47 protein-coding genes, 1 tRNA gene and 2 pseudogenes (1 of these 50 running past the window's edge) are annotated in these 50,656 nt (G+C 39.8%); 34 read left to right on the top strand and 16 right to left on the bottom strand.

Annotated elements, in window-relative coordinates:
* Nucleotides 1-329 (top strand): annotated as a pseudogene (locus G6W42_RS05540) (Cj0814 family flagellar-dependent secreted protein); the annotation flags it as partial.
* Here G6W42_RS05540 and recO read toward each other — a convergent pair.
* The 7 genes from recO to bamA all read right to left on the bottom strand — a co-directional run bounded on the left by recO (nucleotide 326) and on the right by bamA (nucleotide 7,006).
* Entirely contained in the window at nucleotides 326-940 is a 615-nt protein-coding gene (gene recO, locus G6W42_RS05535) for a recombination protein RecO (protein ID WP_194173252.1), read from the bottom strand. The pseudogene G6W42_RS05540 and the gene recO overlap by 4 nt on opposite strands.
* Complete coding sequence (locus tag G6W42_RS05530; RefSeq protein WP_194173251.1) at nucleotides 941-1,864, bottom strand: tRNA dihydrouridine synthase; 924 nt, start codon at nucleotides 1,862-1,864, stop codon at nucleotides 941-943. It abuts the gene before it with no gap.
* Nucleotides 1,861-2,859, bottom strand: coding sequence for a uroporphyrinogen III synthase HEM4 (locus tag G6W42_RS05525; RefSeq protein ID WP_107791471.1), 999 nt, complete (start codon nucleotides 2,857-2,859; stop codon nucleotides 1,861-1,863). Before G6W42_RS05525 ends, G6W42_RS05530 begins: the two co-directional genes overlap by 4 nt.
* Nucleotides 2,860-2,868: 9 nt before the next feature.
* Nucleotides 2,869-3,225, bottom strand: coding sequence for an RNA polymerase-binding protein DksA (gene dksA, locus G6W42_RS05520; RefSeq protein ID WP_194173250.1), 357 nt, complete (start codon nucleotides 3,223-3,225; stop codon nucleotides 2,869-2,871).
* 11 nt (nucleotides 3,226-3,236) lie between these two features.
* Nucleotides 3,237-3,692, bottom strand: coding sequence for a 23S rRNA (pseudouridine(1915)-N(3))-methyltransferase RlmH (locus G6W42_RS05515; protein WP_103616105.1), 456 nt, complete (start codon nucleotides 3,690-3,692; stop codon nucleotides 3,237-3,239).
* Nucleotides 3,693-3,694: 2 nt separating this feature from the next.
* Entirely contained in the window at nucleotides 3,695-4,612 is a 918-nt protein-coding gene (gene accD, locus G6W42_RS05510) for an acetyl-CoA carboxylase, carboxyltransferase subunit beta (RefSeq protein WP_194173249.1), read from the bottom strand.
* 129 nt (nucleotides 4,613-4,741) lie between these two features.
* Nucleotides 4,742-7,006, bottom strand: coding sequence for an outer membrane protein assembly factor BamA (gene bamA / locus G6W42_RS05505; protein ID WP_194173248.1), 2,265 nt, complete (start codon nucleotides 7,004-7,006; stop codon nucleotides 4,742-4,744).
* A gap of 89 nt (nucleotides 7,007-7,095) precedes the next feature.
* Here bamA and G6W42_RS05500 point away from each other — a divergent pair, with 89 nt between their 5' ends.
* The 10 genes from G6W42_RS05500 to ribD all read left to right on the top strand — a co-directional run bounded on the left by G6W42_RS05500 (nucleotide 7,096) and on the right by ribD (nucleotide 18,084).
* Entirely contained in the window at nucleotides 7,096-7,926 is an 831-nt protein-coding gene (locus G6W42_RS05500) for a prephenate dehydrogenase (protein WP_194173247.1), read from the top strand.
* A gap of 62 nt (nucleotides 7,927-7,988) precedes the next feature.
* The gene (locus G6W42_RS05495) at nucleotides 7,989-9,359 is read left to right on the top strand and encodes a M23 family metallopeptidase (protein ID WP_194173246.1); all 1,371 of its coding nucleotides are present in this window, start codon (nucleotides 7,989-7,991) and stop codon (nucleotides 9,357-9,359) included.
* 59 nt (nucleotides 9,360-9,418) lie between these two features.
* Nucleotides 9,419-10,303, top strand: a complete 885-nt coding sequence (gene lpxC, locus G6W42_RS05490; protein ID WP_004317248.1) for a UDP-3-O-acyl-N-acetylglucosamine deacetylase — start codon at nucleotides 9,419-9,421, stop codon at nucleotides 10,301-10,303.
* An 80-nt stretch (nucleotides 10,304-10,383) separates the two neighbouring features.
* Nucleotides 10,384-10,746, top strand: a complete 363-nt coding sequence (locus G6W42_RS05485) for a glycoprotease (protein ID WP_194173255.1) — start codon at nucleotides 10,384-10,386, stop codon at nucleotides 10,744-10,746.
* Nucleotides 10,747-10,754: 8 nt separating this feature from the next.
* A complete protein-coding gene (thrB, locus tag G6W42_RS05480; protein ID WP_194173245.1) occupies nucleotides 10,755-11,639 on the top strand; it encodes a homoserine kinase in 885 nt (294 codons plus the stop codon).
* 262 nt (nucleotides 11,640-11,901) lie between these two features.
* Nucleotides 11,902-14,547 carry a translation initiation factor IF-2 gene (infB, locus tag G6W42_RS05475; RefSeq protein WP_194173244.1) on the top strand — a complete coding sequence of 882 codons (2,646 nt, stop codon included), beginning with the start codon at nucleotides 11,902-11,904 and terminating at the stop codon, nucleotides 14,545-14,547.
* Nucleotides 14,544-14,909, top strand: a complete 366-nt coding sequence (rbfA, locus tag G6W42_RS05470; RefSeq protein WP_004317240.1) for a 30S ribosome-binding factor RbfA — start codon at nucleotides 14,544-14,546, stop codon at nucleotides 14,907-14,909. The genes infB and rbfA overlap by 4 nt, the downstream gene beginning before the upstream one ends.
* On the top strand, nucleotides 14,902-15,318 hold the full coding sequence (rimP, locus tag G6W42_RS05465; RefSeq protein ID WP_194173243.1) for a ribosome maturation factor RimP: 417 nt from the start codon (nucleotides 14,902-14,904) through the stop codon (nucleotides 15,316-15,318). The genes rbfA and rimP overlap by 8 nt, the downstream gene beginning before the upstream one ends.
* A gap of 1 nt (nucleotide 15,319) precedes the next feature.
* Entirely contained in the window at nucleotides 15,320-16,969 is a 1,650-nt protein-coding gene (locus tag G6W42_RS05460; RefSeq protein WP_103598953.1) for a formate--tetrahydrofolate ligase, read from the top strand.
* 53 nt (nucleotides 16,970-17,022) lie between these two features.
* The gene (ribD, locus tag G6W42_RS05455) at nucleotides 17,023-18,084 is read left to right on the top strand and encodes a bifunctional diaminohydroxyphosphoribosylaminopyrimidine deaminase/5-amino-6-(5-phosphoribosylamino)uracil reductase RibD (RefSeq protein ID WP_194173242.1); all 1,062 of its coding nucleotides are present in this window, start codon (nucleotides 17,023-17,025) and stop codon (nucleotides 18,082-18,084) included.
* Here ribD and G6W42_RS05450 read toward each other — a convergent pair.
* From G6W42_RS05450 to G6W42_RS05440, 3 genes are all read right to left on the bottom strand, one after another.
* The gene (locus G6W42_RS05450; protein ID WP_194173241.1) at nucleotides 18,081-18,944 is read right to left on the bottom strand and encodes a VIT1/CCC1 transporter family protein; all 864 of its coding nucleotides are present in this window, start codon (nucleotides 18,942-18,944) and stop codon (nucleotides 18,081-18,083) included. The two genes, ribD and G6W42_RS05450, sit on opposite strands and share 4 nt — an antisense overlap.
* Nucleotides 18,945-19,005: 61 nt before the next feature.
* Nucleotides 19,006-19,090, bottom strand: a tRNA-Leu gene (locus tag G6W42_RS05445).
* A gap of 46 nt (nucleotides 19,091-19,136) precedes the next feature.
* Entirely contained in the window at nucleotides 19,137-19,439 is a 303-nt protein-coding gene (locus tag G6W42_RS05440; RefSeq protein ID WP_004317263.1) for a F0F1 ATP synthase subunit C, read from the bottom strand.
* Nucleotides 19,440-19,644: 205 nt separating this feature from the next.
* Here G6W42_RS05440 and G6W42_RS05435 point away from each other — a divergent pair, with 205 nt between their 5' ends.
* The 7 genes from G6W42_RS05435 (at nucleotide 19,645) to pckA (ending at nucleotide 29,168) form a co-directional block, all read left to right on the top strand.
* Nucleotides 19,645-20,988 (top strand): sodium-dependent transporter, encoded by a 1,344-nt coding sequence (locus G6W42_RS05435; protein WP_107916456.1) that lies wholly within the window; start codon nucleotides 19,645-19,647, stop codon nucleotides 20,986-20,988.
* A complete protein-coding gene (locus G6W42_RS05430) occupies nucleotides 20,988-22,319 on the top strand; it encodes a sodium-dependent transporter (protein ID WP_107916457.1) in 1,332 nt (443 codons plus the stop codon). The genes G6W42_RS05435 and G6W42_RS05430 overlap by 1 nt, the downstream gene beginning before the upstream one ends.
* 1 nt (nucleotide 22,320) lies before the next feature.
* Nucleotides 22,321-23,673: a sodium-dependent transporter gene (locus G6W42_RS05425; RefSeq protein ID WP_107916458.1), complete on the top strand. Its 1,353-nt coding sequence runs from the start codon at nucleotides 22,321-22,323 to the stop codon at nucleotides 23,671-23,673.
* The gene (locus G6W42_RS05420) at nucleotides 23,666-24,187 is read left to right on the top strand and encodes a TRAP transporter small permease subunit (protein ID WP_194173240.1); all 522 of its coding nucleotides are present in this window, start codon (nucleotides 23,666-23,668) and stop codon (nucleotides 24,185-24,187) included. Before G6W42_RS05425 ends, G6W42_RS05420 begins: the two co-directional genes overlap by 8 nt.
* Nucleotides 24,175-25,563: a TRAP transporter large permease gene (locus G6W42_RS05415; protein WP_194173239.1), complete on the top strand. Its 1,389-nt coding sequence runs from the start codon at nucleotides 24,175-24,177 to the stop codon at nucleotides 25,561-25,563. Before G6W42_RS05420 ends, G6W42_RS05415 begins: the two co-directional genes overlap by 13 nt.
* Before the next feature lie 122 nt (nucleotides 25,564-25,685).
* Nucleotides 25,686-27,488: a biotin/lipoyl-containing protein gene (locus G6W42_RS05410; RefSeq protein ID WP_194173238.1), complete on the top strand. Its 1,803-nt coding sequence runs from the start codon at nucleotides 25,686-25,688 to the stop codon at nucleotides 27,486-27,488.
* 105 nt (nucleotides 27,489-27,593) lie between these two features.
* The gene (gene pckA / locus G6W42_RS05405; protein WP_194173254.1) at nucleotides 27,594-29,168 is read left to right on the top strand and encodes a phosphoenolpyruvate carboxykinase (ATP); all 1,575 of its coding nucleotides are present in this window, start codon (nucleotides 27,594-27,596) and stop codon (nucleotides 29,166-29,168) included.
* Nucleotides 29,169-29,532: 364 nt separating this feature from the next.
* Here the strand turns inward: pckA and G6W42_RS05400 are convergent, their stop codons facing one another.
* The 4 genes from G6W42_RS05400 to G6W42_RS05385 all read right to left on the bottom strand — a co-directional run bounded on the left by G6W42_RS05400 (nucleotide 29,533) and on the right by G6W42_RS05385 (nucleotide 32,971).
* Nucleotides 29,533-30,225 (bottom strand): aspartate/glutamate racemase family protein, encoded by a 693-nt coding sequence (locus tag G6W42_RS05400; RefSeq protein ID WP_021089668.1) that lies wholly within the window; start codon nucleotides 30,223-30,225, stop codon nucleotides 29,533-29,535.
* Between the two features lie 165 nt (nucleotides 30,226-30,390).
* A complete protein-coding gene (locus G6W42_RS05395; protein ID WP_194173237.1) occupies nucleotides 30,391-31,746 on the bottom strand; it encodes a cation:dicarboxylate symporter family transporter in 1,356 nt (451 codons plus the stop codon).
* A gap of 11 nt (nucleotides 31,747-31,757) precedes the next feature.
* Nucleotides 31,758-32,252: a peptidylprolyl isomerase gene (locus tag G6W42_RS05390; protein WP_194173236.1), complete on the bottom strand. Its 495-nt coding sequence runs from the start codon at nucleotides 32,250-32,252 to the stop codon at nucleotides 31,758-31,760.
* Nucleotides 32,253-32,263: 11 nt separating this feature from the next.
* Nucleotides 32,264-32,971, bottom strand: a complete 708-nt coding sequence (locus G6W42_RS05385) for a YebC/PmpR family DNA-binding transcriptional regulator (RefSeq protein ID WP_021093135.1) — start codon at nucleotides 32,969-32,971, stop codon at nucleotides 32,264-32,266.
* A gap of 150 nt (nucleotides 32,972-33,121) precedes the next feature.
* Here G6W42_RS05385 and G6W42_RS05380 point away from each other — a divergent pair, with 150 nt between their 5' ends.
* The 4 genes from G6W42_RS05380 to G6W42_RS05365 are packed head-to-tail and all read left to right on the top strand — an operon-like array spanning nucleotide 33,122 to nucleotide 36,597.
* Nucleotides 33,122-33,676, top strand: a complete 555-nt coding sequence (locus G6W42_RS05380; protein ID WP_194173235.1) for a GNAT family N-acetyltransferase — start codon at nucleotides 33,122-33,124, stop codon at nucleotides 33,674-33,676.
* Nucleotides 33,673-33,876, top strand: coding sequence for a heavy-metal-associated domain-containing protein (locus tag G6W42_RS05375; protein ID WP_194173234.1), 204 nt, complete (start codon nucleotides 33,673-33,675; stop codon nucleotides 33,874-33,876). The genes G6W42_RS05380 and G6W42_RS05375 overlap by 4 nt, the downstream gene beginning before the upstream one ends.
* Nucleotide 33,877: 1 nt before the next feature.
* The gene (locus G6W42_RS05370; protein ID WP_194173233.1) at nucleotides 33,878-36,055 is read left to right on the top strand and encodes a heavy metal translocating P-type ATPase; all 2,178 of its coding nucleotides are present in this window, start codon (nucleotides 33,878-33,880) and stop codon (nucleotides 36,053-36,055) included.
* A gap of 2 nt (nucleotides 36,056-36,057) precedes the next feature.
* A complete protein-coding gene (locus tag G6W42_RS05365; RefSeq protein WP_194173232.1) occupies nucleotides 36,058-36,597 on the top strand; it encodes a hypothetical protein in 540 nt (179 codons plus the stop codon).
* Between the two features lie 2 nt (nucleotides 36,598-36,599).
* On the opposite strand, the gene G6W42_RS05360 is transcribed toward G6W42_RS05365, so the two are convergent.
* Nucleotides 36,600-36,989, bottom strand: a complete 390-nt coding sequence (locus G6W42_RS05360; protein ID WP_194173231.1) for a hypothetical protein — start codon at nucleotides 36,987-36,989, stop codon at nucleotides 36,600-36,602.
* 268 nt (nucleotides 36,990-37,257) lie between these two features.
* Here G6W42_RS05360 and argH point away from each other — a divergent pair, with 268 nt between their 5' ends.
* The 3 genes and pseudogenes from argH (at nucleotide 37,258) to G6W42_RS10810 (ending at nucleotide 39,787) form a co-directional block, all read left to right on the top strand.
* Nucleotides 37,258-38,658, top strand: a complete 1,401-nt coding sequence (argH, locus tag G6W42_RS05355; RefSeq protein WP_194173230.1) for an argininosuccinate lyase — start codon at nucleotides 37,258-37,260, stop codon at nucleotides 38,656-38,658.
* A 457-nt stretch (nucleotides 38,659-39,115) separates the two neighbouring features.
* Nucleotides 39,116-39,421 (top strand): annotated as a pseudogene (locus G6W42_RS10815) (methyl-accepting chemotaxis protein); the annotation flags it as partial.
* Between the two features lie 57 nt (nucleotides 39,422-39,478).
* Nucleotides 39,479-39,787: a CZB domain-containing protein gene (locus G6W42_RS10810; protein ID WP_430640605.1), complete on the top strand. Its 309-nt coding sequence runs from the start codon at nucleotides 39,479-39,481 to the stop codon at nucleotides 39,785-39,787.
* Between the two features lie 80 nt (nucleotides 39,788-39,867).
* Here the strand turns inward: G6W42_RS10810 and G6W42_RS05345 are convergent, their stop codons facing one another.
* On the bottom strand, nucleotides 39,868-40,221 hold the full coding sequence (locus G6W42_RS05345; protein ID WP_194173228.1) for a histidine triad nucleotide-binding protein: 354 nt from the start codon (nucleotides 40,219-40,221) through the stop codon (nucleotides 39,868-39,870).
* A gap of 118 nt (nucleotides 40,222-40,339) precedes the next feature.
* Between G6W42_RS05345 and pheS the strand changes: the two genes are divergently transcribed.
* The 9 genes from pheS to G6W42_RS05300 form a co-directional block, all read left to right on the top strand.
* Entirely contained in the window at nucleotides 40,340-41,335 is a 996-nt protein-coding gene (pheS, locus tag G6W42_RS05340; protein WP_194173227.1) for a phenylalanine--tRNA ligase subunit alpha, read from the top strand.
* Complete coding sequence (gene pheT / locus G6W42_RS05335) at nucleotides 41,332-43,668, top strand: phenylalanine--tRNA ligase subunit beta (protein WP_194173226.1); 2,337 nt, start codon at nucleotides 41,332-41,334, stop codon at nucleotides 43,666-43,668. Before pheS ends, pheT begins: the two co-directional genes overlap by 4 nt.
* Entirely contained in the window at nucleotides 43,665-44,951 is a 1,287-nt protein-coding gene (aroA, locus tag G6W42_RS05330) for a 3-phosphoshikimate 1-carboxyvinyltransferase (protein ID WP_194173225.1), read from the top strand. The genes pheT and aroA overlap by 4 nt, the downstream gene beginning before the upstream one ends.
* Nucleotides 44,932-45,756, top strand: coding sequence for a 4-hydroxy-3-methylbut-2-enyl diphosphate reductase (locus G6W42_RS05325; protein ID WP_194173224.1), 825 nt, complete (start codon nucleotides 44,932-44,934; stop codon nucleotides 45,754-45,756). Before aroA ends, G6W42_RS05325 begins: the two co-directional genes overlap by 20 nt.
* Nucleotides 45,757-45,836: 80 nt before the next feature.
* Nucleotides 45,837-47,513: a 30S ribosomal protein S1 gene (locus G6W42_RS05320; RefSeq protein WP_194173223.1), complete on the top strand. Its 1,677-nt coding sequence runs from the start codon at nucleotides 45,837-45,839 to the stop codon at nucleotides 47,511-47,513.
* Between the two features lie 5 nt (nucleotides 47,514-47,518).
* Nucleotides 47,519-48,001, top strand: a complete 483-nt coding sequence (locus G6W42_RS05315; RefSeq protein ID WP_194173222.1) for a hypothetical protein — start codon at nucleotides 47,519-47,521, stop codon at nucleotides 47,999-48,001.
* Nucleotides 47,995-49,575 (top strand): phosphoglycerate dehydrogenase, encoded by a 1,581-nt coding sequence (serA, locus tag G6W42_RS05310; RefSeq protein ID WP_346010465.1) that lies wholly within the window; start codon nucleotides 47,995-47,997, stop codon nucleotides 49,573-49,575. Before G6W42_RS05315 ends, serA begins: the two co-directional genes overlap by 7 nt.
* Before the next feature lie 21 nt (nucleotides 49,576-49,596).
* The gene (efp, locus tag G6W42_RS05305) at nucleotides 49,597-50,163 is read left to right on the top strand and encodes an elongation factor P (protein ID WP_103630151.1); all 567 of its coding nucleotides are present in this window, start codon (nucleotides 49,597-49,599) and stop codon (nucleotides 50,161-50,163) included.
* A 24-nt stretch (nucleotides 50,164-50,187) separates the two neighbouring features.
* On the top strand, nucleotides 50,188-50,656 hold the 5' portion of the coding sequence (locus G6W42_RS05300) for a DUF4304 domain-containing protein (RefSeq protein WP_242042699.1). 23 nt of this gene lie beyond the right edge of the window; the window shows 469 of its 492 coding nt (coding positions 1-469); the start codon lies at nucleotides 50,188-50,190; its stop codon lies off the right edge, out of view.

Below are 50,656 nucleotides of genomic sequence, written 5' to 3'. Positions count from 1 at the left end.
GCTATACAAAGGAGCAAATCTTTGTAGCATTTTTAAAAAACGAGCAAGGTCTTGTGCTACAAGGTGGCACAACAAGGATAACTGACGAGGCTCTTAGTGTGTATAAAAGTTCATTAATACTTACAAAACAAGATAGAAGTGAGATAGGCATACCAAAGGCTTATTATGATGAGATACTATCTGGTAAGAAAGATCTAAAAGATATACTAGCTAGGATTTTAAAGCTTAGAAATTTAGAGCTTAAAAAGGATCACTCGCTTGAGGGACTAGCAAGTAAAATAATGAACGTTTTAAAAGAATTTGATGAGAGGACGAAGGTAAAAGCCTAAAGTCCGTCAAGTAAAATTTTATAAAGGCGGTTTATCTCATCGTCGTTTAGCTCGATCGTGCTTTTTGTATCAAACAAATTTTTGATCTTGCTAGCGTCAAATTCGCTCCTATCAAGGCAGTGCTTGTGAGATGGCAAAAAGCCACGAGTTAAGCAAAGCTCGCTCTTGATCTCCTCGTCGCAGATAAAGCACTCAAGCTCGCTGTGAAGCCTGCCTTCATACTCTAAAATTTTGACGTAGCTTTCGATGATAAGGCGCTTTGGATTTTGCAGCTGCATCTGTTTGGCGCAGCGATCAAGCTCGTTAAAATAAATTTTATCGAGCTGCTCGACCTCTTTTAGATGATCATAAAGTAGGCGCATAAACTGCTGCCAAATGATGAGTTTGTCGCGCTCTAGTAGCCATTTAAAGCCAAGGTGAAGTATGCTTCTAAGCTTTGGTAGAAATTTCGCCTCTTGCTCTAGCTCAAAGTCGATCTTGTAGCCAGTCATAATGTTTGAGTGCCGTGCGCCAAAAAATCTATATGACTTTACGAGCAAATTTGGCGTTAGCACAAAGACTAAAAGGTCCTCGTCTCTGACCTTTTGCACGCGCAGGATGTAGCCTTGCATCTAGGCAAAAAACTCCCTTATGCGCTCTCTCATCACGCGGGCATCTTTGATGAAATTTATATCGTTTCTAAAGGTTGTTGCGCCGTCGATACCCTTGCTGTATTGGTGCAGATGCTTTCTAAATATGCAAAGTCCGTGCTCGCCGTAGTGCTCGATCATAGCGTCGAAGTGAGCTAAGATGATCTCTTGTTTTAGTGCCTTATCCACGCTACTTTTGGTCTTTATCTCGTGAAATATCCAAGGGTTGCCGATGCTTGCTCTGCCGATCATTAGGGCGTCGCACTTTGTGAGATTTAAAATTTCATCTGCATTTTGCGCGTTTATATCGCCATTTGCAACGACTGGGATTTTCACACTTGCCTTTACTCTAGCGATCGCTTCGTAATCAACCTTTGCGCTGTATCCGCCAGCTCTGGTGCGACCATGCACTGCGATGTAGTCTGCGCCAGCTTCTTCGCAGGCCTTTGCGATTTTCTCTTCATTTTTGTCGTTAAAACCAAGTCTAAATTTAACGCTTAGGCTCTCTTTGTTTGAGACGCTTTTTATGGCTGAGACTATGCTTTGAAGTTTGTCTAGATCGTTTAGTAAAGCCGATCCTGCACCTTGTCTAACGACCTTTGGCACAGGGCAGCCGCAGTTTAGATCTAGTCCGTAAATCCCATCAAATTTATTGATGATCTGCACGGCTTTTTTTATATTTTCTATATCGCTACCAGCTATTTGGACGACGTAGGGCTCTTCGTTTGGGGATTTTTTAAGCATTTCAAGGGTTTTGTCACTGCTCTCATAGACCAAGGCATTTGCGCTGATCATCTCGCTAACAGTGACGTCGCAGCCAAATTTCTTGACGACGCTTCGTAACGGCAGGTCAGAAAAGCCAGCAAGTGGCGCTAAGAAAAGTGGCTTTTTACTAAAGTCTATCATTTAAAAAATAGCGAGCTAGGCACCATTTTGCCGTTATCTCGCAAAAATAGTAAAACCTTTATCTCTTTAAACTCATCTGGGTCACTGCCCTCGATGGCTTCTCTTACTTTATCAAGCATCTGAAGCTCAAATAGCGCATATACGTAGGCTTCATCAGCGTCAGCGTGGATGCTCTTTAGCTTCTCAAATATGCCGATAAACGCATCTGGTTTTAGCTTATTTTTAAGCATTATGGCAGCCTTGTCGTATTGTGCTTTTGTCACTTTTGCATTGTTTAAAAGGTCAAAAATTTCATCGCTACTTAGATCGATCTCGTCATTTACAAAACGTGTGATAATGGTCATTATATCTTCGCTTGCTAGCTCTGGATCGATTTTTTTAATCTCACTAAATGAAGCTGTTTTTATGAGCTTGTCAAAGGCTGCTTTTTTAAGGCTCTCGTTTTGCTCTTGATTTTTAAGCACATCAAGATAGTAAGTAGGCAGCTGCTCGATCTTGTTTAGCTCATTTAGGATGTTTAGCTTACTATCTTTTGCTAGTCTAAATTTCTTTAGATCGACGATCTCTTTGTTTTTTATGCTTTTTATGGTTTGCAAGATGTTGTTTATCTCGCCGTCATCAACGCCAACATCTTTAAGCTCGCCAACTGGTGAGATAGAGCGAGTGAGCTGTGAGGCGATCTTATAAGTGTCAGTTTTAAAGTCTTTGTTGCTCTCAAAGCCAAGAAGCGTCTCTTTTGCAAGGTCTTTGTAGAGCTGGCTATCTTTTTTGATCCATTTTTTATATCTATAAAAGGCGTATCCGTGATATGCGATGTGAAGTAGGGCAAGGAGCGCCAAAAGGGCCACTGGAAGTGCTACCCAGACAGCTACTGGCAAGGTTATGGCTTGACCTAAGAGCTCAAAGGTGAAGTCTGAACTATTAAGAGAATAGGTAAGTCCTGCAACAACTGCTGTGTAGATTATGCAGTAGACGAGAAATTTTCTGGTTTTCATATTTTCTCCTTAGTTTTTTGCTGTTTTTTCTATTATCTCACGACAAGCTATGCAGTATTTTGCATGCGGTTTTACTTTTAGGCGAGGTATGCTGATGTCCTCCTCGCACATATCGCAAATTCCATAGGTTTTGTTTGCGATCTTTTCAAGCGCCTCGTTGATCTCGTGAAGCTCGGCTCTTTGCTGGGTTGATATAGACTGCTCTATAAGTTGGTCGGTATTTACTGAAGCGATGTCAAATTCATCGCTTACGCCACTATCTCTTAGGCCGCTTACTTCAACTGATGAGTCATAAATATTTTTTTTGATTTGTAACTTTCTATCTTCAAGTAGTTTTTTGAAAAAATTTAGCTCGTTTTGAGTCATTTTATATTCCTTTATTTGTGATATGGGTGGTTTGCATTGATACAAAGCCCTCTAAAAATTTGCTCAAAAAGTACGAGCTTGGCGACTTTGTGCGCCATAGTCATCTTGCTTAAGCTTACGACTTTTTGTGCCTTGTTTTTTAAATTTTGGCTAAGCCCATAAGCTCCACCTATGAAAAAATTGATCTGTGAATTTGAGTTTAAAATTTGAGCAAATTCTTGGCTGTCAAGCTGTGAGCCATTTTCATCAAGCATCACACAAAAGCCTTTTAAATTTGGCTCGTAAATTTCATCATAAGCTCTTAGCGCATCGCTTCTGCTACTGCTTTGAGCCTTTGCTATCTTTTCATTAAATATTATTTTGTCGTTTATCTTGGCAAATTTTGCACTCATTTTTATATATTCTTGTATCTCGTTTTCGAAGTTGTCACGCGATGATTTTTGAATGCTAAAAACCGAAATTTCCAAACTCACCCTTTGGTTTTTAGCTTTAGCTCAAAACTAGTTTTGTCTACGGCAGCCACTTCGTTTTGAGAGATCATAGCTTTGTTATTTGTAAGAAATTTAACCATATCGCTTATATATTTTTTGTGCTCGCTTCTTGGCACGATATCATCTATAAGACCATGCTCAAGCAAAAATTCAGCCTTTTGAAAGCCCTCTGGAAGATCAGCGCCTATGGTTTGTTTGATGACCCTTTGTCCTGCAAAGCCTATTAGCGCGCCAGGTTCAGCGATGATGAGATCTCCAAGCCATGCAAATGATGCACTAACGCCACCCATTGTAGGATCTGTAAGGATAGAAATGTATGGGAGCCTTGCTTCATCAAGAAGTTTTAGGGCTGCTGAAGTCTTTGACATCTGCATCAAAGAAAATGTGCTCTCTTGCATTCTAGCACCACCAGATGCGCTTACGATGATTAAGGCTTGGCGTTTTTCGATCGCGCGTTTTATCGCTCTTACGATCTTTTCGCCCTCAACTGAAGCCAGTGAGCCGCCCATGAAGCCAAAGTCAAAAACAACTAGCTGAATTTCTTGTCCGTTGCATTTGCCTTCGCCGCATATCACTGAGCTTGTGCGTCCTGTTTTTTCTTTATTTTCTGTAATTCTTTTTTTGTATGATTTTTTATCGACAAAATTTAAAGGATCTACTGGTTTTAAATTTGCGTCAAATTCTACAAAGCTACCTTCATCGCAGATCAAATTTATGCGATCATCAGCTTTTAATCTCATGTGGTAGCCGCATTTTGGGCATACATTAAAACAAGCTTCAACTTCTTTGTAATACATCAGTGAGTGGCAGTTGTCGCATTTTACCCAGTGTGTAGGTGCTTCTTCTGGACGAGGTTGAGCTTTTCTTATCTTTGAAAAAATGTCTGAGAAATTCATCTTTTTACCCACTTATATTAAAAATTGTGGGATTATATCTAATGTTAGCCTTGCTTTTTCTTATATGAATTAAAGTTTGTTTGTTTGCGGTGGATTTAAGGGGCAAACTAGCCCCTTAAAAGTATCTTATTAGAAGCGTCTTCCGATAGTAAATTCAAATGTGTTTGTATCATCGCCCTCTTTAGGGTTAAGAGCTTTTGCAAAGATTAGTTGAAGTGGTCCGATAGGTGTTATCCACTCGATACCTGTACCAACTGATGATCTGTTTATCATTTTATTTTTATTTTGCTCGTCTTTTCCAACAGTGCCATAATCATAGAATACAACACCACGCATTTTGACACGATCTATGATAGGAAAGCTCATCTCGACTGAGTTGTTAAATGAAATCTCGCCGCCGTATTCATAGTAGTCGCCATTATATTTTACTTTTGGAGATACGGTTCTGCTCTCGTAACCACGTAAGCTTCTTATGCCACCAAGGTAAAGTCTTTCGTTGATAGGAGTATAGCCTCTCTCCCAAATTTTGCCAAAACTTGCTTTATATCTTAAGATAAGGTCATAGTCGATGTACTCTCTAAGGCCTAGATAGTAGTTGAAATTTGTGCGGTTTTTAACAAAGTCCATATCACCGCCAAGTCCTGCTATCTCAAATGATGTGCTGGCTATGATACCGCGTCTTGGCAAGTAGTAATCATCAGTGCTGTTATATGTCAAAGCTGGAGTTATAGCGCTTTTTATAGCCTTGCCTTCTCTATAAATTTCTTTTCCTGTGTCTTTATTTATATTTCTTAGTTCGTCATCTTTTAAAGTAACTTTACTTTGCTCTATGTTATAAGTAAGTGATGCGCTTAAATTTCTAGTTAATTTTCTACCAAGTGTTGTGCTAAAGCCGTAGCTTCTCTCTTTATATGTTCTCCAGTCATAGTCGTTTGCATAGAGTGTTCCGCCAAGGCTATACTCTGAGTCAAAAATTCTTGGATTTGTAAGACTTATCTGACCTGAAAGCTCTCTATCGCTCTTATCAACGCTTACTTGTCCTTGAAGACCAGAGCCAAAGATGTTTGTGTCAGAAAGTGCAGCGTTAAGTAGCAAGCCATCGCTACTTCCATATCCGATACCGCCGCTTATTGAGCCAGTTGAAGCCTCTTTTACTTTTACTTTTAGATCGACTGTGTTTTTATCAACTGGATCTTCTTCTATCTCGACATCGTCAAAGTAGCTTGTTCTTTTTAATGCATCTTTTGAGTCTTGAAGATCGGTTCTATTATATAAATTTCCTTCAGTTAGATATAGCTCACGTCTTACGACACGATCAACTGTTCTGTCATTTCCTGAAATTTGAACATTTCTTATATATACTTTTTCGCCAGGATCGACTTCGTAGTCGATATCAACTGTTTTATTTTCATCAAATTTATCAGTCTTTGGATAGACCTTAACAAAAGCATAGCCCTTGTCAGCGACCATGTCATCAAGTTTTTTCATATCTTGGCGAAGTCTTGCTGAGTTCATCGTATCGCCAGCTTCAAGTCTAAAATCATCTATGATCTTCTTAGTATCAAGTCCTAGCTCTTCAGGTGCTGTGATGCTTACATTTGAAACCTTATAAGGCTCACCCTCGTGGATATAGTATGTAAGATCAGCTGTGTAGTTATCAAATGACGCATTTAGGTAAGGCGACGAAACTGTCGCATCTAGATAACCTTTTTGAAAATATTTATCTTGAATCCTCGCTGGGTCGTTTTCAAGTTCAAAAAGCTTAACTTTACCATCGTTTCTGCCCCAAAGCCAGCCCATAAATTCTCTACTTTTGTTTGCAACAACTGGCTCGATATCGTCATAGTCAAACTCTTTTGCGCCGACTAAATTTACCTTTTTGATTATCATATTTTCGCCGCGGTTTATGTTTAGAGTGATGAAAAGTGAGCTGTCGTTATCTGCAACTGGCTGTTTTTCTACGTCTACAACTGTGTCAAAATAGCCTTTTGACTCGTAGTATTGGCGAATTCTCTCTTTTGTTTTTTCGATAGTTAGCTCATCATACATATTGCCAGGTTTTATGTTAATCAGCGACTCGATCGCAGTTTTATCGTTTGTTACAACACCCTTTAGATCGACTCTAGCGACACTTGGTTTCTCTTTTACTTTTACTAAGAGATTGCCATTACCTGTATCTTCTATGTAGATATCATCAAAATAATTTTGCTTGTATAAATTTGTGATTGCCTTATCGCTAAGCTTTGGAGTTAGCTCTTGACCGACTTTTAGCCCCATTATCTGGCTAGCCACCTCAGGTGAAAGGTGAATTAAACCTTTGAAATTTATAGACTGAATCGTCTGTGCATTTAGACCGCTTAAAGCTAGTACTAGTAAAAATAATTTCTTTTTCATTAAATTTAACCTAGAGTTTTAGTATAAGTGCGTATAATATCATATTTTATTTTTAAAAAATTTAAATTTTATAATTTTAAAGGTTTTTTATGAAAATAGGTATCATCGGACTTGGTCTTATGGGTGGCTCGCTTGGTCTTGCACTAAAAGATGAGAAGCTGATCTCATGTGTCAGCGGATATGACAAAGATGAAAATCACAGCAAAAAAGCACTCGATCTTGGACTGGTGCATGAAATTTTAAGCATTGATGAGATGAAAAAGAAGTGTGACATCATCTTTTTGGCTGTTCCAGTTGAGGCTATCGTAAGCATCGTGCAAAATTTAACTGACATTAGTGAAGATACGACGATCATCGACTTTGGCTCGACAAAGCAAAAGATAATAGAAGCCGTGCCAGAAAAAATTCGTAAAAATTTCATCCCAGCTCACCCGATGGCAGGTACTGAGTACTCTGGTCCAGAAGCTGCCTTTAAGTCACTTTACACAGGCGCAACTGTCATAGTTTGTGACTTTGCTGAGAGCGCAGAAAAGCACGTAAAAAGAAGCGTTGAGCTATTTTCTTGCCTTGGTATGAAGATCATTTTCATGAGCGCAAAAGAGCATGATCACCACGTGGGTCTCATCTCGCATCTGCCTCACGCTATTGCATTTTCGCTTGCTAGTGGGATATTAAAAGAAGAGGATAAAAGACACATCGTAGCACTTGGCGGACCGACATTTAAGGGCATGATACGTGTTGCAAAGAGTTCACCATTTATGTGGAGCGATATCTTTAAGCAAAATAAAAGTAATGTCGTTGAAGCGATAAATATGTTTGAAAAAGAGCTAAATTTATGCAAAGATCTCATAAAAGATGAGCGCTGGGATGAGCTTTTTGATTGGATGAGCGAAGCTAGAGCTGTAAGAGAAATTTTGTAATTAACTAAAAATTTATTGATTAGTATGTAAAATTTCGCAAATAAAATTTAAGGTAATAATATATGTATAGACGTGGAATAGGTGGTTTTGGCATTGTTGTAGTTTTACTTGTTTTGATATTGGCTGGTGGCTTTGGTTATGCTTTTATGTCGAAAGACTTTGAGCGAAACGAGCCAATCATTGGGATTTCTGACAAGGTTTATTGGAACCTTCGCTCGCCTATGAATATCAAATTTAAAGATGACAGCGGCATAAAATTTGTACGTATCAGCATAAATGACGGCAAAAATGATCTAAATTTATTAAATCAAATCATACAAAATCCAAGCACTGAGCTAGATGTAAATTTAACCTTTCCAAAGACTGGATTTTTCGCACAAAAAGATACTTATGAGATGAATATAGAGGCTGTTGATACTAGCAAATGGGGTTTTTTTACTGGCAATAAAGCAAGCAAAAAAGTTGAAGTGGTGCTTGATACCTCGAAACCTGATCTTTACGTGCTTTCGCAGTCTTACTCTATCTCAAAAGGCGGTAGCGCGGTTGTAGTCTTTAGAGCGACTGATAATCAGCTAAAAGAGGTTTATGTCCAGACAAATTTTGGTAAGAAATTTAAGGCTGTGCCATTTTACAAAGAGGGCTTTTATGCAGCACTTGTTGCTTGGCCAGTGCAAGTTGAAAACTTTAGCGCAGAGGTCATCGCAAGAGACTTTGCAGGCAATGAGAGCAAATCTCACGTGAGATATTTTTATGAAAATGTAAAATACAAAACTTCAACCATTGCTTTAAATGATAGATTTTTAGACGGAAAGATCGTTGATCTAACAGATCAATACGCTAAAGATCCAAACGCTCTTTCTAGGCTTGAGAAAATGAAATTTGTCAATGAAACGCTTAGGAACTCAAACGAAGAAAAGATCGCAGCTCTTACTTCAAGCCCTGGCGATGAGACGCTAACTGGCTTTAGTGTGATCCCGTTTTATCCGCTTAGAAATGGCAAGAAAGTTGCTGATTTTGCCGATCACCGCTTCTATACATATAATAATGAACAAGTAAGCGAGTCATGGCATATGGGAATAGATTTTGCTAGTGTGGCAGCAGCTCCGATCATAGCTAGCAATGCTGGTCGCGTCGTGCTAGCATCTGAGAATGGAATTTATGGCTTAAACATCGTGATAGACCATGGTTTTGGGCTTTACTCGCTTTATGGTCACTGCTCAAGTGCGAAGGTAAAAGAGGGCGATATGGTTGCTGCTGGTGATCAGATAGGCACCACTGGAACTAGCGGCCTTGCACTTGGAGATCACCTTCACTTTGGAATTTTGGTCCAAGGTGAAGAGGTAAGACCTCAACAATGGATGGATAAAAAGTGGATAAAAGACAATGTTACAAGTGTCTTAGATGCCGCCAAGGCGATGATAGATAAGAATTAAATTTGCAAATTTGATTTTTTAGTGCTATCATAAGCGAACAAAAAATATAAGGAAAATTTTTGAAACAAACTACTATCGCAAGACGCGTTGAGACCGTTGGTATAGGGCTTCACAAGGGTGAGCCGATAAGACTTATACTAGAACCTCTCGATGCAAATTCAGGCATTATTTTGCACCGCGAAGATCTTGGTATTAGTTTTAAAGCCGAACCTAAAAACGTTATAAATACGCAAATGGCAACCGTCGTTGGCAACGAAAAGGGCTTTATCAGCACGATAGAGCACCTAATGGCAGCTGTAAATGGATACGGCATTGATAATATTAGAATTTCAGTTGATGCAAACGAAATTCCTGTCATGGACGGCAGTGCGATAAGCTTTTGTATGTTGCTTGATGAAGCTGGTATAAGACATCTTGATGCTGGTAAAAAAGTCATCCTTGTCCGCCGCGAGGTCGAGGTGGTTGAGGGGTCAAAATTTGTGCGAACTTCGCCTTCAAGAAATCCAAAATTTGACTATACGATCAAATTTGACCACCCAGTTATCGGCGAACAAAGATATGTTTTTGAATTTAGCAAGAGTTCATTTGTAAAAAATATCGCTCGTGCTAGAACTTTTGGCTTTTTAAAAGATTTGCAACGCTTGCAAGCTCAAAATTTAGCCCTTGGTGCGTCACTTGATAACGCTGTGGCTATCGATGATACACATATTTTAAATCCAGAGGGTTTGAGATTTGAAAATGAGTTTGTACGACATAAAATTTTAGATGCAGTTGGCGATCTAAGCTTGCTTGGAGCACCTTTACTAGGGGATTACACAGCGTTTGCTGGAAGCCATGATCTAAATCACAAACTAACACTTGCTTTAATGGCAGATGAGAAAAATTATGAGATCGCAACTCTTAGTGGCGAACTTTTAAAAGAGTATCAAAAGGTATTTGCATAAAAAATATTGAAATTTTAGTAGTCTCTTTATCGACTCCACTTTTAGTTGGAGTCTATAAAGATGGCGTAAAATTTGATGAGATCACAACTGACGAGCATGTCAGCGAAGCTTTAATAAAAATCCTAGAAAATTTATCTTCTAAATTTAACATCACAAAGATCATCTACGCAAACACGCCAGGTAGCTTTATGGGACTAAAGGTGGCCTACGTTATCTTAAAGACTTTTTCTTTGGCAAAGGGCTGTGAGTTTTACGCAGTTAGCGGCTTTAGTCTAAATGGCGACCAAGCGATCAGGGCAAATAAAAATTTAAGCTTTGTCTTAAAAAATGGCGAAATTTCACTTGAAAAAGTTGAGCCAGTGAGATTTGTGTTGCCTTTAAATTTAGATGAATTAAAACTAAATTCAGATACACTTCCAAATTATATCATTCAAGCTGTTTAGGAGAAAATTTGAATATCTTAATCCCTGCTACAAGTGCAAATTTAGGACCTGGTTTTGACGCTTTGGGGCTTAGTTTAAAGCTTTTTAATAGCGTAAAGATCGAACCATCTAAATTTAGCTCGGTCTCTATAAATGGCGAGGGAAGCGATAGTGTAAATTTAAAGAGAAACAACATTTTTCTAAGTATTTTTAATGAAATTTTTCTCGAGCTAACTGGAAAAAATGAAAATTTTAGAGTCGTTTTTGAAAACAATATCCCATTTTCAAGAGGACTTGGCAGCAGCTCTGCAGTGATCGTTGGAGCCATCGCTTCAGCTTATGAGATGGCTGGGTTTAAGGCTAGCAAAAGCGTCGTTTTAAACAAGGCAATCATCTACGAGACACACCCAGATAACATCTCGCCAGCAGTTCATGGAGGTTTTATCAGTGCTATCGTAAAAAATGGCAATGTCTATGCAAATAAAATAAATTTAAGTGATGATATAAAAGCGGTCGTTGTCATCCCAAATAAACCAATGAGCACGGCATCATCAAGGCAAATTTTGCCAAAAAACTACACTATGAAAGAGTGCGTAAATAACCTCTCTCACGCTGCGTTTTTAACATCTTGTTTTTATGAAAAAAGGTATGATCTTTTAAGGATAGCAAGTGAGGATATGATGCATGAAGAGCGCAGAATGAGCGCCTTAGAAGAGCTTTTTGAGGTGCGAAAGCTAGCTTATGAAAACGGAGCGCTTATGAGCACACTTTCAGGCTCAGGCTCAAGCTTTTTAAATATCGCTTATAAAGATGACGCGAAAAATTTACAAGATGCTTTAAAGAGTAAATTTGGTGATTTTAGAGTGGAAATTTTTTCATTTGATAACGATGGATACGAAATTACGCAAAGCTAGAAACAAGTTTAAAAAGGTATAATGAATAAAAATAATCCAGTAAGGACATGCGTCGCTTGCAAAGTTAAATTTTCTCAAAACTTGCTAAAAAGATACCGCTTGGTAGGCAAGAATTTGGAGTGCGGCAAAGGAAATGGTCGCAGTTTCTATCTATGTGATGGCTGTTTGCAAAAAGACGACAAAATTTTAAAAAAAATAATTGATAAACAAACTAAAGGTGCCCTCGGACTTGACGCACCGAAGTTAAAGGAGATACTCTTAAATGAGCAATGTTAGGATTTCAGAGATCGCAAATGAGCTTGGCTACCCAAGTAAAGAGATAGTCGAAAAAGCTCAAGAACTAGGCCTAAAGGTCAAAACTCACTCAAACGCTGTGAGCCTTGAAGAGGCTGAAGCAATATATGAGTACGTTCAAACTGGCGTCATACCAGAGAAATTTAAAAAGAAAAAGAGTGAACCAAAGGTAAAAAAAGAGCCTAAAAAAGAGGCAGCTAAAAAAGAAGAAAAGCCTAAAACTGAGCCTAAAAAGGTAGCTACTAAGGCCGAGCCAAAACCCGAAAAGGCAAAGACTGAGCCTAAAAAAGAGGCGCAAATTTCAGAGGAAAAACCAAAGGCTGAACCTAAAAAAGAAGAGCCTGTAAAGGTCGAGCAAAAGCCAGCTGAAGCACCAAAACCAAAAGAGAGTTTGGCTGATGTGACTCAAAAAAGACGTGGTCTTGTGATAGTTAAAAAGAAAAAAGACTTCGAGGCGCCAGCTCCAGTAAAAGAGGAGAAAAAGGCTGAGGCGGCTGTTACTAACATTAGTGATTTTAAGAGCATGTTCTCTGCTAGCGATGAAAATTTGGCTAGAAAAAAGAAAAAAGAGAAAAAAGTAACGGTTGTAAGCAAAAAAGATAGTGCCGAGAAGATGGACTTGCTTGGTGGAAGCGACTTTGGTGACATCGTGCTTGAAGATGAAGATGTAGTTGTATTGCCTGATTTTAGCTTTAAAACACCAGCGCCAGCTCCTATGCAAAGGATAAAACAGCCAAATGCGATGAAAACAACCGTTAATAACACGATAAATTCATTTGGCGAAGGCGGCATACAAAGAAGAGCTAGAAAAAAACACAAAAAGCCTGAAAATAAACAAAACAGCGAAGCTGTAACTTCGATAAATATTCCAAAAGAAATTCGCGTTTACGAATTTGCTGAAAAGCTAAACAAACAGCCTAGCGAGGTCATAGGCAAGCTATTTATGCTTGGCATGATGACAACTAAAAACGACTTTTTGGATGAAGATGCGATAGAAATTTTGGCTGATGAGTTCAATGTCGAGGTAAATATCATCGATGATCAAAAAGAATTCGACTACGTAGCAGCCTATGAAGAGGAGATAAAAGACGATGAAAATCTCCAGCCAAGAGCGCCAGTCATAACCATCATGGGTCACGTCGACCACGGCAAAACCTCGCTACTTGACTACATAAGAAAGTCTCGCGTAGCAGCTGGCGAAGCTGGCGGTATCACGCAGCACGTTGGTGCTTATATGGTAAATAAAAACGGCAAAAACATCACATTTATCGACACTCCAGGCCACGAAGCATTTACGGCTATGCGTGCAAGGGGCGCTGGCGTAACTGATATAGTTATCATCGTTGTTGCAGCAGATGACGGCGTAAAACCACAGACAAAGGAGGCAGTTAGCCACGCAAAAGCCGCTGGCGTGCCAATAATCATTGCAATAAATAAAATGGATAAAGAGTCAGCAAATCCTGATCTAGTAAAAACCGGTCTTGCTGAGCTTGACATCATGCCAACAGAGTGGGGTGGCAAGTATGAATTTGTGCCGATCTCTGCAAAAACAGGCATGGGCATAGATGATCTACTTGAGATCGTGCTTTTGCAAGCTGATCTTTTGGAGCTAAAGGCAAATCCAAAGGCAAACGCAAAAGCAACTGTTATCGAGAGCTCACTTCAAAAAGGCCGTGGTCCAGTAGCTACCATCATCGTTGAAAACGGCACGCTTCATGTCGGAGATACCGTTGTAGCTGGAGTTGCATACGGTAAGATAAGAAGCTTGCTTGATGATCAGGGCAGGCCATTAAAAGAGATAAAACCAGGCGAATGTGGCGTGATAGTAGGTCTTAGCGAGATAGCAGAGGCTGGCGAGACATTAATAGGCGTAAAAACTGATAAAGAGGCTCGCGAATACGCACAGAAAAAGGCTGAATATATCCGTCAAAAAGAGCTTAGCAAGAGCACGAAAGTTAGTATCGATGAGCTTAGCGCTAAGATCGCTGAGGGCGAGCTAAAGACACTTCCAGTCATCATCAAAGCTGACGTTGGCGGCTCACTTGAAGCGTTAAAAGCGAGCCTAGAAAAACTAGCAAACGACGAGATCAGAGTAAATGTGATCCACTCAGGCGTTGGCGGTATCACGCAAAGCGACGTTGCGCTTGCAAGCGCAAGCAACGACTGTATCATTCTTGGCTTTAATATAAGGCCAACTGGCGAGATAAAAGAGAAGGCAAAAGAGAGCGGCGTCGAGATAAAAACTTACAATGTTATTTATAACTTAATAGACGATGTGAAGGCGATTTTAGGCGGACTAATGTCACCGATCATCAGAGAAGAGCAGCTTGGTCAAGCTCAGGTTCGCCAAGTGATCCATGTGCCAAAAGTAGGCGCAATCGCAGGATGTATCGTCACTGAGGGTACGATAAACAGAGGAGCAAAAATTCGCCTTATTAGAGAAGGTGTGGTCGTTTATGAGAGCTCGGTAAGCTCACTAAAACGCTTTAAAGATGACGTCAAAGAGGTTGCTAAAGGTTACGAGTGTGGCGTTGGTATCGAGAATTTCAACGACATTAGAGAAAATGACTACATTGAAAGCTTCAAAGAAGTCAAGGAGAAAGCTACTCTATGAACGCTAACGAAATAAAGCGTATGAGAACAGAGAGCGTGCTAAAAGAGCTCATACCAGAGGCTCTAGCCACTCTTGAAGATAGCATTTTAAAGGGGCTTTGCGTCACTGACGTTGAGTGCAAAAAGGGCAGATACGATGCTTTTGTCTATCTTGACAAGATGATGTTTGATGAGCGCGAGCAAGAGTATATTTTGGGGCATTTAAAGCGCGTTTGCAGGCACTTGCAAAACCACTGCATGGCAGCTGAGGGCTGGTATAGATGTCCAAATTTTCACTTTAAATTTGACGATAGATTAGAATATCAAAACCATATGGATAAGTTGTTTGATAAAATTTCAAAGGATTTAAACAAAAATGGATAATTTAGACAAACTAGTACGCGAATGCGGCGTAGAGCTTTACGACAGCGAGATCACAAATGAAAATGGCAGGGCTATTTTTAGAGTCTACATCACAAAAAATGGCGGAGTGAGCCTTGAAGACTGCGAAAAAGTGAGCCGTCTACTCTCGCCTATCTTTGACGTGACACCGCCAGTTAGCGGGGATTATAACCTTGAGATTAGCTCGCCTGGTCTTGAGAGAAAGCTTAGTAAGCCTTTGCATTTTAAAGCGAGCGTTGGTGAGCTAGTTAAAGTTCAAACCGAGGCTGAGAAATTTGCAGGAAGGCTTGTAAAAGCAGATGAAGAGAGCATCGCAGTAGAAAACGAAGATGGAATTTTTGAGATCAACATTAGTGAGATAAAAAAAGCAAAAACATATTTGGAGTGGTAAAATGCTAAGCGACATAGAGATAACTCACCAAACAAAACTTGAACACATCAGTAAAGTTGCCGCAAAACTAGGCTTAAACGAAGACGAACTTGAGCTTTACGGCAAATTTAAGGCTAAAATTTCCCCTAGACTTGAGCCATCAAACTCAAAACTCATCTTAGTCACCGCGACTAATCCAACCCCATACGGCGAAGGCAAAACGACTATGTCAATCGGTCTAGCTGACGCACTAAATTTACTTAATAAAAAGGTTTGCTTGGCACTTCGCGAGCCATCTCTTGGACCAGTTTTTGGCATAAAGGGTGGAGCAGCAGGTGGCGGCTACTCACAGCTTGCGCCGATGGAGGATCTAAATTTACACTTTACTGGCGATTTTCACGCGATAACATCGGCAAATAACCTCATTTCAGCGATGATAGATAATAGCCTCTATCAAGAAAACCCACTAAAAATCGAGAAAATTTTATGGAAGCGCTGTATGGATATGAACGACCGCGCGCTTAGATTTGTCACTGTGGGGCAGGGCGGCAGGACTGATGGCGTGCCAAGAGAAGATGGCTTTAACATCACCGCAGCAAGCGAGATCATGGCTGTGCTTTGTCTAGCCACAAGCCTTTCTGATCTAAAAGAGCGCGTAGCAAACATCATGGTCGCCTATGATAGCGATAAAAAGCCTATCTACGTGCGTGATCTAGGCTGCGAGGACGCTGTTTGCATACTTTTAAAAGATGCGATCAAGCCAAATTTATTTCAAACACTTGAACACACACCTACGCTCGTGCATGGTGGCCCATTTGCAAACATCGCACACGGCTGCAACTCCGTCATCGCAACAAAAACAGCTCTAAATTTAGCCGACTACGTCATCACTGAAGCTGGTTTTGGCTCGGAGCTTGGCGCGGAGAAATTTTTAGATATAAAGTGCAGGATCGCTGACATCAAACCAAGCGCTGTGGTGCTTGTAAGCACGATCAGATCGCTAAAATATAACGGCGAAGCAAATAAAGATGAGATCACAAAACCAGATATGAACGCCCTTAAAAAAGGTATCGAAAACCTTGGCGGACACATCGAAAATTTAAAAGTAAAATTTGGTCAAAATGTAGTTGTGGCGCTTAATAAATTTGGCTTTGACACTGATGAAGAGATAAATTTTGTAAAAGAGTACTGCCAAAAGCTTGGCGTAGAAGTGGCAGTTTGCGAGAATTTTGTAAAAGGTGGCAAAGGTGCGCTTGAGCTTGCCCAGCTAGTTTTAAAAGCGTGCGACAAGCCAAGCAAGATAAATTTCACCTACGAGATGAGTGATGATACAAAAACTAAGATAGAAAAGGTCGCTAAGGAAATTTATGGAGCTGGCGAGGTGGTCTTTGAAGAGGCTGCTCTTAAAAAGCTCGAGATGATAAAAGAGCTAAATTTGAGCCATTTGCCAGTTTGTATCGCAAAAACACAGTACTCATTTAGCGACGATGCGAAGCTTTTGGGCAGAGCAAAGGGTTTTACATTTAGCGTAAAAGACCTTGACATTAGAACGGGAGCTGGCTTTATCGTCGCGGTTTGCGGTAAGATAATGCTAATGCCAGGCCTTCCAAAAGTGCCAGCTGCGGTCAATATGAAGATAGACGCAGACGGCAAGATCGACGGCTTGTCGTAAATTTATGAAAACACACTGGCAAACGCTGGTGTGTTTAAATTTAAAGGGCATGGATGAACGACGAATTTTACATGGGTCTTGCCTTAAGCGAGGCTTGGAAATTTCAGATCCTGACCTATCCAAATCCAGCCGTTGGATGCTTGATACTTGATGAAAATGGTCAAATTTTATCTTGCAAGGCTCATGAAAAGGCTGGATATTTACACGCTGAACCGACAGCGATACTCTTTGCGCTTTGCAAAAAAAGTGCAAAATTTAAAGATGATTTTATAAAAGCATATAATGCTAATTTTAGCTCTAAGGTAAAAGAGGGCGAATTTGGCCTTTTAGAGCCAAAATTCAGCTATGAATTTATACTAAACAATCACTCAAATTTACTAAAAAATGCAAAAGCCTATGTTACGCTTGAGCCTTGCTCGCATCATGGCAAAACGCCACCTTGTGCAAATTTGCTAAAAGAGCTTGGCTTTGGTGAGGTTATAATAGGCAGCCACGATGAAAATAAAATAGCAAGTGGCGGCGCTGATTTACTTAAAAGTGCTGGTGTGAATGTTAAATTTGGCGTTTTAAAAGAGCGCTGCGATAAGCTTCTTGAGCCATTTTTGGCATATCAAAATGGTGGATTTAGCTTTTTAAAAATCGCCATTAGTAAAAACGGTGTTGCAAGTGGCGGTATCATCACAAATGAGCTTAGCCGCGCCCATGTCCACAAGTTGCGAAGTGTCATAGATACTTTAGTGATCGGTGGCAACACGGTGCGGACGGACCTACCAAAGCTTAATAGTAGGCTAGTAGGTGGTGGTAAAAACCCAGACGTCATAATCTACTCAAGAAGTGATAAATTTGATGAAACGATACCGCTTTTTAGCGTGCCAGATCGCAAGGTGAGCGTGCAAAAAGAGCTAAATTTAAAAGGGCTTGCTATGTTTGAAGGAGCTGGTGAGTTTTTAAAGCTCGCAAAAGAGGGCAAGCTAGCAAATGTAAAGTGGCTACTGATCTATCAAAGCCCAAATTTTAAAAATGGTGAAAATTTAAGGCTTGATCTAAATTTAAAACCACTTTTTAGTGGAAATTTCGGAGACGATAGCTACACTTGGTATGAAATTTTGGATTAAATATCTAGTCCAAAATAGTGTTTAACTAAAAAGCCGATGCCAAAAGATATGATCGCAACGCCAAAAGTTATCACGCACATCTCAACCACTCTTGGTAAAAATTTAAGCTCCTTTGCCACGCTTATATAAAAGTTGTAAGTGATAATGGCAACTAGTGCAAAGAAAAACATCGATAAAACGGCGTAAAAACCGCTTGAAAAGATGAAAAATGGAAGTATCAAAAATGCCGTTGTTATGATGTATGAGCCGCCTGTGTAGAGCGAGTAGGTAAGTGGTTTGATCTCATCACTTGGATTTTCTTTTGACTCGAGATATGCTGAGCCAGCCATAGAGAGTGCAGCTGCCATGCCCATGATAAGGCCTGTTGCGCCAACTGATTTTGTGTTTGAAAAAGCAAGTGCGATGCCGCTAAGTGTGCCTGTTAGCTCAACTAGCGCATCATTCATGCCAAGCACGATGCCACCAGCATTTACGAGTTTTGTGTCTTTTAACATGGAGATTAGACTATTTTCATGGTTCATCTCCTCTTCATAAATATCACGAGCCTCAGGATATTCATCTACGATGTCAAGATAAAATTTCTCAGCATTTTCTTCGCGCGACTCCATAAATTTTAGGGTAAAAGATGTGCCAAAAATTTTAACAAGTATCGTATAGAAAATAACTTTAAATAAATTTGCACTTCTGCTTTCACCAGTTACCTTTTGGCAAAAAGCATAATGACGTCTTTCTTCGGTGATTAATTTGCGAAGTATTTTTTTATTCTCATCGTCTTTTTCGCTAGCTTCTAGAAGTGAGTATATAGCGGCATCGTCTGCTTCATTTTGTAATTGTTTTAAGGCACGTTTTTTGTCTAACATAAAATTTTCCTTGTTTTATATCTTAGAAATTTAAGATTTTGATTTAGAAAGAGAGATAAGATGGTGCGATCAGCGAGACTCGAACTCGCACACCTAACGGCACTACCCCCTCAAGATAGCGTGTCTACCAATTCCACCATGATCGCAAAAAAGAACAAAAGCCCCAAAAGGGGCTAAATTTAAGCTTTACGCTTAGCCAAGCATTGGGTTTGCGTAAAGAACGATAAGTGTAATAACAAGTGCGTAGATAACTTGTGCTTCGATCATCGCAAGTGCGATAAACATTGTAGTCATAAGTTTGCTACCAACGCCAGGGTTTCTAGCTGTTCCGCTGATAGTTGCAGCAGCTGTGTTACCCATACCAATAGCACCGCCAAGAGCTGCAAGGCCAAGGCCGATACCGCCAGCGATAACTGAATATGATCTGATCATCTCACCGTCAGCGCCAAATGCGAATGCAGCAAGACCAAGAATTAAAAACACGATCTTTTTCATCGTTGCTCCTTTAAAATTTAAAGCTCTTTCGGATCTGTCCCCTACTTAAACTTTATGAGCCGTAATATTACAAAAACAAAACTTTGTTTCAAATAAAAACACTAAAAATTTAAATTGCCTATAAAAAATTCTTGGCTTAGAAAAATGAAAGTTTTTTTATGCTATCTTTGAAAGAATTTAATTTATTCTTAATCTTAGGTTTTCAATGAACGAAAAATTTTCAAAGATAGGCTTTGTTCTTGCGATGGCTGGTTCTGCTGTGGGTCTTGGCAATGCCTGGAAATTTCCTACGATGGTGGGAAATAACGGCGGTTCGGCATTTATAATTTTATACTTGCTTCTTACATTTGCTATCGCATTTGTGGCGTTTTTGGCAGAGCTTAGCATCGGCAAACTTGGCGAAAGCGACATCGTAAGCTCTCTTTACAAACTTGCTCCAAAAAATAAAAAAGTGTGGTCGCTCTCTGGCTTTTTCATGATCGGCGCAATCCTCATAGCTTCATTTTATATGGTGGTTATTGGCTGGATTTTAAAGTATATCTATCTTAGTTTTTCGCCACTTTTATCTGACACAAAAGCTGCAGGGGAGCAGTTTAACACACTTTTATCAAATGATTTAAGCAGCGCCGTGCTATGCTTTAGCCTAGTCTTTTTGATGGTTTTTTTTGCCGTTTCAAAAGGTGTAAAAAGTGGCATAGAAAAACTAAATATATGGATGATGCCAAGCCTTTTTGTCTTGCTAGTTTGCATGCTTTTTTACGCGCTTAGCATGGGAGATGGCTTTGTGAAGGCGGCTAAATTTTTATTTGTACCAAATTTTAGTGCGATCACGCCAGATGTTGTTTTGCAAGCTCTAGGCCTTGCGTTTTTCTCACTATCTATGGGTGTTGGAGTCATACCAACATACGCTGCAAATTTACCAGAGCGCACAAATTTAATAAAATCAACCCTCTCTATCATCTTTATAAACATCTTAATAGGCATTATGATGGGGCTTGTTGTTTTTACCTTTATATTTGCTTATGGGGCTGATAGCACGGCAAGTGGTCCAGGCCTTATTTTTATCTCGCTTGTCACGCTTTTTGCAAAGCTTGGCATCGTTGGCAACGTCATGGCGGTCGCATTTTTTGTATCGTTATTGTTTGCTGGCATTACGAGTGCAGTTTCGATGATCGAGCCTTTTGCTTATTATTTGGTTAGGAAATTTGAAATTTCAAGAAAAATGGCGCTTCTTTACATCGGCGCTTTTGTCTATATCTTGGGTATCTTTTGCATACTTTCATATTATTCAGACACATCAAGTGCTTTTAGTGTTTGCGGTAAGCCATTTTTTGACGCGCTTGACTTTCTCACATCAAATATCATGATGCCAATAGGCGCTATCGTATTTAGCTTTTTTGTTGGCTACAGGCTTAAAAAAGAGAGTTTATATCTGCTCTTTGGCGATTTTATGGGAAGAGCATTTTTTGAAATTTGGTACTTTTTCTTAAGATATGTCGTGCCAGTTGCCATTTGTGCGATAATGATCTACCAGATGGCAGGTAAATAATGGCAGAGAGATTTAGTAAAATTGGCTTTGTCTTATCGATAATTGGAGCGGCTATCGGCCTTGGTAATGCGTGGAAATTTCCATACATGGTCGGCAGTAACGGCGGTTCGGCATTTATCCTTATATATCTATTTTTTGCCTTTGCTGTTGGTCTTAGCATATTTTTTGCTGAGATGGCGATGGGTAAAATTTCACGCCTTGATACGGTTGGAGCGTTTAAAAGCCTAGCTACAAAAGGGGCAAATTCTTGGAAATTTGCTGGCGTTATCATGGTGACCGGGTTATTTATAGCCTCTTTTTACACGCTCATCATTGGCTGGGTTTTAAAATACGTCATTTTAAGTCTTAGTGAGCTACCTCAAGATATCGCAAGTTCAGAGACGTTTTTTGTAAATTTCACCTCAAATGGCATAAATGAACAAATTTTATACTTTAGCATCGCGTTTTTTGCCTACTTTTTCATCCTTACAAAAGGTGTAAAAAGCGGCATCGAGCGCATAAATGTCTATCTCATACCAGCTCTTTTTATCTTGCTTTTACTTATGCTTGGCTACTCTTTTGGCATGGAGGGCTTTGATAAAGCGGCTAAATTTCTACTAGTGCCTGATTTTTCAAAGATAGATCAGGCAGCTGTTTTAAACGCTCTTGGACTTGCTTTTTTTACGATGTGCGTTGGCATTGGCTGCATCCTTACCTACTCATCAAGTCTAAGCGATGATACAAATTTATTTACCTCTTCACTCTATGTCGTCTTTGCGAACATCATAATAAGCGTCATCATCGGCCTTATCGTCTTTACATTTACATTTGAGTTTGGCTCAGAGCCATCAAAAGGCGCAGGGCTTGCTTTTATCTCGCTACCGACGCTATTTGCTAAGCTTGGCTTGCTTGGAAATTTCTTGGCATTTACATTTTTTATATCACTATTTTTTGCTGGCATCACCTCGGTTATCTCGATGGTTGAACCGTTTATATTTTTCTTAAGCAAAAGCCTAAAATTTAGTAGAAACAAATCAATTCTAATCGTTGCTTGCGTGGTTTATATCTTAGGAATTTTATGCGCATTAAGTGGCACAAGTGAATTTAAAGATGCGCTTACATTTTTTGGTAAGAGCTTTTTTGACCTACTTGATTATCTAAGCTCAAATATCATGCTCCCACTTGGTGGCATCTTGTTTGCTATCTTTGTTGGCTACTTTATGAAATTTGAGCTTTTAAAAGAGCTATTTGTGCCTTATATGGGCAAGGTTATATTTAAAATTTGGTATTTTTTAATTAGATTTGTGGCTCCACTTTTAGTTCTGGTGGTGTTAATAAGGGAGATCTCATAATATGGCAAAAGAACAATTTTCTAAAATAGGCTATGTCCTAGCAGTCGCTGGATCGGCTGTCGGACTTGGCAATGCATGGAAATTTCCATACATGGTTGGTGAAAACGGCGGTTCGGCGTTTATTATCCTATATCTTTTGATAACTTTTCTAGTTGGTGTGCCTATCTTTATGGCAGAGCTTAGTATTGGCAAGCTTAGTGAGAGTGACAGCGTTAATGCCTTTAGAAAGCTAGCAGCTAAAAATAAAAATTTATGGCAACTGGTTGGAATTTTAGCCATGGTGACAGCGGCTATCATCTCATCATATTACATCGTGATCATCGGCTGGGTCTTTAAATATTTCACGCTCTCATTTACTGGTCTCCCAAGCGATATAGATAGCTCAAAAGTGATATTTAACGATCTTTTGACGCATGGTCTTGGCGAGCAGACACTTTACTTTATTATAGCATTTGCAGCTTGCTTTTTTATCCTATCAAAAGGCGTAAAAAGTGGCATAGAGAAGCTAAATGTTTGGATGATGCCAAGCCTATTTATCATGGTTTTGATCATGCTTTTTTACTCTATAACGATGGATGGCTTTGTGAAATCAGCCGAGTTTTTACTCATTCCTGACTTTAGCAAAATTTCATTTAACTCACTCTTGCTTGCTCTTGGCCTTGCATTTTGGACACTATCTCTTGGTATGGCAGCGATCATCACCTATTCAGCTAGCCTAAGCGATGATACAAATTTAGCCACTTCAACGCTTAGTATCGTCTTCATAAATATCGCGCTTGCTATTATGATAGGTCTTGTTATTTTTACCTTTATATTTGAATTTGGCGCTACTCCGTCTCAAGGACCAGGTCTTGTCTTTATCTCGCTACCAACGCTATTTGCTAAGCTTGGCGCGATAGGTCAAATTTTAGCGGTGGCATTTTTTGCTGCGCTCATTTTTGCTGGTATCACTTCAGCCATCTCTATCGTCGAGCCATTTGTCTTTTTCTTGATCAGAGAGTATGGCATGAGTAGGAAAAAAGCGCTTTGCATAGTTGGAGCTGGGATTTTCATAGTGGGATTTTTATGTCTTTTATCAAATATAGAAAATATTGGCGATAAATTTATGATATTTGGTAAAAATTTCTTTGACTTCCTAGACTTTACCGCTTCAAATATCTTGCTACCAATTAGCGGTATCGGCGGAGCGATATTTGTAGGATATTTTATGAAAAAAGATGCTTTATATGTACTATTTAGCCCATATATGAGTGATTTTGTATTTAATACATGGTATTTTTTACTAAGATATGTAGCACCAGTTTGTGTGCTCATCATCATGATAAATGAACTATTAAAGGTTTTTAATGGATAAGATTGAGAGATTTTTTGACAAAGCTGGTGATATAGTCGGCTATATTTGTATGTTTATTATGGCTTTGATGATAATAGACGTTTTTTTTAACGTTGTGGCAAGATACTTTTTTTCTTACGGCAACGTTGCATTTCAGGAGCTTGAGTGGCACTTTTTTGCTGTGATATTTCTACTTGGCATGAGCTATGCTCTAAAAGAGGACGCACATGTTAGAGTTGATATCTTTTATGCTAAATTTTCAGAAAGAAATAAAGCCCTTGTAAATATGCTTGGTACTGTATTTTTTATCATACCATTTGCGCTTTTGGTTTCAAATTTATCATTTGGATTTGTAGGAGATGCTTACAGCTCGGCAGAGGCCAGCGCAGATCCAGGCGGTCTTACCCATAGATGGATCATAAAAGCGATGATCCCTTTTTCATTTTATGTGCTTGTATTTTTTGCGATCGGCTTTTTTATAAAAAATTTAAATCGCTATAAGAAAGCTAGTAAGGAGAAAATATGGCTGGATTGATAATGTTTATAGCCGCACTATTGATGCTTGGCATTGGCTTTCCAGTGGCATTTACCTTTGGTGCGGTTGCGATGATATTTGGCATGGTTGGCAGCGTTGTAGAGAGCCTTAGCGATGGCGATGGACTACTTGGCAGTATAGAAGTGTTTAAAGATATGTTTAACTTCATGCCTTATAGGATTTTCTCTATCATGGAGAGTAGAATTTTCATAGCAGTTCCACTCTTTGTCTTTATGGGCGTCGTGCTTCAAAAGTCAAAGCTAGCCGAGAGACTACTTGAGAGCATGGGTATGCTCTTTGGAGAAATCAGAGGCGGTATCGCGATAAGCACTATCTTAGTTGGAGCGCTTCTTGCTGCATCAACTGGCGTTGTAGGTGCTAGCGTTGTTGCTATGGGCGTTATAAGCTTGCCTGTAATGCTAAAGTATAAATACGACCAATCCCTAGGATGTGGCACGATATGCGCTGCTGGTACGCTTGGTCAGATCATCCCACCTTCTATCGTGCTTATCATCTTGGGCGACATCTTCTCAGTGCCAGTTGGCGAGCTTTTTCACCAAGCCATTGTGCCAGGATTCACGCTAGTTGGAGTTTATATAGTTTATATTTTGATAGCTGCTTATCTTAAGCCAGAAGTCGCTCCTATCGTAAAAGATGAGAGCGGCGTTAGTAAATTTAAGCAGATCGTTAGAGCGCTAATTGCGATCTTCCCTCCACTTTTGCTAGTTATTTGTGTGCTTGGCTCTATCTTTGCAGGTATCGCTACACCGACTGAAAGTTCAGCATTTGGCTGCGTTGGCGCTATCATCTTGGCAATATTTTATAGGACATTTTCATTTTCTATGATGAAAGAGGCTTTGGCTGAGAGCGTAAAAACTACAGCTCTAGTCTTTGCTATACTTGTTGGTGCGACTGCCTTTTCTATGGTCTTTAGCTACACTGGAGGCGATGAGATAGTTGAAAATTTCATGACAAATTTACCAGGCGAGAAGTGGGGCTTTATCATCTTTAGTATGGCTGTTATCTTTGTGCTTGGCTTTTTTATAGATTTTGTTGAAATTTCATATATCGTGCTTCCTATCTTGGTGCCAATCGCCGCAAAACTAGGCATAAACCCAGTCTATCTAGCGATCCTAGTTGCTATGAATTTACAAACTTCATTCTTGACGCCGCCATTTGGATTTAGTCTATTTTTCTTAAGATCAGTCGCACCTGTTGAGATAAAAACAGCTGCTATTTATAAAGGCGTGGTGCCTTACATCATCATCCAAGTGGCAGTTTTAGTATTTTTCTGCGTCTTTTTGATGGAGATAAAGCCGATGCTTGATGCGAGCCACGGCGGATTATTTAACTTCTTACTCTCACTTTTTAAATGATATAAAAGTTTTTGGTTGTAAAATACCAAAAACAAGTAAAATGGCTAATTTGAGTTTCTGTCAAATTTAGCCATTTTTTATGACCGCTTTTTAGTAAATTTATAAATTTAATGAGGTGAAATATGGCAAAGAAATTTATCGATGTTATGGATACGACCTTTAGAGATGGCTTTCAGTCTGTTTATGGCGCTAGAGTGCTTATGAACGACTTTTTGCCCGCGCTTGAAGCAGCCAAAGAGGCTGGCATAGAGCATTTTGAATTTGGCGGAGGAGCGAGATTTCAAAGCCTTTATTTTTACCTAAATGAAGACGCTTTTGCGATGATGGATAAATTTAGAAGCATCGTAGGACCTAAAGCAAATCTTCAAACCTTAAGCCGTGGCGTAAATACTGTCACACTTGACACTGGCAGCCGTGAGCTAATTGACCTTCACGCAAAACTTTTCAAAAAACATGGAACTACTACTATTAGAAATTTTGACGCACTAAATGATGTTGAAAATTTAAAATATTCAGGCGAGAGGATCGCTCATCACGGGCTAAAACACGAAGTTGTCGTTACTATGATGGATCTACCTAGTGGCTGTGTAGGAGCTCATGATGTTAAATTTTATGAGAAAATTTTAAGAGAAATTTTAGATGCAAATATCCCTTATCACAGCGTTTGCTTTAAAGATGCAAGTGGCACAAGTAGCCCACAAAAGGTCTATGAAACCATAAAAATGGCTAGAAAACTTCTCCCAGAAAAAACTCATATCAGACTTCACACGCATGAAACTGCAGGCGTAAGTGTTGCTTGCTATCTTGCAGCGCTTGAAGCTGGCGTTGATGGCATAGATCTAGCCGCTAGCCCAGTAAGTGGCGGAACAAGTCAGCCAGATATCTTAACCATGCTTCATGCAGTAAAAGGCAAAAACTACGATCTTGGCGGACTTGACGTGGAGAAAATTTTAAAATATGAAAGCGTTTTGAATGATTGTTTAAAAGAGTATTTCTTACCGCCTGAAGCTGTGCAAGTAAGCCCGCTCATACCGTTTTCACCTATGCCTGGTGGCGCGCTCACTGCAAATACCCAGATGATGAGAGATAACAACATCTTAGATAAATTTCCAGAGGTCATCCTTGCTATGCGTGAAGTGGTGCAAAAGGGCGGGTACGGCACCTCAGTGACCCCTGTTAGCCAGTTTTACTTCCAACAAGCCTTTAATAACGTGATGTTTGGCAAGTGGAAAAAGATCGCTGAGGGATACGGCAAAATGGTGCTTGGCTACTTTGGCAAGACCCCAGTTACGCCTGATAAAGAGATTATTAAGCTTGCTAGCGAGCAGCTAGGCTTAAAACCAACAACAAAACACGCTGTTGATATAGCTGATAAAGATGAGAGTAAGTCGCTTGCGCACGTGAAAGAAATTTTAAAACAAAATAAGATCAAAGTTACCGAAGAAAACGTCTTTATAGCAGCAGCTTGTAAAGAAAAAGGCATCGCGTTCTTAAAAGGCGAAGCCAAAGTAAATGTAAGAAAGATCGATCTAAACACCAAGGCAAATGAGGGCAGACAAACTCAAAGCGGCAGATATAGCGTCGTGGTAAATGGTAGTCGCTACAACGTTGAAGTAAGCGAAGGTTTTAACGACAGTATCCAAGTAAAATCAATCACTGAAGTTGAAGGCAAGAGCGTAAAAAGCGCCAAAAGTGCAGTAGCAGGTGCAACAGAAAATGATATCGTCGCAAGCTTGCCAGGCGCTGTGCATAAAATTTTAGTTAGCGCAGGAGATCATGTCAAAAAAGGTCAGGCCATAGTCGTGCTTGAAGCGATGAAGATGGAGATAGAGGTCAAAGCCCCAAAAGATGGCATCATAGGCTCTATAGAGGTTAGTAAAGGTCAAAGCGTTGCAAACAATCAAGTGGTGGCTAGATTTAAATAAATTTGCCACTTTTAAAAAGATAGTGTTAAGCGAAATTTGATTAACATTTTGATGACTTTTAGGTCAAATTTATAAAGAAACGAAAATTTAAAAGGAAACAACATGATAAATAAGCTAGACGAGCTAGGTCTAAAAGAGATCAAAAAGATAAATCACAATCTAAGCTACGACGAGCTTTTTGAGCTTGAAAAGGCAAATAACGAGGGCAGAGTCTCAAGTAATGGCACATTTATGGTCGATACTGGAATTTTTACAGGTAGAAGCCCAAAAGACAAGTACTTTGTCAAGCAAGACCCAAGCCAAAAATACATCGCTTGGGGCAAGATAAATCAGCCTATCACAAAAGAGCTATTTGACAAGCTTCTTAAAAAAGCAAAAGAGCAGCTTAGTGGTAAGGAAATTTTCATCCAAGATGCATTTTGTGGAGCTAGTAAAAAGAGCAAAAAATCAGTCCGCTTTGTCACCGAAGTAGCGTGGCAAGCGCACTTTGTAAAAAATATGTTCATCCGTCCAAGTGAAGCGGAGCTGGCTAAATTTGAGCCTGATTTTGTAGTATATAACGCTTGCAAGACAAAAAATGAGGATTACAAGGCTGACGGACTACATTCAGAAGTTTTTGTTATCTTTAATGTCGAAGAAAATGTCGCGGTAATCGGTGGCACATGGTATGGCGGTGAGATGAAAAAGGGCATTTTTTCTATGATGAACTACTGGTTGCCACTTGAGGGCAAGCTAAGCATGCACTGCTCTGCAAACGTAGGCGAAAAGGGCGATACAGCGCTATTTTTTGGCCTATCTGGCACTGGTAAAACGACACTTTCAACCGATCCAAAACGCAAACTAATAGGCGATGACGAGCACGGCTGGGACGATGATGGTGTGTTTAACTTTGAGGGCGGCTGCTACGCAAAATGTATCAACCTTGATCCAAATAGCGAGCCAGAAATTTACGCAGCGATCAGGCGTGACGCGCTACTTGAAAACGTAGTGGCTGATGAAAACGGAGTGGTTGATTACAAAGATGGCTCAAAGACTGAAAACACACGCGTGAGCTATCCGATCTATCACATCGACAACTACGAGCCAAGCTCAAGCGCTGGCCATCCAAAAAACATCATCTTTTTAAGCGCTGACGCTTTTGGCGTGCTTCCTCCAGTTGCGAAGCTCACAAAAGAGCAGGCGATGTATTATTTTTTGAGCGGCTATACAGCAAAAGTTGCTGGCACAGAGCGTGGTATAACTGAGCCTGTAGCTACTTTTAGCGCTTGCTTTGGCGAGCCATTTATGCCACTTCACCCAACCGTCTATGCAAAGCTACTTGGCGAGAAGATCGATAAGCACGGCGTTAATGTCTATCTTGTAAATACAGGCTGGAGCGGCGGTGCTTACGGCGTTGGTAAGCGTATGAGCATAAAAGCAACACGTGCTTGCATAAATGCAATCTTAGATGGTAGCATCACAAAATGCGAATTTGAAAATTTTGATAAATTTAACTTCGCTATCCCAAAAGAGCTAGGTGGTGTCGAGACAAAACTGCTAAATCCAATAAATACATGGACGCACCCAGCTGAGTACAATATTTCACGCGACAAGCTTGCTAAAATGTTTGTTGAAAATTTCAAACGCTATGAAGATGTAAAAGAGGGCGTTGAATACGCTAAAGCTGGTCCAAAAGCTTAAATTTATGGCCTTGCGGGAAGATCCTGCAAGGCTTTTTTAAATTTAAACTATCAAATAATAAAACGTAGCTCACTTTTAAATTTCTAATATGAAATTTGAAAATTTTTATAAAATACCTCAATCAGAATTTAAAGATACTTTCTAAATTTCACTATAAAATTTGCTTTTTGTAAATGCCCAAAAATTTAATCGCCTGATATTAGAAATTTAATATAAGCGATCTTTGGAGTTAAAAATTTAAAATTTAGCCAAAATACTCCAGCTAAATTTGATCTCAAAATTTCTACTATAAAAACTTAGTATAAGTTGTAGGATTTTTGCAGTTAAAACGAAAATTTAGCTAGGAACTCCTAGCTAAATTTAATCAAAATACTCTCTTTTCTAGTCCAAATTCTACGCCAGCTTTTGCTAGTTCAAATGTCGCATCTATAAATTTATACTCACTACTGATAAATGGTAAAAACATTGGTATCTCGGTGCAGCCTGCGATATAAACATCAGCTTCAATGTTCGAAAGCACTTCATAAAATACCGGCACATACTCTTCTAGTTTGCCAGCTTTGACACCCTTGTAGATGCACTCCATGATGACATCTTGCGTCTCTTTGCTAAAATCCACGCTTTTTAGCCCGCGCTCTTTTAAAATTTGATCATAAACGCCTGCTTTTTTTGTGCCACTTGTTGCGATGACAGCGATATTTTTGGCGTGCGGATATTTCTTTTGCAAGGCATCTATGGTAACTTTTGCAATGTGCAAAATTTTCACTCCAGCCTCTTTTTCGATGCTTGGGGCAAAGTAGTGAGCCGTGTTGCAAGCCATTAGCATCGCATCGCATCCTGCATTTTTTAAAAGTTTAGCGCTTTGAATTAGCTTTGGAAGCGGACTTTCTCCCTCGCCCATGATAAATTTTGTCCTATCTTCTATCTGTGCGTATGAGTCGATAACGATGTGTAGATGCTCTTGATCGCAAGTTGCTGGGGTTATATCGATGATCTTTTTGTATAGATCAGCCGTGGCAAGTGGTCCCATGCCGCCTATGATACCTAATGTCTTCATAACTCCTCCAAATTAAAATTTTCAATAATTATAATATTAGTTTCTATATTTAAAAATAAAATTTATAAATTTTCACTAGGTATTGTAGAAATAGGGTATAAACACTTTAAGTTTTGAAGTAAATTTTAAGATAAAAAGGGGCAATTTGCCCCTTAAAAAACTCTATTATGAGTGGAAGTGAAATTCGTCTGGATGATCTAGTGCGTATCTAAATTTCTCCATATCGACCTTTTTGTCCCAGATAGATACGACCATGCAGCCAACGGCATTGCCGCAAAGGTTACCAACAGCACGCATCTCTGACATAAATTTATCAACGCCAAGTAGCACAGCCACGGTGACTACTGGTATGCCAGTGCTTGGAAGCGCACTTAGAGTTCCTGCAAGGACGACAAAGCCTGAGCCTGTCACGCCAACCGCGCCTTTACTTGTGATCATTAGCACGATTAGTATGCTTATTAGATGTTCAAAAGTTAGTGGGATATTAAATGCTTGCGCTAAGAAGATAACGCTTAGGCTTAGGTAGATGTTGGTGCAGTCAAGGTTAAATGAGTAACCAGTTGGGATGATAAGGCCAACTGCGCCTCTATTTATACCAGCTGCTTCTAGCTTTTGCATAAGTGGCGCAAGAGCTGTTTCGCTCGAGCTTGTCGCAAAAACGACCAAGACCTCTTTTGAGATAAAGCGCATAAATTTAAAGACATTGACCTTTGCAAAGTAGCAAATGACGCCAAGCACGACAAAGATGAAAAAGCAGCTTGCAAGCGCCATAACGACAAGAAGCTCCATCATACCAAGAAGCGTTCCGATGCCAAATTTACCGATCAAGTAAGCCATCGCTGAAAATGCCGCCACTGGGCTAAATAACATAAGCCAAGTAAGAAGCTTTAAGACGTAGTGCTGGATAAATTCAAGCGGTTTTAGACAAGCTTGCTTTTTATCATGAGCAAGTAGCGAAAGCACGATGGCAACTACTATCGCCATGAAAAGCACTTGAAGTGTGTTTGATTTTATAAATGGATCAAGTATATGCACGTAAGGGAAGATGTCATCCACTGGCACGGCGCCTCTTAAAAGATGAAGCGTATGTGCTAAAAAGCCGCTATTTGCATCCATATTTCCAGCTTGAGATGTAAATTTAGCCACACTTGAGGCGTCAAGCTGAGTGTAGTCAAGGTTCATGCCATGTCCTGGGCGAAGCGTCTCGCCAAAGATGATACCAACAGCAAGAGCAAGCGTGCTAACTATCTCAAAGTAGATAAATGCCTTAAGCCCGATGGTGCCAAGATCTTTTAGGCTCTCAAGTCCGACGATGCCTGAAACGATCGTTAAAAAGATGATAGGGCCGATTAAAATTTTAAGGGCTTTTATAAAATAATCAATGCCTGGCTTGCTCGCTATGCCAAGCTCAGGTGCGACCATACCGACGATAACACCGCCAACTATACCTATCACAACCCAAATGGCGAGATTGGTAAATAGCCTCACAAAGAGACTTTTTTGCGTTTTTGCACTATCCATAAATTCCCCTTTTATAGGCTCTGCTTGATCTCTGCTGAGAGGATCTTGTCGCCTTGTCTGATAGCATCAAGTACCTTTAAGCTCTCGTCATCAGCGCACTTTCCAAAGACTGTATGCACGCCGTCAAGATGAGGTTGCTTGCTGTGGCAGATGAAAAACTGTGATCCGCCAGTGTCACGGCCTGCGTGAGCCATGCTAAGGCTACCACGCTCGTGTTTTACCTTTTGGTTGTCGCATTCGCATTTTATCCTCCAGCCAGGACCACCTGTGCCTGTGCCATTTGGGCAGCCGCCTTGGATGACGAAATTTGGTATAACTCTGTGAAAATTTAGGCCATTATAAAAGTCTGTTTTTATCAAATGGACAAAATTTGCAACAGCTTGCGGTGCATCATCGGCAAAAAGCTCAAGTTTGATATCGCCTTTTTCTGTCTTTAAAACTGCAAATTTATCTTTTTTTAGCTCGTCTAAATTTATATCATAAACTTTTAACTCATCAAAACGCATGTTGCTCCTTTTTACTCGATATTTGTATAAACTGCTTGGACGTCATCGTCGTCTTCTAGTTTGTCAAGAAGCCTCTCAACCTCAAGCATTTGCTCTTCATCTAGGCTCACGGTTTGATTTGGTAAGTACTGAAGTGAAGCTTTTTTAACTACTAAATTTAGCTTCTCTATGCCTTCATGAAGTGTGCCAAAATTTGCGTAATCGCCATAAACAAATAGCGCATTTTCGTCTTCTTCGATATCGCTTAGTCCGTAATCAATGAGCTCAAGCTCGATCTCTTCGATGTCAGCACTTGGTTTTTCAAGCTCAAAAACGCTCTTTCTTGTAAACATAAAGCTAAGGCTGCCACTTGGCAAAATTTCTCCGCCATTTTTGCTAAATATCGCTTTTACATTTGCAACTGTTCTTGTTGGGTTATCAGTCGCGCACTCAACGATGATTTGCACGCCGTGAGCTGCTTTGCCGTCATAAAAGATAGTCTTGATATCAGCGCTATCTTTGCCATTTGCTCTTTTTATAGCCGCATCGATGTTATCTTTTGGCATATTTTCAGCTTTTGCTGCTGCGATGGCTGCACGAAGTTTTGGGTTCATATCTGGATCACATCCGCCATCTTTTGCCGCTACAGTTATAGCCTTTGCAAGTTTTGGAAATACCTTGCTCATCTTATCCCATCTAGCTTCTTTTGCCGCTCTTCGGTACTCAAATGCTCGTCCCATAAATATCCTTAAATAAATTTTTTACGGATTATAACTAAAAAAATTTTATACTTTTTTAAAACATTTTTAGTTTGCCTGCTAAAGCGCTTAATTTGTAAATTTGAAAAAATATTTGGTAAAAATTTAAGCTAAAGGCATATAATCATACCCATGATAAAAAACGCTCAAAAACAAGATGCAAAAATCTGCATAAAACTACTAAATTTAGCGATGGAGGATATCGCCTACAAGCTAAGTGGCTACGACGATCCTATAAAAAGCGATGAAATTTTGGAGAAATTTTTTAAAAGCGAGACAAATAGACTTAGCTATAAAAATGTCTATGTCTATAAGCGTGACGACGTGATCATCGCTGCGATGTGTGCATATTTTGGTGGCGACGCGTGGCTGCTTGATAGAGAAATTTCGCAGCACCTAAAAGCTCTTGGCAAAGACGCCCAGATAGAAAAAGAGTGCTTTGACGATGAGTTTTATATAGATAGCATAGCAGTTGAAGAGAAATTTAGAGGTCAAGGGCTTGCAAGAGAGCTTATAATGCACTCATTTATCAAAGCAAAAGAGCTAGGACATAAAAAGGTCTCTCTGATAGTTGATATAAATAAGCCAAAAGTTCGTAAATTTTACGAGAGCCTTGGCTTTAAATTTAACACCAAAAAGATCATAAATTTACACGAATACGACCACATGATAAAGGAGATAATATGAAAACATTTGAGGTAAATAACATTCACTGCCAAAACTGCGCAAACACTATAAAAAACGCACTTGAGGACGACTTTGGCGAGATAAAAGTCGATCTTAGCAAAGAGCCAAGACAAGTAAGCCTTGATATAAAAGATAGTGATGTAGAGAAATTTAAATCAGAAATGGCTGATCTGGGATTTGACGTTATAAAGGAGCTTTGATATGCCTTTAAAAGTCAAGCTAAATATAGCGGGAATGAGCTGCGTAAACTGCTCAAACGCTATCGAGAAAGTTTCTAAAAAGATAGATGGGGTGCTTGAAGCAAATGTAAATTTTGCAAACGCAAGCGGTGAGTTTATCCTAAAAGACGCCAGCGTGCGTGAAGCTTTAGAGCAAAAGATAAAGAAGCTTGGCTACTTTGTGGCGACAAATATCGATGAATTTGAAGCCAAAAGAGACGAGCATATAACCTTGATAAGAAATAAATTTATATTTGCATTTCTAGCAAGCATGGTCATCATGGCGCTTGAGATGTTCGCGCCTCATAACTTGCTAGTAAATTTACTCATGCTAGTTTTAGCGTTTTTGGTGCTAGCTTTTAGTGGCAAAGACTTCTTTACTCACGCCATAGAGGCTGTTAAAAACAAAAACTACGATATGAACGTGCTTGTAGCTCTTGGAAGCGGCAGTGCATTTTTATACTCGCTCTTTGTTGTGATCTTTTCAGATTTTATCCCAGATGATCTAAAAAACGTCTATATCTCGGGCGCAGCGATGATAATATCCTTTGTTTTGCTTGGCAAGTATCTTGAAGAGCGCTCAAAGGCAAAGGCAGGCGACTACCTAAAGACCCTACTTAAAATTTCACCAAAGACCGCCCTTTTGGTCATGCCAGATGGACAGAGCAAAGAGGTAAATGTAAATGAGCTAAAAGTAGGCGACATCGTCATCGTAAAAAATGGCTACAACATCCCAAGTGATGGCGTGATAGTTCAAGGTGGCGCTGAGATAGATGCTTCTATGCTTACAGGAGAGAGCTTGCCAGTTTATAAAGAGGTAGGAGATAGCGTATTTGCCGGCACTCTAAACACAAATGGCTACATAAGCGTAAAAGTGATGAAGAGCTCTTTTGAGAGCTTGCTATCTCAAATTTTAAACCTACTAAGCGACGCTAGCTCCAAAAAGATGCCTATCGGACGGCTGGCTGACAAGATAGCAAACATCTTTGTGCCAAGTGTCGTGGCGATCTCAGTTCTTACATTTTTAATATGGATAATTTTTAGTGGAAATTTCGCCTATGCGATCTCTAGCGCAATCTGCGTGCTTATCATCTCATGCCCATGCGCACTAGGACTTGCCACGCCAATAGCAATCGTAAGCTCCCTCTCGCGTGGTGCGAAGGCTGGGATTTTGGTGAAAAATCCAGAGGTTTTGGAGCTTATAAAAGATGCTAAATTTGTAGCATTTGACAAAACTGGCACGCTAAGTAAGGGGCTAATCAGCGTCAAAAGTTCAAATTTGAGCGAAAAAGAGCTAGAGCTAGTGGCATCTGCTGAAAATTTAAGCGAGCATCCGATCTCAAAAGCGATCGTAAGATATGCAAAACAAAATTGCATAAATTTACAAAAGCTAAATGGTAAATTTCAAAACGTAGTCGGTCAAGGCATCGTCTATGAAGATGAGAACAATAAAATAATAATAGGCAACGAAAAACTACTCGCAGCAAACGACATCTTGCTAAATGAAGCGGATAGTGAAGCGATAAAAGAGGCTGCAAATGATGGAAGCGGCGTCATACTTTGTGCGCTAAATCAAAAATTTAGTGGCTTTTTAACGCTAAGTGATGAGCTAAAAAATGAAGCAAATGACGTTATAAACGAGCTTTCAAGGCTAAATTTACAAAGCGTGATCCTCTCAGGTGATGATAAAAAAGTAGTGGCAAATATCGCTAGCAAGCTAAATGTGAGTGAATATTATGCAAATATGCTGCCTGAGGATAAATTTAACAAGGTAAAAGAGCTCATGAGCCGAGGTGGCGTGATCTTTGTAGGGGACGGCATAAACGACTCGCCATCACTTAAAGAAGCAAGTGTTGGCATCGCTATGAACTCAGGCTCAGACATCGCTAAAGGCGCTGGTGATATCGTGCTTGTAAAAAACGATCTGCGTGGCGTGAGCGGGCTTGTAAAGCTTGCAAATGCGACTATTGCTAACATAAAAGAGAATTTGTTTTGGGCATTTATGTATAACGCCATTTGCATACCAGTGGCTGCTGGCGTGCTATATCCGGTATTTGGACTGCTTTTAAGCCCAGTTTATGGCTCTATGGCGATGTGCTTAAGCTCGGTCACTGTCGTACTAAATGCGCTTAGACTTAGATATTTGAAGCTTAAGGATTAAATTTGAGACTTGGAGAGCTTTACAGCGTCGTAGCGGCTGCACTTGCTACAAATTTTAATGACATCTTGGGTGTCTCATCTTTTATGCGTATCAAAAAGACAAGTGCGTGGATAACGCAGACAAAAAGCGATGCGAACATAAAAGGAAATGAACTTTACGCTAAATTTATCAAAGATGAGAGTAGTGCGGCTCTGTGTGATGATTATGTAATTTTGAAACAAAAGTTTGAAGCAAGTTATTATTTTTCGAGTGCAAAAGATGACTTGGCACAATTTTATAAGGCTATAAATTTTGAGCCAAAAATGGGAGAGGTTGATAGCATTTCAAATCAGCTCATTTTGATAGCAAATATCTTAAAAAAAGAGGCTACAAAAGAGTCTATGCAGCTTCTTGCTGCTTTTAGTCTCTCATTTTTCTTACCTTATGCAAAACAACTTGCAAAAGAGCTCGAGCAAAACGCAGCTAGTAGCTTTTATAAGTCGATGGGATATTTTTTAGAGGATTTTTGTTTGGTTTTAAAAACTATTATCGGTAAGGCTTAGTCTTAAGCCTGTACCATTTCAGTCATTTGAGTTTTAATACTTAAAATGTTATTTTGAATGCTTGATTGTTCTAAATTTAGATGATGAAGCATTTGCATAGAATCACGATCTTTCAGGTGTTGGATGCTTGAAATTTGATCAGCTATATCGCTTTTTTGATCTTGTAATTTTTCTAAATTTTTTTGTAACTCTGTGACATCTTCTTTTCTAATAATTGTAGGTTTTTGTCTAACTTCTTCTCTTTGTTCGACATGCACATCATTACTTCTAACGATATCTTTTGTGCCATAGCCAGAAGACACTAATATGCTGGTTTTAGCGCTACTTGATGATATAGATGTGTAACCGCTATGATAGAAAACATTTGAGTTCATATTTGCATCTATTTGCATATCGTCCTTCCTTTTTAGTTTATTTCTTCATTTATAACTATATCGGCAATAAATCAAAAAACTTGAAATAGTTTTTAAAAAGTTGCTGGGTGAATTATATTTTAATAACCTTAAATGTAAATTATATATATAACTTTTTTACTACTCTAGCATAATTTTTATATTACATTTCACTCTTTTGACCAAAAATTTATTTTTAAAATGCTCGTAAAAGCCTAGTTAAGCACCATTTTGTTAAAATCACGCAAAACTAATCAAAGGCAAAGCTATGAAAAAAGATGAAAATACTCACAAAAAGATGTGGGAGGGTAGATTTAGCGAGGCTAGCTCGAAGTTGCTTGAGGAATTTAACGCTTCTATAAATTTTGATAAAAATCTTTTTGAAGAGGACATCGCTGGCAGTAAGGCGCACGCAAAGATGCTTGGAGTTTGTGGAATTTTAAAAAAAGATGAGTCAGAAGCGATCATAAAGGGGCTTGATGAGGTTTTGGCTGAGATAAGGGCTGGTAATTTTGCTTTTAAGATAGAGGATGAGGATATCCACATGGCGGTTGAAAAGCGCCTTAGCGAGATCATCGGAGCTGAGCTTGGCGGCAGACTTCACACAGCTAGAAGTAGAAACGATCAAGTCGCACTTGATTTTAAATTTTATGTATTAAAGAAAAATTTAGAAATTTCATCTCTCATCAAAGAGCTCATAGCCACGCTTACAAATTTAGCCAAAAACTACAAAGATACGCTAATGCCAGGCTACACGCACCTTCAGCACGCCCAGCCAGTGAGCCTTAGCTACCATTTGCTAGCGTATGCTTTTATGTTTAAGAGGGATTTTGAGCGATTTGTTAGCTCATACGAGCGAAACAACCTAAGTCCGCTTGGCTCAGCGGCCCTTGCAGGCACGCCGCACAAGATAGATAGAACTATCGTGGCTAGTGAGCTTGGATTTGCAGGCTACACACAAAATGCGATGGATAGCGTGAGCGACCGTGACTATGCGCTGGAGATTTTATTTAACATTAGTGTTTTCATGACGCATGCGTCTAGGCTTTGCGAGGAGCTTATACTTTGGAGCTCGCAAGAATTTGGCTTTGTAAGCATTAGTGACGCTTACAGCACAGGCAGCTCTATCATGCCTCAAAAGAAAAATCCAGATGTCGCCGAGCTCATACGCGGCAAAACTGGGCGTGTAAATGGAAATTTAGTAGCGCTGCTAACTACGATGAAGGGCTTGCCACTTGCTTACAATAAAGATATGCAAGAAGATAAAGAGGGCGTTTTTGATAGTGTTGCGACCATTTTAAGCTCGGCCACTATCCTAAATGAGATGATAAAAACGGCTAAATTTAATGAAAAAAATATGCTAAAAGCGACAAAAACAGGGCATCTAAGTGCCACTGATCTGGCGGATTATCTAGTGCGTGAGAAAAATATCCCATTTAGAACGGCGCATTTTATCACCGGAAAAGCTGTCGCAAAGGCCGAAAGCTTGGGGCTTGATCTAAGTGAGCTAAACGTAGAGCAGCTAAAAAGTGTCGATGAAAATTTAGACGAAAATGCCATTAAATTTCTAGATCTTCACGCTTCAAAAGAGGCCCGCACTTCAAAAGGCGGCACGGCAAACAAAAGTGTTGAAGAGCAAATTAAAATTTTAGACGATTGGCTTAAGTAAAAAGAGTTATAATTACGCATAATTTACAAATTTTAAAGGATGAAAAATGTTTTTTGACAGCAAAAATAAAGAGCTTGGTAGTAAAAATGAAGCTTTAGAAAGAGAAAATGAAGCTTTAAAGGCTGAAATTTTAGCACTTAAAAATGAGCTAAAAAATGCCAAAACTTACGAGCCAAAAGAGCAAGCTAAGGATAAGCAAGAGGCTGTAAATTTGCTGCTTACTAGCTATCAAGATGGTATGAATTTCTTACAATCAACCATCGAAGAAAACCTAAAAATGCTTGAAAATATAAACCATTTAAACGAGAGGACTTTTAAAGAAACAGGTGAGCTAAAGTCTCAAACGGCTGAAATTTTAAGCTCGATCGAGCAAGTGAGCCAGATGAGCGGCGATCTCTCAAACGACGCCTCTTCGCTTGATGGAAGCGTAAATTCTATCGTTGAGATCATAAATCTCATAAAAGATATCTCAGATCAGACAAATTTGCTAGCGCTAAATGCTGCCATCGAAGCCGCTCGTGCGGGCGAGCATGGACGTGGTTTTGCAGTTGTGGCGGATGAAGTTAGAAAACTTGCTGAGCGCACTCAAAAAGCTACACTTGAAGTTGAAGTAAATATAAATGGTCTTAAGCAAAGTGCGAATACAATGATCGAAATGAGCGAGAGTTTCTCTAAAATTTCAGCAAATGCGATGCAAATTTTAGGCGGCTTTGAGGGCAACATCTCAAGCGTAAATGCCAACACGCAAAACATCCTAAATCAAGCACTAAACGTCACAAACGAGGTAAATGTAAGTAACGGTAAGATAGATCACATCAATATGAAGCTAAATGGCTATAGAGGTGTTTTGCTTGGCGAGATAAATAAAATTCAAGATGTGCATGAGTGTAGATTTGGTAAGTGGTATGAAAAAGATGTGAAAAATACCATCATAAAAGATCCAAGAACCCTCTCAAGCATAGCTGCTCATCACGAAAATGTCCATCACGGACTAGACAATGCTATGGCGATTTTTGCCGACAAAGATAAGGGACATTTAGCAGGTGTTGAGATACTAAAAGATGTTGAGCATTCAAGTAAAGCAGGCTTTGAAGAGCTGCTTGAAGCAGTAAAAGCTACTAGGAAATAGTTTTATTTAAATTTAGATGTTTTAACAAAGTAAAATTTTGAAGTGAAATTTAGACTCAAAAAGAGTCTAAATTTTTATTTTTAAAATGTGCTTTGTGGGTCGGCTACGCCTTCGCTCCAGCCAAGTTTTGCGCCACCAAGTAGGTGAAAGTGTAGGTGCATGACCTCTTGACCGCCGTTTTCACCGCAGTTTGTTATGAGGCGGTATCCGCTCTTATCAACGCCCATTAGTGTAGCGACCTCTTGGATAAATTTAGTCATCTCACCCATCAAAACTGGATCCATCTCTTGGATATTTTTATAGTGTTTTTTAGGGATGATGAGGATGTGGATCGGCGCTTTTGGATTGATGTCATTAAAAGCTAGAAATTTCTCACTCTCAAGCACTTTGTTGCAAGGAATTTCACCAGCTACGATCTTTTCAAATATGGTCATTTTAGCTCCTTTGAAAGTTTGAGAAATTATATCAAAGTGTGCTTAAATTTCGCGCTTTTTATCTTGATTTTAACTCTTTTTCTATAAAATCGACTAAAAAATTTCTAAAGGTAAAAAATTGCAAGATTTCATTAACAAAATCAAAAATGAAATTTCAACTCTTGATGATCTGGAGAAGGTCAGGGTAGAAATTTTTGGCAAAAAGGGCATCTTGGCGCAAGGCTTTGCAAAGCTAAAAGAGCTTGGTGAAGATGAGAAAAAGGAATTTGCAGCAAATTTAAACAAGCAAAGAGATGAGCTAAGCGCGCTTATAGAAGCCAAAAAGGCCGAGCTTGGCGAGCAAGAGATCGATAGCAAGATGAAAAAAGAGGCTGCTGATATCACGCTCTTTAACGAGCCTGTTGCCAGCGGGGCGCTGCACCCTGTAATGGCCACGATGGATAAGATAATTGAATATTTTTTAGCTCTAAATTTCTCACTTGAGACTGGGCCGCTTATAGAAGATGATTTTCACAACTTTGAGGCACTAAATTTACCAAAATACCACCCAGCAAGGGATATGCAAGATACATTTTACCTAGATGATTTTAGGCTTTTAAGGACGCATACGAGCCCAGTTCAGGTCAGAACCATGCTAAATCAAAAGCCGCCTATCCGCATGATAGCGCCTGGTACTGTCTTTAGACGTGATATGGACCTAACGCATACACCGATGTTTCACCAAGTCGAGGGTCTTGTGGTGGAGGATGCAGACAAAGTTAGCTTCGCAAATTTAAAATCAATGCTAGAGGGCTTTTTAAAGCATATGTTTGGCGATGTTGAAGTGCGTTTTCGCCCTAGCTTCTTTCCATTTACGGAGCCTAGCGCTGAGGTTGATATTAGTTGTATATTCTGCCATGGTAAGGGTTGCAGGGTGTGCAAACAGACTACTTGGCTTGAGGTGCTTGGATGCGGCGTCGTGGATCCAAATGTATTTAAGGCAGTTGGCTATAAAAATGTAAGCGGATATGCCTTTGGTCTTGGGGTTGAGAGATTTGCGATGTTGCTTCATAGAGTGCCTGATCTAAGGTCACTTTTTGAGGGAGATTTAAGATTGTTGGAGCAGTTTAAATGATAATTTCAAAGCATTGGTTAAATGAGTGGATCGACCTTAGCGAGGTTAGCGGCGAGACACTTTCAAAGACATTAAACTCTATCGGCTTAGAAGTTGATAGCTATAAAGAGATAAATTTACCAAAAAGCATCGTAGTTGGCTACGTAAAAAGTAGAGAAAAACACCCAGACGCCGATAAACTAAGCGTTTGTCAAGTTGATGTTGGTAGCGAGACGCTTCAGATCGTGTGCGGTGCTAAAAACGTCGAGGCTGGTCAGTTTGTGCCAGTTGCGCTCATTGGCACAACGATGCCAAATGGCCTTGAGATCAAAAAGGCAAAACTAAGAGGCATCGAGTCATGCGGTATGATCTGCTCTTCAACTGAGCTAGGACTACCTAAGACAAATGACGGCATCTTGCCACTTGATGAGAGTATCGGCAAGCTAAAACTTGGCACAAGTCTTGGTGAATTTGAAGCGTTTAAAGATGTGATCATCGAGGTCGATGTCACAGCAAACAGAGGTGACTGCCAAAATTTACACGGCATCGCAAGAGAAATTTGCACCGCACTTGATCTAAATATGAAAGATAGCCACGAAAATGAAGATAGCGAAAATTTACTAGGCATCGGCAGGATCGCATCTGTGCGAACCGAAGATAAGGTAAATGGCTCGTTTTTGTATAAAGCATTTGAGCTAAAAAGCGGTCTAAATGAAAATTTACTAACTCGCTTGAGGCTAGCTCTAATTGAGTGCCAAAAGACAAATTTAGTAGAAAGACTGCTTGAATACGCGACATTTTGCACGGGCGTTTTATTTAGAGCTTATGATCACACTAAGCTTGTAGGCGAGGGCGAAAAAGCTGTTTTTGACATCAAAAATGGCGAAAATGGCGAGTGCGTGGTTTTTTGTGAGGATAAAAATTTAGGCGTTGCTGGAATTTACCAAAGCGATGAGGCTAGGGTCGATGAGGGCTCAAAGGTGATCTTGGTAGAGGCTAGCTACGTAAAACCAGATGTTGTATCAAAAGCCATTTTTGAAAATAAAAATTTACCAAAAGGCGATCAGGTTTATCGCTCAAGCCGTGGTAGCGAGCCAAATTTAGCTTATGGGGCGGACTATCTTTTTAAAAGGCTAGCTGGCTTTAAAGATAACCTAAGTCTTTTTGCAGGCTCACAGCAATCACTTCTAAACACCGAGCCTATCACGCTTAGCATCTCACTTGGTGAGCTTAAAAATATGATCGGTCAAGAGGTTGCAAGAAATGATGTCGTTAAAATTTTAAAGAAACTTGGCTTTGAGATCGCGGTAAATGTCGAGCAAGAGAGCTTTAACGTAAAAGTGCCGTTATTTCGCCACGACATCGTAAATTCGCATGATATTTGCGAGGAGATCGTAAGGATAATAGGCATCGACAATATCGCCTCAACGCCGCTAAATTTCGCAGAGAAAAATAGGCTAAATAAGACATATTTTGACTATAAAAATGCTTTAAATTTAAGGCGCCGTGCAGCCGATAATGGCTTTTTTGAAAGCGTGCACTACGTATTTGACAGCCTTGATGAGCTAAGTGAGCTAAATTTCAAACCTTGCAAGATCAAGATACTAAATCCTATAAACAACGAGCTAAACACGCTTAGACCAGCACTTGTTAATCACCTTCTAAGCTCGAGCGAGAAAAATATCAAAAACTCAAAACGCTCAGTTAGACTTTTTGAGCTTGGCGAAGTTTTTGATGAAAACGCAAATCAAGGTTTAAATTTAGGCTTTGTCGTATCAGGCCTTTTAAAAGAGCCAACACTGATAAACGGCGCAAAGGGTGAGGAGGCAAATTTCTACGCATTTGCAGCGATGGTGCAAAATGTAATAGGTAAATTTGAGCTAAAACCTTGCCGAGAGATCTCATATCTTAGCCCATACGAGCAGGCACATATCTATCAAAATGGCGAAAAGATCGGCTATATCGGCAGAGTCGATGCAAGAGTAGAGGCAAAAAGAGATCTGCCTAAAACTTATGTCTGTGAGATTGATTTTGCAAATCTTAAATTTGAGCCAATCCTTGCAGTGCCTTACTCAAAATTCCAAAGCACGACAAGAGATCTTAGCCTAATCGTGCCTGAAAATTTCGAGGCCGGACGAATTTATGAGTGCATAAGAGGGCTAAATTTAAAAGAGCTAAAAGAGTTCTTGCCGGTTGATATCTATAAAGATGCAAAACTAAACGGTGCGATCAGCCTTAGCCTTAAATTTACATTCCAAGATATGGAAAAAACGCTCGAAGATGACGATATAAACGCGCTTATGGATAAAATTTTAAGCGAGCTAAAAGAGAAGCTAAATATCGGAATAAGATGAGAATTTATCCATTAGAAAAAAGTCTAAATTTAACTATTGACGACATCGCGGCTGATAAGTCTATCTCGCATAGATGTGCGATGTTTTCGCTTTTAAGCGACAAACCATCTCGCGTTAGAAACTACCTAAGAGCAGGCGACACGCTAAATACCTTAAAAATAATTGGGCTCCTTGGCGCAAAGATCGAAGATAATGGCGCTGAGATAATAATCACTCCACCACAAAAGATAAAAGAGCCAAATGAAATTTTGGAGTGTGGCAATTCGGGCACGGCGATGAGGCTTTTTATGGGGTTACTAGCCGCACAGGATGGCTTTTTCGTGCTAAGTGGCGATAAATACTTAAATTCTCGCCCGATGGCAAGGATAGCAAAGCCTCTAAATGAGATGGGTGCAAAGATAGATGGCGCAAACAACGCAAATAACGCTCCACTTTGTATAAGAGGGACGAAATTTGAAAGATTTGATTTTGATAGTAAGATCGCCTCAGCTCAGGTAAAAAGTGCGCTTTTGCTAGCGACTCTTTACTCAAATGGCTGCAAATTTAGCGAGCCAGAGCTAAGCAGAGACCACACTGAACGCATGCTTGCTGGTATGGGAGCTGATATAAAGCGTGACGGCTTAGAGATCACTCTGGAGCCTATGAAAGCCCCACTTGCGCCACTTGATATAGACGTGCCAAATGATCCAAGCTCGGCATTTTTCTTTGCGGTCGCAGCTTTAATTATCCCAAATTCACATATCATTTTAAAAAATATCTTGCTAAACAAAACCCGCATCGAAGCTTACAGAGTTTTAGAAAAAATGGGCGCTGAGATAAAATTTCACAAAATCTCAAGCAAATACGAAGATATCGGCGATATCGAGATCAAGTACTCGCCAAATTTAAAAGGCGTAGAGGTTAGCGAAAATATCTCGTGGCTCATCGATGAAGCCCCAGCTTTAGCCATCGCATTTGCCTGCGCTAAGGGTCAAAGCAAGCTAACAAACGCAAAAGAGCTTCGTGTAAAAGAAAGCGACAGGATAGCTGTCACGATAAATGCGCTAAAGCAGTGCGGTATCGATGCTAGCGAGCTTGAAGATGGCTTTATCATAAATGGCTCTGAGACTAAATTTGCCACGATAGATAGCCATGGAGATCACAGGATCGCCATGAGCTTTGCCATACTTGGGCTAAAATGTGGCATGCAGATAGAAAAGAGCGAATTTATCGCCACTTCGTTTCCAAATTTTGCTGAAATTTTAAAGAAAATGGGAGCTAGAGTTGAAGATCGAGCTTGCTAGTAGTTATGGTTTTTGCTTTGGTGTAAAAAGAGCGATAAAGATAGCTGAAAACGCTGGAGATGCTGCAACTATCGGTCCGCTCATCCATAACAATGAAGAGATAAACAGGCTTGAGAAAAACTACAATGTAAAGACGCTTGAGGGCATAAGAGAGCTAAAAGATGAGAAAAAGGCGATCATCCGCACTCATGGCATCACTAAAAACGACCTTGCAGAGCTAAAAAAAACCGATATAAAAGTGATCGATGCAACTTGTCCGTTTGTGACAAAGCCACAACAAATTTGCGAAAAAATGAGCGAAGAGGGCTATGATGTGGTGATCTTTGGCGACATGCATCACCCAGAGGTAAAAGGGGTGAAGTCATATGCCAAGGGCAACGTCTATGTTGTGCTTGAAGAGAGCGAGCTAGAGGGCATTAAATTTAAGCAAAAGGTCGCGCTTGTTAGCCAAACTACTAGAAAAGTTGAGAAATTTATGCAGATCGCAAACTATCTCATGCTTCATGTAAAAGAGCTGCGCGTTTTTAACACGATCTGCAACGCGACATTTGAAAATCAAGAGGCTGCTAAAAATTTAGCAAAAAGAGCTGACGTGATGATAATAATCGGCGGAAAAAACAGCTCAAATACAAAACAACTCTACCTAATATCTAAAAATTTCTGCGAAGATAGCTATCTTATAGAAAGCGAAGAAGAGCTTGAGAGATCATGGTTTGATGGCAAAAATTTGTGTGGTATAAGTGCGGGGGCTAGCACACCTGACTGGATCATACAAAAAGTCGTTGATAGAATCAAAAAAGTATAAAATTTATCCTAGCTAAAGCCACAATTAACTATAATAAGCCAATTTGCCTCTACTGGCATAATAAAATTTAAAGGATCAAGATGGCTGTGAACAAAAGTGTTCAATTAGGAAAAGCAAAAGACGAAGATATCGAAGATATCGATTTTGCTGCGATGTTAGAGGAGTCTTTTAAAAAGACTGAAGAAGATAGTGACGCAAAGATCGTCAGTATCAATGGTGATGAGGTTTTAATCGACGTTGGCAAGAAGTCAGAAGGCATTTTAAATGTTTCTGAGATCACTGACGCAAACGGCAACCTGACGCATAAAGTTGGCGATACGATCAAAGTTGTAATAACTGGATCAAGAAATGGAAGACCTATAGTGTCGCACAAAAAAGCACTTAGAAAAGAGAAAGTTAAAGCTTTCATCGAAGCTTACGATCCTGAAAATTCTGGCGAAATCGATGTAAAAGTAGTTGGAAAAAATAAAGGTGGTTTTATCACTCAAGACGCAAATGGCGTAGAATTTTTCTTACCAAGGACACACAGCGGATTTAAAAACGCTGAGGGCGTAGTTGGAAAATCATACAAAGTAAGAGTTATAAAAGTCGATAAAGAAGAGAACAGCATAGTTGTCTCAAGAAAGAAAATTTTAGATGACGACCGCAAAAAACGCAAAGAAGCCCTATCAAACATAGTAGAAAACGATAGCGTTATAGAGGGCACAGTTAAGAAAATCACAACTTATGGTATGTTTGTTGATGTTGGCGGCGTAGATGGGCTCGTTCACTACAGTGAGATAAGCTACAAAGGCCCAGTAAATCCTAGCTCTTTATACAAAGAAGGCGATAAAGTTTTAGTTAAAGTTATCAGCTATGATAACGAAAAACGCCACCTATCTCTATCTATCAAGGCAGCTACTCCAGATCCTTGGGAAGAGATCATAAGCGACGGCCTAGAAGTTGGCGACACTATAAAAGTAACAGTTAGCAATATCGAGCCTTATGGTGCATTTGTCGATCTTGGAAATGATATTGAAGGATTTTTACATATATCTGAAATTTCGTGGGACAAAAATATCAAAAATCCAAAAGATCACATCAGCGAAGGCCAAGAGATCGATGTTGAGGTTATCGAAATAGACGCAAAAGGACACCGTTTAAGAGTGAGCCTTAAAAATTTACTTCCAAAGCCATTTGATGAATTTAAAGCTAAATTTAAAGAGGGCGACGTAGTAAAAGGCGTTGTAACAACTATCACAAATTTTGGTGCATTTGTTAGAGTAGGCTGCGTTGAGGGCTTGCTGCATAACGAAGATGCATCATGGGATAGAAACGACAAATGCAAAGATATGTTCAAAGCTGGCGACGAACTTGAGGTAAAGATCATCAAAATAGACAGCGCTGAGCAAAAAATTTCTCTAAGCCTAAAAGATCTAAAACAAAGCCCAGTTCAGGCATTTGCTAATAAATTTAGTGTAGGTGACATCGTCAAAGGAACTATCCGTGACATTAAAGACTTTGGCGTATTTGTTGAGCTTGGCGATAATGTCGATGCGCTAATCCGCAAAGAAGATCTAGGTAGCGTAGATGCTAGCACGCTAAAGATCGGCGACGAGATCGAGACTGCTATCGCATTTATCGATGAGAAGAAAAATAGAATTCGCCTAAGCATACGCCGTTTAGCAAAACAAAAAGAGCGTGAAGTGTTAAATGAGATCAACGATAACGATGACAAAGTAACACTTGGCGACATTATAAAAGAACAATTACGCTAGTATAAATGGGCAGACGAACACTTTTATTAGTAGTTGTTCTGCTCTTTGTGATATTGGGTTTGGTTGGAATTTATCTTGTTAAATTTGCAAGTGTAAATTTCAGCCAGATCCCAGAAAACAATATAACAAACGAGCGAAATATAACCAAAAACACTGCCGGCAGTGAAAACTGGATCAACGAGCTGGCAACTATTAAGAAAAAAGATTACGTATTGCCCGTAAATGAAATTTTTATAGAATACAACCGACCTAAGATAGAAAAGCCAAAGATCACAGCATATGAACTTATGATAGATAAAAACGACATCTACTCTATGTTTTGCTTGATGCAGACTTTAAGAAATAGCGAGGTTGATTTCACTGTTGTAAAGGACGGCGCCAAAAGCCAGATCTTTTTAAATACCCAAGACTCAAGGCTTTTGCAAAATATCATTTTGCAGCTAAGAGTTTACGATATCCACTCAAGTGTGAGAGAGGTAAAATTATGAAAACTATCATTGTTTGCGATGCGATACACCCAGTAGGTTTTGAGCTTTTAAAAAAAGAGCAAGATATAAATATAATAGACGCAGTTAATACCCCAAAAGACGAGCTTTTAAAAATTTTAGGTGAGGCTGATGTGGCGATCACTAGAAGCTCGACTGAGGTAAATGAGGCGTTTTTAGAAGCTGGTAAAAAGCTAAAAGCTATCGTTAGAGCCGGTGTTGGCGTGGATAATGTTGATATAGATGGCTGTTCAAGAAGAGGCATCATCGCTATGAATGTCCCGACTGCAAACACTATCGCAGCAGTCGAGCTAACTATGGCTCACATGCTAGCGGCTGCAAGATCGCTCGAGTACGCTCACAACGACCTAAAGCTAGATAGAATTTGGAAGCGTGAGAAGTGGTACGGGGTAGAGCTGTTTAAGAAAAAGCTCGGCGTGATCGGCTTTGGTAACATCGGCTCAAGAGTAGCAGCACGCGCAAAAGCTTTTGGTATGGATATCATCGCCTACGACCCATATATCGATCCATCTAAGGTCATCGATATGGGCGGCACTTATACTAAAAATTTTGATGACATCTTGGCGTGCGACTTCATCACGATCCACACTCCAAAGACCAAAGAGACAACCGATATGATCGGCACTAAAGAGATAGCTAAGATGAAAGATGGCGTAAGGCTTATAAATTGCGCTAGAGGTGGTCTTTATAACGAAGAGGCACTTTATGAGGGGCTAAAAAGCGGCAAGATAGCTTTTGCTGGTATCGATGTTTTTACAAAAGAGCCAGCGACAAGCCATCCACTTCTTGATCTAGACAATGTAAGCGTCACTCCGCACCTTGGAGCAAATACCCTTGAGTCGCAGCGAAACATCGCAGTTGAGGCAGTCGAGCAAGCTATATCAGCAGCACGTGGTATCAGCTATCCAAACGCTTTAAATTTACCTATCAAAACAGAAGACTTGCCACCATTTGTTGAGCCTTATATCGAGCTTACAAGCAAGATGGCTTTCTTGGCAGCTCAGATTAATAAAAGCGCTATCAAGGCTATCCGCATAGAAACGCACGGTCAAATCGGAGAATATGCAAATTCGCTGCTAACATTTGCCATAGTGGGCGCTCTAAAAGAGAGTCTGGGTGATGCGATAAACTACGTAAATGCTAAATTTTTATGCGATGAAAAAGGCATAGTAACCGAGACAAATGCTGGCGGAGATAGCATTTTCAAAAATAAGATCACCGTTCGCATAACGACTGAAAAAGGCATAGCAACGGTTGGTGGCACGGTATTTGGTGAAAATCAGCAACGCATCGTGACGATAAATGGCTTTAAGACCGACTTTAAGCCAAAAGGCAAGATGATCATCTTTAAAAACCACGACGTACCAGGCGTTATCGCTCAGATCAGTAAAATTTTGGCTGATGAAAAGATAAACATAGCAGACTTCCGCCTTGGCAGAGATGAGCACGGCATGGCGCTTGCGGTCATCTTGGTCGATGAACATATAAAAACAGAAACGCTAGAGAGATTAAACGCACTTGAAGCTTGTGTTTGGGCTCAATACGCAGTTATATAACAAATTTTGAAAGGATAAAAAATGGCTTCATATTCAATGGGCGATCTAAAAAAGGGACTAAAGATCGAGATCGATGGCGTTCCTTATAAGATCGTAGAATATCAACACGTTAAACCGGGCAAGGGTGCAGCTTTTGTTCGTGCAAAGATCAAATCTTTTGTCGATGGAAAGGTTCTTGAAAAGACTTTTCACGCAGGTGACAAGTGCGAGCAACCGCATCTTGAAGAAAAAGAGATGCAGTATCTCTATGACGACGGCGAGTTTTGCCAGTTTATGGATACGGCTACTTACGAGCAAGTTGCGATCAGCGACGAGGACGTGGGTGATGTTAAAAAGTGGATGATCGATGGCATGATGGTTGAAATTTTATTTCACAACGGCAATGCGATCGGCGTTGAAGTGCCACAAGTAGTCGAGCTAAAGATAGTTGAGACTCCACCAAATTTCAAGGGTGATACACAAGGCGGCAAAAAGCCAGCTACTCTTGAGAGTGGCGCGGTGGTTCAGATACCATTTCACGTACTAGAAGGCGAGGTCATCCGCGTTGATACAGTTCGTGGCGAGTATATCGAGCGCGCAAATAAATAACCATACATCTGGCACGTTAAATTTATGAAAGAGAAATTTGACGAGTTCATTGCTCTACTAAAGCCGCTATTTAAGGATAATGGCTTTAGTAAGAGCGCTTTAAATTTCTACAAAAATACCCCAAATTTTATCTACGTTGTAAATTTTCAAAAAAGCAGCAGCAATAGCTCAACACATACGAGATTTTATATAAATTGTGGCATTTACGCCCCTTTTATAGAGGCTACTCTTGGTAAAGAAGTGCTTAGTAAGCCAAAAGAGTATGAGTGCCATTTTAGAGCTAGGGCGCATGAAATCACTCACACAGTTGCTGCACACTACGAGCTAGAGCCAGATAGTGACGTGGCTAAAATTTATGAAAATGTAGCAAACGAGCTAAATTTAATCTTTAAATTTTTGGGGCAAGCTAGCCAGGAGGAAAATTTAATAGAGCTAATGCTCGAACAAAACGGCCTTGCAGCGATAAATCAACTATACGAATATCTTTTGATAA

Origin of the sequence: Campylobacter concisus (assembly GCF_015230015.1) — a bacterium.
In the GTDB taxonomy this organism is placed as follows: domain Bacteria; phylum Campylobacterota; class Campylobacteria; order Campylobacterales; family Campylobacteraceae; genus Campylobacter_A; species Campylobacter_A concisus_AF.
This window is presented reverse-complemented; position numbering and strand designations above follow the sequence as displayed.

Excerpts from the sequence above, each read along its gene's own strand:
- recO (WP_194173252.1), bottom strand. The coding sequence starts at position 940 with ATGCAAGGCTACATCCTGCGCGTGCAAAAGGTCAGAGACGAGGACCTT.
- G6W42_RS05530 (WP_194173251.1), bottom strand. The coding sequence starts at position 1,864 with ATGATAGACTTTAGTAAAAAGCCACTTTTCTTAGCGCCACTTGCTGGC.
- G6W42_RS05525 (WP_107791471.1), bottom strand. The coding sequence starts at position 2,859 with ATGAAAACCAGAAAATTTCTCGTCTACTGCATAATCTACACAGCAGTT.
- dksA (WP_194173250.1), bottom strand. The coding sequence starts at position 3,225 with ATGACTCAAAACGAGCTAAATTTTTTCAAAAAACTACTTGAAGATAGA.
- accD (WP_194173249.1), bottom strand. The coding sequence starts at position 4,612 with ATGAATTTCTCAGACATTTTTTCAAAGATAAGAAAAGCTCAACCTCGT.
- bamA (WP_194173248.1), bottom strand. The coding sequence starts at position 7,006 with ATGAAAAAGAAATTATTTTTACTAGTACTAGCTTTAAGCGGTCTAAAT.
- G6W42_RS05500 (WP_194173247.1), top strand. The coding sequence starts at position 7,096 with ATGAAAATAGGTATCATCGGACTTGGTCTTATGGGTGGCTCGCTTGGT.
- G6W42_RS05495 (WP_194173246.1), top strand. The coding sequence starts at position 7,989 with ATGTATAGACGTGGAATAGGTGGTTTTGGCATTGTTGTAGTTTTACTT.
- infB (WP_194173244.1), top strand. The coding sequence starts at position 11,902 with ATGAGCAATGTTAGGATTTCAGAGATCGCAAATGAGCTTGGCTACCCA.
- rbfA (WP_004317240.1), top strand. The coding sequence starts at position 14,544 with ATGAACGCTAACGAAATAAAGCGTATGAGAACAGAGAGCGTGCTAAAA.
- rimP (WP_194173243.1), top strand. The coding sequence starts at position 14,902 with ATGGATAATTTAGACAAACTAGTACGCGAATGCGGCGTAGAGCTTTAC.
- G6W42_RS05460 (WP_103598953.1), top strand. The coding sequence starts at position 15,320 with ATGCTAAGCGACATAGAGATAACTCACCAAACAAAACTTGAACACATC.
- ribD (WP_194173242.1), top strand. The coding sequence starts at position 17,023 with ATGAACGACGAATTTTACATGGGTCTTGCCTTAAGCGAGGCTTGGAAA.
- G6W42_RS05450 (WP_194173241.1), bottom strand. The coding sequence starts at position 18,944 with ATGTTAGACAAAAAACGTGCCTTAAAACAATTACAAAATGAAGCAGAC.
- G6W42_RS05440 (WP_004317263.1), bottom strand. The coding sequence starts at position 19,439 with ATGAAAAAGATCGTGTTTTTAATTCTTGGTCTTGCTGCATTCGCATTT.
- G6W42_RS05435 (WP_107916456.1), top strand. The coding sequence starts at position 19,645 with ATGAACGAAAAATTTTCAAAGATAGGCTTTGTTCTTGCGATGGCTGGT.
- G6W42_RS05430 (WP_107916457.1), top strand. The coding sequence starts at position 20,988 with ATGGCAGAGAGATTTAGTAAAATTGGCTTTGTCTTATCGATAATTGGA.
- G6W42_RS05425 (WP_107916458.1), top strand. The coding sequence starts at position 22,321 with ATGGCAAAAGAACAATTTTCTAAAATAGGCTATGTCCTAGCAGTCGCT.
- G6W42_RS05420 (WP_194173240.1), top strand. The coding sequence starts at position 23,666 with ATGGATAAGATTGAGAGATTTTTTGACAAAGCTGGTGATATAGTCGGC.
- G6W42_RS05415 (WP_194173239.1), top strand. The coding sequence starts at position 24,175 with ATGGCTGGATTGATAATGTTTATAGCCGCACTATTGATGCTTGGCATT.
- G6W42_RS05410 (WP_194173238.1), top strand. The coding sequence starts at position 25,686 with ATGGCAAAGAAATTTATCGATGTTATGGATACGACCTTTAGAGATGGC.
- G6W42_RS05400 (WP_021089668.1), bottom strand. The coding sequence starts at position 30,225 with ATGAAGACATTAGGTATCATAGGCGGCATGGGACCACTTGCCACGGCT.
- G6W42_RS05395 (WP_194173237.1), bottom strand. The coding sequence starts at position 31,746 with ATGGATAGTGCAAAAACGCAAAAAAGTCTCTTTGTGAGGCTATTTACC.
- G6W42_RS05390 (WP_194173236.1), bottom strand. The coding sequence starts at position 32,252 with ATGCGTTTTGATGAGTTAAAAGTTTATGATATAAATTTAGACGAGCTA.
- G6W42_RS05385 (WP_021093135.1), bottom strand. The coding sequence starts at position 32,971 with ATGGGACGAGCATTTGAGTACCGAAGAGCGGCAAAAGAAGCTAGATGG.
- G6W42_RS05380 (WP_194173235.1), top strand. The coding sequence starts at position 33,122 with ATGATAAAAAACGCTCAAAAACAAGATGCAAAAATCTGCATAAAACTA.
- G6W42_RS05375 (WP_194173234.1), top strand. The coding sequence starts at position 33,673 with ATGAAAACATTTGAGGTAAATAACATTCACTGCCAAAACTGCGCAAAC.
- G6W42_RS05370 (WP_194173233.1), top strand. The coding sequence starts at position 33,878 with ATGCCTTTAAAAGTCAAGCTAAATATAGCGGGAATGAGCTGCGTAAAC.
- G6W42_RS05360 (WP_194173231.1), bottom strand. The coding sequence starts at position 36,989 with ATGCAAATAGATGCAAATATGAACTCAAATGTTTTCTATCATAGCGGT.
- argH (WP_194173230.1), top strand. The coding sequence starts at position 37,258 with ATGAAAAAAGATGAAAATACTCACAAAAAGATGTGGGAGGGTAGATTT.
- G6W42_RS10810 (WP_430640605.1), top strand. The coding sequence starts at position 39,479 with ATGAAGCTAAATGGCTATAGAGGTGTTTTGCTTGGCGAGATAAATAAA.
- G6W42_RS05345 (WP_194173228.1), bottom strand. The coding sequence starts at position 40,221 with ATGACCATATTTGAAAAGATCGTAGCTGGTGAAATTCCTTGCAACAAA.
- pheT (WP_194173226.1), top strand. The coding sequence starts at position 41,332 with ATGATAATTTCAAAGCATTGGTTAAATGAGTGGATCGACCTTAGCGAG.
- aroA (WP_194173225.1), top strand. The coding sequence starts at position 43,665 with ATGAGAATTTATCCATTAGAAAAAAGTCTAAATTTAACTATTGACGAC.
- G6W42_RS05320 (WP_194173223.1), top strand. The coding sequence starts at position 45,837 with ATGGCTGTGAACAAAAGTGTTCAATTAGGAAAAGCAAAAGACGAAGAT.
- G6W42_RS05315 (WP_194173222.1), top strand. The coding sequence starts at position 47,519 with ATGGGCAGACGAACACTTTTATTAGTAGTTGTTCTGCTCTTTGTGATA.
- efp (WP_103630151.1), top strand. The coding sequence starts at position 49,597 with ATGGCTTCATATTCAATGGGCGATCTAAAAAAGGGACTAAAGATCGAG.